We start from the raw sequence: 57,671 nt of genomic DNA, 5'->3' as shown, positions 1-57,671 counted from the left end.
ACAAAACAGGAAACAGTCACTACATCGTGGCAGGTTCTATTGGTTGTAGTTGTTGCATCATTGGTTTTATGGTGCTTTGACTATGGTTTGGGTTGGTTAATTAAGTTGATTATCGGGTAAAAGAGCTATGAAACGTTGGTACATTATTCATGCCTACTCTGGCTATGAAAAACAAGTGATGCGTTCACTTACAGAACGAATCCAGCGTAGCGCTGTTGCCGATAGCTTTGGTGATGTCCTTGTTCCTACCGAAGAAGTGGTAGAAATGAAGGATGGTAAGAAACGTAAATCTGAGCGTAAATTCTTTCCTGGCTATGTGTTAGTCGAAATGGAAATGAATGATGATACTTGGCATATCGTTAAAGAATGTCCAAAGGTTCTAGGTTTTATCGGTGGTACACCTGAAAAACCAGCACCAATTACTCAACGTGAAGCAGATGCGATTCTTGCGCGTGTACGTAATACTGGTGAAGCGCCACGTCCTAAAACGATGTTTGAGCCAGGTGAAGAATTACTTGTTATTGATGGTCCATTCACAGACTTTAAAGGTGTGGTGGAAGAAGTTCAATACGATAAGTCACGTTTAACGTTGACGATTAATGTATTTAATCGACCAACTCAGGTTGAACTCGAGTTTCGCCAAGTCGAAAAAACGATTTAATCTCAATTGGTTGAAAAGCGCCCGATTTTATCGGGCATTGTTGTTGTAACAGTAGTGTTGCGTAAAGATTGGGGAGCCTAGCGGCGTTTGTACCCAGAGGTATTTTAAAATGGCTAAGAAGATTGACGGCTATATCAAGCTGCAAGTTCCAGCTGGTAAAGCAAATCCATCTCCACCAATTGGTCCTGCATTAGGTCAACGTGGTGTAAACATCATGGCATTCTGTAAAGAATTCAATGCTGCTACACAAAAAGTTGAACCAGGTCTTCCAATTCCTGTAGTGATTACTGTGTACAACGACAAGTCGTTCACATTCATCATGAAAACTCCTCCAGCTTCTATTCTTCTTAAGAAAGCTGCTGGTATTCAAAAGGGTTCATCTGTACCAAACAAAACTAAAGTTGGTAAGTTGACTCGTGCTCAGTTAGAAGAAATTGCGACTACTAAAGAACCGGATTTAACTGGTGCTGATTTAGACGCACGTGTTCGTACCATCGCTGGTTCTGCACGTTCTATGGGCTTGGAAGTGGAGCTATAAGACATGGCAAAGTTAACTAAACGTCAAAAAGCCATTGCTGCTGCTGTTGAAGCAAACAAAGTTTACACTTTGGAAGAAGCAGTACAAGTTCTTAACAGCCTACCTGCTGCAAAGTTCAAAGAATCTTTGGATGTAGCTGTAAATCTTGGTGTAGACCCACGTAAATCTGATCAGGTTGTTCGTGGCGCAACTACATTACCTGCAGGTACTGGTAAAACTGTACGTGTAGCTGTATTTGCTCAAGGCGCGCAAGCAGAAGCTGCTAAAGAAGCTGGTGCTGATGTTGTAGGTTTTGATGACCTTGCTGAAAGCATCCAAGGTGGAAACCTTGACTTTGATGTTGTAATCGCTGCTCCTGACGCTATGCGTGTTGTTGGTAAGCTCGGTACAATTCTTGGTCCACGTGGTTTAATGCCAAACCCTAAAGTTGGTACTGTAACTCCTGACGTAGCGAATGCTGTTAAAAACGCTAAATCTGGTCAGGCTCGTTACCGTGTAGACAAAGCGGGTATTATCCATGCTGCGATCGGTCAATTAGGCTTTGATGCTGCTGCTATCCGTCAAAACGTTGAAACCTTAGTTGCTGACTTGAAAAAGTTAAAACCTGCAACTTCTAAAGGTGTATACATCAAAAAGATCACTTTGAGCTCAACTATGGGTCCTGGTCTTACAGTTGATGTAAACAACGTTTCTAACTAAGTTTAGACTTAGTAAAGAATTTTAAAGTCCTGATTGGGGACAGAACTTAAATAGAAATGTTTTCTATTTGGTTGGGTGGAGCAAAGCTTTATCCCTTACCCGTCAGGCGGACTTTGAATTGATAAATGAGAATTTATCAGCGTCAAAGACCTCAGGCGAAAAGATGCCGTTTTCGAATAGCACTTTTCTTAATAAACCAGCCTGCGTAGACGCGGTGGTGTGATTTGTTCCTCCTCCGCGTGTAAGTCGAAAGGCTTACGAATTGGGAGTGTGCCCATTGGGTACATAAATCACCTTAGGAGGTTTTACAATGGCTCTTCTTATTGAAGACAAAAAACAGATCGTTGCGGAAGTAAGTGAAGTTGCTTCTAAGGCGTTTGCAGCCGTTGTTGCTGACTACCAAGGCTTAAGCGTAGAGCAATTAACAACACTTCGTGTTGAAGCTCGTAAGTTAGGTGTTTCTACACGTATTGTACGTAACACTTTGGCTAAACGCGCACTTCAAGATACTCAATTCAATATCTTGAACGACAACCTTGTTGGTCCAACAATTCTAGGTTTTTCAACTTCTGAAGATGACATGGGTGCAGCTGCACGTTTGTTCGAAGATTTTGCTAAAACTAACAAAGCATTTGAGTTAAAAGCTGCTGCATTTGACGGCAAAGTTTATCAAGGTGCTGACGTTAGCGTAATTGCAAACCTTCCGAACCAAGAGAAAGCTCTTACTATGCTTGCCTCTGTCCTTCAAGCTCCTATTTCGAAATTGGGTCGCCTTATTACAGCGCTCAAAGAGAAAAACGAGTCAGAAGCTGCTTAATCAATTTTACACACCATTCAATATCCATTTGGAGTTATTCTCATGGCTTTAACTAACGAAGAAATCTTAAACGCAGTTGCTGAAAAAACTGTTCTTGAACTTGTTGAATTAATTTCTGCTTTCGAAGAGAAATTCAACGTTTCAGCTGCAGCTGTTGCTGTTGCTGCTCCAGCTGGTGGCGCTGCTGCTGCTGCTGAAGAACAATCTGAATTCAACGTTGAGTTGACTTCTTTCGGTGCTAACAAAGTAGCTGTAATTAAAGCAGTTCGTGAAGCAACTGGCCTTGGTCTTAAAGAAGCTAAAGACCTAGTTGAAGGTGCTCCTCAAGTTCTTAAAGAAGGCGTTTCTAAAGAAGAAGGCGAAGAACTTAAGAAGAAACTTGAAGAAGCTGGTGCTACAGTTACACTTAAGTAATTGTAAAAGGAGTCGGTTTTTAAATCGGCTCCATAAAATGGCTGATGGCTCTTGGGTCATCAGCCTTTTTGCGTTACAATAATCGGCTCGATTTTTGTTAGTTTTGTTTGTTTTTTAGAAAAATTCAAATAAAACAAGTAATTTCAAATGTTTACCAATATTTTTCTTTTTTAAAAATATTGTTAAGCGTTTTTATACCACTAAAAATTGCAGCATTTGTAAACAGTGGTGGCCATATCGGCCTGCGTAATTCCTTCTGAGCCCGTTCTGCAGGCGGGCTTGGTTTACTTTCCGAGGACTCCAGATGGCATACTCATATACCGAAAAGAAACGGATCCGTAAGAATTTTGGTAAATTGCCCCAAGTAATGGATGCACCGTACTTACTATCGATTCAGGTCGATTCGTACAGAACATTCTTGCAAGATGGCAAAACTCCAAAAAACCGCGAAGATATCGGTCTCCAAGCCGCATTTCGTTCAGTTTTTCCTATCGAAAGTTATTCTGGCAATGCTGCTTTAGAATTTGTTGAGTATAGCCTTGGTAAACCTGAGTTCGATGTACGCGAATGTATTCTTCGTGGTTCGACTTATGCGGCACCAATGCGCGTTAAAATTCGTTTGATTATTAAAGATCGCGAAACTAAATCAATTAAAGACGTACGAGAACAAGAAGTCTATATGGGTGAAATTCCACTCATGACTGAAAACGGTACATTCGTCATTAATGGTACTGAGCGTGTAATCGTATCTCAATTACATCGTTCACCAGGCGTTTTCTTTGATCACGATAAAGGTAAAACCCACTCAAGTGGTAAAGTGTTGTATTCAGCACGTATCATTCCTTACCGTGGTTCATGGTTAGACTTCGAATTTGATGCAAAAGACTTAGTTTACGTACGTATTGACCGTCGTCGTAAATTACTTGCTACTGTTGTGTTACGTGCACTAGGTTATAACAACGAACAAATCTTGAATTTGTTCTATGAAAAAGTGCCTGTGTATCTTGACATGGGCAGTTACCAGATTGACCTAGTACCTGAACGTTTACGTGGGGAAATGGCTCAATTTGATATTGCTGACAATGACGGTAAAGTTATTGTTGAGCAAGGTAAACGTATTAATGCTCGTCATGTACGTCAAATGGAAGCTGCTGGTTTAACAAAACTTTCAGTTCCTGATGAATACTTATATGAGCGTATCACTGCTGAAAATATTACTTTGCGTGATGGTGAAGTAATTGCTGCGAATACTTTGTTAAGCCATGAAGTTATGGTGAAGTTGGCAGAAGGTGGTGTTAAACAGTTCAATATCTTGTTTACGAACGATATTGACCGTGGTTCGTTTGTTGCTGACACATTACGTGCAGATACAACAGCTGGCCGTGAAGAAGCATTAGTTGAAATTTATAAAGTAATGCGTCCAGGCGAGCCGCCAACAAAAGAAGCTGCTGAAAACTTATTCAATAACTTATTCTTCTCTTCTGAGCGTTATGACTTATCTCCAGTAGGTCGTATGAAGTTCAACCGTCGTTTGGGTCGTCCATACGAAGTTGGTACTGACCAGAAGTCACGTGAAGTAGAAGGTATTTTATCGCACGAAGATATCATTGATGTATTACGTACATTAGTTGAAATCCGTAACGGTAAAGGTGAAGTCGACGATATCGATCACTTGGGTAACCGTCGTGTACGTTCTGTTGGTGAAATGACTGAAAACCAATTCCGTGTTGGTTTGGTACGTGTTGAACGTGCAGTTAAAGAACGTTTAAGCCAAGCAGAAACAGATAACTTGTCTCCACAAGATCTAATTAACGCTAAACCAGTTGCAGCTGCAATCAAAGAATTCTTTGGTTCAAGCCAATTATCTCAGTTCATGGACCAAAACAACCCATTATCTGAGATTACGCATAAGCGTCGTGTATCAGCGCTTGGGCCTGGTGGTTTAACACGTGAACGTGCGGGCTTTGAAGTACGTGACGTACATCAAACTCACTATGGTCGTGTATGTCCAATTGAAACGCCGGAAGGTCCAAACATTGGTTTGATCAACTCGCTTTCTGTATATGCAAAAGCAAATGACTTCGGTTTCTTGGAAACACCTTACCGTAAAGTAGTAGATGGTCGAGTAACTGATGCAGTTGAATACCTTTCTGCGATTGAAGAAGTAGGTACTGTTATTGCACAGGCCGATTCTGCAGTAGATAAAGATGGCAACCTAACAGAAGAGTTTGTTTCTGTTCGTCATCAAGGTGAATTCGTACGTATGCCACCTGAAAAAGTGACGCATATGGACGTTTCTGCTCAGCAAGTTGTATCTGTTGCTGCATCACTTATTCCATTCCTTGAACACGATGACGCGAACCGTGCGCTTATGGGTTCAAACATGCAACGTCAGGCAGTTCCTACTCTACGTGCGGATAAACCGCTTGTAGGTACAGGTATGGAAGCGAACGTTGCACGTGACTCAGGTGTGTGTGTGATCGCAAACCGTGGTGGTGCAATTGAATACGTAGATGCTTCTCGTATCGTTATTCGTGTAAACGAAGATGAAATGATTGCTGGTGAGGCGGGTGTAGATATCTACAACCTCATTAAATATACGCGTTCTAACCAAAACACTTGTATCAACCAAAATATTATCGTGAATTTGGGCGACAAAGTTGCTCGCGGTGATATCTTGGCAGACGGTCCGTCTACAGATATGGGTGAGCTTGCGCTTGGTCAAAACATGCGCGTTGCGTTCATGACTTGGAATGGTTACAACTATGAAGACTCGATCTTATTATCTGAGCGCGTACTTCAAGAAGACCGTTTAACTTCTATTCATATTCAAGAATTATCTTGTGTAGCGCGTGATACTAAGTTAGGTGCAGAAGAAATTACTGCCGATATTCCTAACGTTGGTGAAGCTGCACTTTCTAAACTTGATGAATCAGGTATCGTTTATATCGGTGCTGAAGTTACAGCAGGTGACATTCTTGTTGGTAAAGTAACGCCTAAAGGTGAAACTCAGTTAACTCCTGAAGAAAAATTGCTTCGTGCAATCTTTGGTGAGAAAGCAGCTGACGTTAAAGATTCATCTTTACGTGTTCCATCTGGTACAAAAGGTACAGTTATCGATGTTCAAGTCTTCACTCGTGATGGCTTAGAGAAAGATGACCGTGCATTGGCGATCGAAAAAGCACAACTTGATGCTTACCGTAAAGACTTGAAAGAAGAATACAAGATCTTTGAAGAAGCAGCTCGTGAGCGTGTAATTCGTTTGCTTAAAGGCCAAGAGTCTAATGGCGGTGGTTCAACTAAACGTGGTGACAAACTCGTTGAAGAAGTGTTATCTGGTTTAGAGCTTGTTGATTTACTTGAAATTCAACCGGCAGATGAAGCAATCGCTGAGCGTTTAACTCAAATTCAAGTGTTCTTAAAAGAAAAGAGCGCAGAAATTGACGAGAAATTCGCTGAGAAGAAACGTAAGCTTGCAACAGGTGATGAATTAACAACTGGCGTATTGAAAGTTGTTAAAGTTTACTTAGCTGTTAAACGTCGTATTCAGCCTGGTGATAAGATGGCTGGTCGTCACGGTAACAAGGGTGTTGTATCTAACATCTTACCTGTTGAAGACATGCCACACGATGCTAACGGTGTACCAGTAGATATCGTATTGAACCCGTTGGGCGTACCATCTCGTATGAACGTGGGTCAGATTCTTGAGACTCACTTAGGTATGGCGGCTAAAGGGCTTGGTGATAAAATCGAGAAAATGTTGAAAGAACAGCGTACAGTTTTAGAACTGCGTGAATTCTTAGACAAGATTTATAACAAAGTCGGTGGTGAGCAAGAAGATCTTGATAGCTTAACTGATGCTGAAGTCTTGGCACTTTCAGGCAACTTACGTGCAGGTGTACCTTTAGCTACTCCTGTATTCGATGGTGCTGAAGAAAGCCAAATTAAAGACTTGCTTGAGTTAGCTGGTATCTCTCGTACAGGTCAAACAGTATTGTTTGATGGCCGTACTGGTGAACAGTTTGATCGTCCTGTAACTGTAGGTTACATGTACATGCTCAAATTGAACCACTTGGTTGATGACAAGATGCATGCGCGTTCAACTGGTTCTTACTCTCTTGTTACACAGCAACCGCTTGGTGGTAAAGCACAATTCGGTGGTCAGCGTTTCGGTGAGATGGAGGTCTGGGCACTCGAAGCTTACGGCGCAGCATATACTCTCCAAGAGATGTTAACTGTTAAGTCGGATGACGTTGAAGGTCGTACACGCATCTATAAGAATATTGTAGATGGTAACCATTATATGGATCCGGGTATGCCTGAATCGTTCAACGTATTGACCAAAGAGATCCGTTCTTTAGGTATCAACATTGAACTGAAAAATGGTGATTAAGTCGTAAGACTCACGATTTTTTAGGTAAAAACAATATTTGTGACCCAGTCGGGTAAGCGTTGCTTCCCGACACACGGAGAAAAAAATTGAAAGACTTGCTCGATATCATGCGTAAGAAAACGGACTCAGATGGTCATGCACCAATTGAGTTTGACCGTATCCGTATTGGTCTTGCGTCACCAGAAATGATTAAGTCATGGTCTCATGGTGAAGTTAAAAAACCTGAGACAATTAACTACCGTACTTTTAAACCTGAACGTGACGGTTTGTTCTGTGCCAAAATTTTTGGTCCAGTAAAAGATTACGAATGCTTGTGTGGTAAATACAAGCGTATGAAATACAAAGGCGTCATTTGTGAAAAATGTGGCGTTGAAGTAACTACAGCGAAAGTTCGTCGTGAACGTATGGGTCACATTGAACTTGCTTCTCCAGTTGCACATATCTGGTTCTTAAAATCGTTACCGAGCCGTATCGGTTTATTATTAGATATGACACTTCGTGATATCGAACGTGTATTGTATTTCGAATCATACGTTGTAACTGACCCAGGTATGACTCCGTTTGAAAAGTATCAACTTTTAACAGACGAAGAATACTTCAATGCACTTGAAGAACACGGTGATGAATTCACTGCGAAAATGGGTGCAGAAGCGGTTCAGGACTTGTTGAAAGATATCGATCTTGAAGCTGAAATCGCACGTTTACGTGAAGAAATTCCTCAAACAACTTCTGAAACGAAGTTGAAAAAAGCGTCTAAGCGCTTGAAATTGATGGAAGCATTCAAAGATTCAAACAACAAGCCAGAATGGATGGTGATGAATGTACTTCCGGTACTTCCACCTGATTTACGTCCATTAGTTCCACTTGAAGGTGGTCGTTTCGCGACTTCTGACTTGAACGATTTATACCGTCGTGTCATTAACCGTAACAACCGTTTGAAGCGTCTTCTTGACCTTGCTGCTCCAGATATCATCGTACGTAACGAAAAACGTATGTTACAAGAGTCTGTAGATGCATTGCTTGATAACGGTCGTCGTGGTCGTGCAATTACTGGTTCTAACAAGCGTCCATTAAAATCTTTGGCAGATATGATCAAAGGTAAACAAGGTCGTTTCCGTCAGAACTTATTAGGTAAGCGTGTTGACTATTCTGGTCGTTCGGTAATTACTGTAGGTCCTACTTTACGTCTTCACCAATGTGGTCTTCCGAAGAAAATGGCACTTGAATTATTCAAGCCATTCATTTTCGCGAAACTACAAGCTTCAGGTCAGGCAACTACCATTAAAGCTGCGAAGAAAATGGTTGAGCGTGAGACTCCGGAAGTTTGGGACGTTCTTGCTTCTGTAATTCGTCAACACCCAGTAATGTTGAACCGTGCGCCAACACTTCACCGTTTAGGTCTTCAAGCATTTGAACCTATTCTTATTGAAGGTAAGGCAATCCGTCTTCACCCACTCGTTTGTGCTGCGTTTAACGCCGACTTCGATGGTGACCAAATGGCGGTACACGTTCCATTGACACTTGAAGCACAGTTAGAAGCTCGTGCATTGATGATGTCAACAAACAACATCTTGTCACCAGCAAACGGTGAGCCAATCATTGTTCCTTCTCAGGACGTTGTCTTGGGTCTTTACTACATCACACGTGATGCTGTAAATGCCAAAGGTGAAGGCATGGTGTTCGCGGATACTCATGAAGTAAACCGTGCACTTGCTACTGGTCAGGTTGCGATCCATGCGCGTGTTAAAGTACGTGTACACCAAACTGTTATCAATGAAAATGGTGAACGTGAACACCAAACTATTATTGTTGATACAACACCTGGTCGTTGTTTGCTTTGGGAAATTGTTCCACAAGGCTTGAGCTTTGACATGATCAACCTTGAGATGACTAAAAAGAACATCTCTAAATTGATCAACTCTTGCTACCGTAAACTTGGTTTGAAAGATACAGTTATCTTTGCTGACCAATTAATGTACTTGGGCTTCCGTCAAGCGACTCGTTCAGGTGTATCTGTAGGTATGGAAGACATGCTCATTCCACCTACTAAGCACACAATTATTGATAAAGCAGAAACAGAAGTTCGTGAAATCGAACAACAGTTCGAACAAGGTTTCGTAACTGCTGGTGAGCGTTATAACAAAGTTGTCGATATCTGGGCGCGTACAAACGACCAAGTTGCTAAAGCAATGATGGATAACTTGTCTTATACACTTGTTAAAAACAAACAAGGTGAAGATGAGAAACAAAAATCATTCAACAGCATCTATATGATGTCTGACTCTGGTGCCCGTGGTAGTGCGGCACAGATTCGTCAGCTTGCTGGTATGCGTGGTTTGATGGCAAAACCGGATGGCTCAATTATTGAGACTCCGATTAAAGCGAACTTCCGTGAAGGTTTAACAGTACTTCAGTACTTTATTTCAACACACGGTGCGCGTAAAGGTTTGGCCGATACAGCATTGAAAACTGCGAACTCTGGTTACTTGACTCGTCGTCTTGTAGACGTAGCGCAAGACTTGGTAATTACTGAACCTGACTGTGGTACAGCGGGTGGTTTAGTAATGACTCCATTCATTCAGGGTGGTGATGTCATCGAGCCATTACGTGACCGCGTATTAGGTCGTGTAACTGCTGAAGACGTACGTCGTGCATCTGATGATGAAGTTGTATTACCTCGTGGTACGTTAATTGACGAGAAAATCGCAGCTCAGCTTGAAGAAGCTGGTGTCGATGAAGTTAAAGTACGTTCAGTAATCGCATGTGAATCAACATTCGGTGTATGTGCTCGTTGTTATGGTCGTGACCTTGCACGTGGTCACTTGGTGAACCCAGGTGAATCAGTCGGTGTAATGGCTGCACAGTCAATCGGTGAGCCGGGTACACAGTTAACAATGCGTACGTTCCACGTTGGTGGTGCTGCGAGCCGAACTTCTGCTGCGAACAGTGTTCAAGTACGTAATAAAGGTACTGTACGTTTCCATAACGTGAAAACTGTACAACATGCAAAAGGCCACTTGGTTTCAGTTTCACGTTCAGGTGAAATTGGTATTGCCGATGATTTAGGTCGTGAACGCGAGCGTTATAAACTTCCTTACGGTGCAAGCATCTTGTTGAAAGATGGTGAAGCTGTAGAAGCTGGCGGTATCGTAGCGACTTGGGATCCGCATACACATCCATTGGTAACAGAAGTTGCTGGTAAAGCGCGCTTCAGCCAAATCGCTGATGGCGTAACTGCAACATCGAAAACTGATGATGCAACTGGTATGACTACTGTTGAAATCTTGCCTGTAACAGCTCGTCCTGCTTCTGGTAAAGACTTACGTCCTGCAATCGTGTTGGATACAACAGATGGCGGCGAACAGTTCTACTTCTTGCCACAAAATACAATCGTAACTGTCCGTGACGGCGAAACGATTGGTGTGGGTGACGTTATTGGTCGTGTACCACAAGAAACATCACGTACTCGTGATATTACCGGTGGTCTTCCGCGTGTAGCTGACTTGTTCGAAGCGCGTAAGCCAAAAGAGCATGCAATTCTTGCTGAAGTATCAGGTGTTGTAAGCTTCGGTAAAGAGACTAAGGGTAAAAACCGTTTGGTAATTACTCCTGATGATGGTTCTGAGATTTACGAAGAATTGATTCCAAAATGGCGTCAAATCAACGTATTCGAAGGCGAGCATGTGAACCGTGGTGAGACTATTTCTGATGGTCCACAAAACCCACATGACATCTTGCGTTTGAAAGGAGAAGTTGCATTAACTAACTACATCGTGAACGAAGTTCAAGACGTTTACCGTCTCCAAGGTGTAAAAATCAACGATAAGCACATTGAAGTTATCGTACGTCAAATGTTGCGTAAAGTTGATATCACTGATGGCGGTGATACAAGCTTCATTAAAGGCGAGCAAGTGGATTACATCCGCGTTGTTCAAGAGAACCAAGCTGTCTTGGCTCAGAACAAGTTCCCTGCGAAGTTTGAACGTCAATTGATGGGTATTACGAAAGCATCGCTTTCTACTGACTCGTTCATCTCTGCTGCATCGTTCCAGGAAACAACTCGTGTGTTAACTGAAGCGGCTGTAACAGGTAAAGAAGATGATTTACGTGGCTTGAAAGAAAACGTTGTAGTAGGTCGCTTGATTCCAGCAGGTACTGGTCTTGCGTACCACTTAGAGCGTCGTCGTCAAGAAGCAGAAGCTGCAGAGCATGAGCTTCATAATGACTTCAGCGAAGTAGATCAAGCATTTAGCCAAGCATTAAACTCTGAACAATTCTAAGTTTAGGCTGGCAATAAAAAAGGCACCTTAGGGTGCCTTTTTTATTTATATCTATTTATAACAATTTTAAATTGTAATTACATAAACATATTAAAGAGCCATTATTTTATTACTTAAGCGGGATAAATACTCCACAAAAACACACTAGGCTACCTGCTTATGAAGACTGGAGTAAATCTAATGAAAAAAATGATGATGATTGTTAGTGTTGGCCTGATGTCTACAACTTTGTTTGTTGGTTGTCAGAATGCAAGCCCAGAAAGTCAACGTATTGGTTCAGCTGCTATTGGTGGTGGTGCAGGTGGTGCAGTAGGAAAACACGTGGGCGGTAATATAGGTGCAGGTCTAGGAGCGGCACTCGGTGCAGGTGTTGCGGCTAATGCAAAAGGGTCTAGCAGTAAAACCGTACGTAATAGTGCAATTGGTGCTGGTGTCGGCGCTGTATTAGGTGGAGCAATTATTGGTGGTGACGCTGGTGCTGCTACAGGTGGAGCATTGGGTGGTAGTGCCGGTGCAGCCTATGAAGAGAAGAAAGGGAAGTACTAAAAGTATCCTTAATAATTGTTAAACTATAGAAGTCTTTATGTGATTAAAGACTTCTTTTTTATAATTAAAATTTTGCTTAATAAATATAAAAGGCAGAGCTTTACAAAATATCAATCGATTAGGACAGACGGATAACACAATCTGATCAAATTCCTCATAAAAGGGGATTATTCTTTTCTCTAGAACAGATCATTGTGAGAACGGTCATGAAAAAAACAATTGGATTAGTTTCTGCTTTAATGTTGTCTACACTTATGTTCACAGGCTGCCAAAATATGAGCCCATCTGATCAACGTATTGGTGCAGCAGCAGCAGGTGGAGCACTTGGTGGTGGTTTAGGTAACCATGTAGGTGGAGGTATTGGTGCAGGCTTAGGCGCAGCGGTAGGTGCAGGCGTAGGTTCTAATACCCAAGGCGGCAGTAAACAGACAACGACTAAGAGTGCGATTGGTGCTGGTATCGGTTCAGTCGTAGGTAAAGCACTGATTGGTGGTGACTCTGGTGCTGCAATTGGCGGTGCGATCGGTGGTGGTGCTGGTGCTGCGATTGAAGAGAAAAGATAAAAAATTAACAAATAAAAATAAGCGCTTTTAGCGCTTATTTTTATTGAGGAAAAGGTTTCGCTTTTTTACGTCTGATATAAAGCGTTTTCTGAACCTCTGCAATTCTTACCCCAGATTCATCAAAAATGTTTAGATGATAAGTTCTTAAAACAGGTTCATAGTTCTCGGCAAGTTCACGAATTTGTTCTATTTCAGCTAAATCAACTCGAATATCTGCATGTACAGTACTGCGTCCTGGAGAAAGAAAATTGATTTCGGCAGCTTTGTCCCAAACAATATATTTTGATCCGAGATGATGCATAAGAATCATCATATAAAATGGGTCAACCATTGAATAAAGACTTCCACCAAAATGTGTACCGACTAAATTTTGATTTTTCCAAGTCAGTGGCATTTTTACGCGCACATGGCAAAGTTCTAAATTCATGATTTCAATATAAATCCCTGCGCCACGATAAGGGGGATAGTGATTAAATAGAAATTTTGAAATCGTAGGATTGTTCTGAAGTCTTCTTAAAATAGCCATAATAGTCAATTTTTTTTATTGCAACAGTATTCATACTAGATAAGTATCATCTTTTTTATATTGATGGCAATGCTCTATCCGACTAACGACATGATCGATTGAAAAACAAGATAGGAAATGATTATGCAGCCAAAAGTTCATACAGTAACAACAAGTGATCAACAAACGCTTTGTGCTAAAACATGGGGTGACGAAAAAAATACTCCCTTGGTCTTAGTACATGGCTATCCAGACAATCAAGAAGTATGGGAATCAATCATTGAGCATTTGATTAATGACTTCTATATTGTTACTTACGATGTGCGTGGAGCTGGTTTGTCATCTATACCAAAACGTATACGTGATTACCGTTTAGAGCGTTTATCTCTAGATCTCCAAGAAGTTGTTGATGAGTTATTACCAAATCGTCAATTCCATATGGCTGCACATGATTGGGGTTCGATTCAGTCTTGGGAGTCGGTCACTGAGCCTAAGTTCAAAGGTCGTTTATTATCATACACCACCATTTCTGGACCATGTCTTGATCATGCCGCTTTATTTTTACGTGATAAATTTAAATCTTCACCAGCTCAAATCTTAAAAATATTAACCAAATCTTGGTATATCGGGGCATTCCATCTTCCGTTATTAGCACCCACCGTATGGTCTCTATTTAGTCCTGAAAAATGGGGTAAAGTTCTTACTCAGTTGGAAAGGAAAAGTAATTTACCTTTAAATAATAATATTAATGCTGATGGTAAATATGGCATTAATTTATACCGTGCCAATTTTATTCCTCGCTTAACTGGCCCACGTCAACGTTATGCACAGTGTCCAGTTAAGGCTGTTATTTTAAAATATGATACTTTTGTAAGCCCAGAATACATCACTGAGGCCATGCCAAAGTGGGTTGAAAAATTTGAATATGTAGAGCTTAACGCAAATCACTGGGCCATTCTGAGTGAGCCAGAGAAAATAGCAACTCATATTCGTGAGTTTATTAAAGCTCAAGCGTAACAGCTAAATAACTGCATAAAACTGTTAATTCGGCGATATTTTCGGCTTCATAGATATGAATCTGCTAGAATATCGCCTTTTGTTTTGCTCTGAACTTATTCATGAATGCTGTCGTTATTGCGATTGCAGTGATGTTCTTATTATCACTGGCGCGCGTTTCTGTCGTACTGACTTTAGTGGTTTCTGCCATTGTGGGCGGCCTCGTAGCAGGTTTAAGCCTTTCTCAAACCGTTGAAGCTTTTAACGCTGGTCTTGGTGACGGTGCTGAAGTTGCACTTGCCTATGCAGTGTTAGGGGCATTTGCTCTTGCTCTATCAAAATCTGGTTTACCTGATTTACTTGCTCATAAGCTGATTGGTTTATTGGGAATGGAAGCTGGGAAAAGCCGTCAGACTAAAGTGAAATATCTCCTCTTAGGTATTTTATTAATTTCTGCTATTTTCTCTCAAAACCTTATTCCAGTTCATATTGCCTTTATTCCTGTACTGGTTCCGCCACTACTAAGGGTAATGAACCATTTAAAATTAGACCGCCGCGCCGCAGCCTGTGTACTTACGCTAGGTTTGGTTGGTACTTATATTTTTCTTCCGGTTGGATTTGGTGCAATTTTCCTTGAACAGATTCTGATGGGAAATATCAACAAAATTGGGGCAGCGTACGGCTTACATGTTGATCGGGCAATGATGCCAATTGGCATGGCCATTCCTGTTTTAGGTATGGTATTAGGCACCTTGGTTGCCGTATTTATTAGCTACCGTAAACCAAGAATTTATGCTGATCGTGCGATTACGCCTGTGACCACGATTGATTTAGATAAACCTATTCGTGCAACTACTCAAGTTGAAACAGCCGACTTAAAAGCAGATGCTGAAGAGTTAAAGCATGAAGCAGAGCAAGCACCAGTTATTGCAAAGAAAACGATCTTGATGGCACTACTCGCAATTGGCTTAACGCTCGCTGCGCAGCTATATTCAGGTTCGATGATTTTGGGTGGTTTAGTCGGTTTTGCTGTTCTATCTACTGCCGGAATTTTTAAATGGCAAGATGCAGATGATGTCTTTGTACAAGGCATGCGAATGATGGCTTTAGTGGGCTTCATCATGATTTCTGCTGCCGGTTTCGCCTCAGTAATGACTCATACTGGTGATATTAATCAGTTAGTAAATGGTGTAGTCGAGATTATTGGAGATAACCGCGCGCTTGCAGCATTCTTAATGCTTTGTATTGGCTTATTTGTGACAATTGGTATTGGTTCATCTTTCTCGAGTGTTCCTGTATTAGCTGTTATTTATGTGCCTTTATGTGTGCAGTTTGGTTTCTCACCATTAGCAACGATTGCACTTATTGGTACAGCAGCAGCATTAGGTGATGCTGGATCGCCAGCCTCTGACTCAACCTTAGGGCCAACAGCTGGTTTAGGTGTAGATGGGCAACACGATCATATTTGGGATACAGTCGTACCTACCTTTATTCACTTTAATATTCCGCTATTAATTTTTGGCTGGATCGCTGCAATGGTTTTATAAAGTTTTCATAAAATATTAAAGTGTAAACCTTCTTAATAACGATCTTTAGATTTAAATTAAGAAGGTTTTTTTATTGTCTAAATAAAACATGTATTCAAAATAAATTATATTAAAATACTCGGAATTTAAAAGTATATTAAAATGGTTGGTAATATAAAATAATCTTGATTAATGAGGTTGGGATAAAAACCTATTAAAATAGTTGGATAATATATAATTTTATTTAAAACAGTAGTTTAAAAATAAACTATAAAATAATTTTATAATGAGTATTGCATGGTTTTAAAATAAATGTTTATTATAAATATAAATAAGGTTGGAGATATTAAAGTGTTTAAAAAAGCTTTGGTTATTGCATTAATGGGGATGTCTTCTTTTACTTTTGCTGGTAACTGGCAAGTGAAATTTGGTGGTAGTGTTATTGCTCCATCTGAAGATACAACAACACCTTTAGGCGTGGTAAAAGCAGATCATGAATATGCATTTACACCATCGGTAGAATACTTTTTTGGTCAGTCTCCATTTTCGGCAGAATTATTATTAGCAACACCTATTAATCATGATGTATTGCTAGATGGTAAAAATGCAGCACGTATAAAACAATTACCACCAACAATTACTGCAAAATATCATTTTAAAAACTCTACACGTTTCACACCGTATATTGGTATTGGTGCTACAGCATTTATTCCTTGGGATGAAGAAGGTGCAGCGGTAAAGGTTAAAGAAGATTTTGGTTTGGCAGGTCAAGTTGGTTTTAATTTCCAACCTGCTGATGCTAAAAACTGGGGTGTATTTGTAGATGTACGTTATGCTGATATTAGTCCGGAAGTAACAATTGATCCATCAATTGCTAACTACAAGTTTGATCTAGATATTAATCCTTTTGTTTATACTTTGGGTTATAGCTATAAATTTTAAGCATAATAATAAATAGAAAAATATAATAATAAACCTAGACTCAGGCACCTCACATATATTTTATGTGAGGTTTTTTTATGGATTTTATTTGCACTAAAAAAAGCATAAAACAGACAGTTTTATACATATTTTCTGCAAGTTTTTTTCTAAACTAATTTCTATTCATTACAAGCATGGGAATAAAAACATGAATAACAAATTAGCGATTTGTTTAGCACTTTTGAGTGGTATTGCTTTTACTCAAAATTTACAAGCTGCAAGTTTTTCGTGCGATACTGCAAAAACGAAAACGGAAAAAAGTATTTGTAAAAACCGTTCTTTAAATGATGCAGATGTAAAAATGGCAACGACGTATCAAATCGTTTTGCATGCTTTACCTATGGGTGGGCGAGATAACCAGAAAGATACTCAGCAACAATGGCTGAAAAAAAGAAATGCTTGTGCTGCCAATGTCAGTTGTATTAGCAAAGCTTACCAACAACGTCAAAAGCAGTTAGATACGATATTGCAAGATAGGGTGTTAAGCCACGGCCCATTTTAATTAGAGTAAAAATTTTTGATATTCAGGATTGAAAAATTCTAGAAGTACTCCATTCATAAAGCATTCGAGAACAAACAGCTTCAAAATTTAAGGAGTGATTTATGAGTGAACAAGCATCACAAAATTATAGTTTCCAAGCAGAAGTTGCCCAGCTTTTACATTTAGTGACGCATTCTCTCTATTCTAACCCTGAGATTTTCTTACGTGAGCTTATCTCTAATGCATCAGATGCATGTGATAAGTTACGTTTTGAAGGAATTAATCATCCTGAATATTATGAAAATGATCCAGACTTACATGTACGAATCAGTTTAAATAAAGAAGATAAAACGTTAACGATTTCTGATAATGGTATTGGTTTAAGCCAGCAAGAAGCAATTGATAACTTAGGTACAATTGCTAAGTCAGGTACTAAAGATTTCATGTCAAAATTAACTGGCGATCAAAAAGCAGATGCTCAGTTGATTGGTCAATTTGGTGTGGGTTTTTATTCAGGTTTTATTGTTGCCGACAAGATTACGGTTGAATCACGCCGTGCGGGTCTAGAGGCATCTGAAGGGGTGCGCTGGATTAGTGGTGGTACAGGCGAGTTTGAAGTTCAGCAAATTGATAAAGCCTCACGTGGTACTGACATTATTCTTCACTTACGTGATGATGCGCTTGATTATTTAGAATCTTATAAAGTTAAGCAAATCGTTAATAAATATTCTGACCACATTAGCTTGCCAATTGAAATGCAAAAAGAAGTTTGGCAGGAAGAAGAAGTTGCTGAAGGTGAAGAGCCTAAAGGCGGCCAAATGGTCAAAACTGACGAGTGGGAAGCGATTAACTCGGCAAGTGCTTTATGGACACGTAACAAAAGCGAAGTGACTGAAGAGCAATATATTGAGTTCTATAAAAACTTAACTCATGACTTTGAAGCACCACTCGCTTGGGCACACAACCGTGTTGAAGGTAGTACGGAATATACCCAGTTACTTTATATTCCAAGTAAAGCACCACATGACATTTTTACTCGTGAAGCAAAAGCGGGAATTAAGCTATATGTAAAACGCGTCTTTATTATGGACGATGCGGATAATTTAATTCCAAACTATTTGCGCTTTGTGCAAGGTGTAGTGGACAGCGCTGATTTACCGCTTAATGTTAGCCGTGAGTTGTTGCAAGAAAGCCGTGATGTCAAAACGATTCGTGAAGGTAATGCACGCCGTGTATTAACTGTACTTGATAGTTTGGCTAAATCGGAAGATGAAAAAGACCAAGAAAAATTCAAGACCTTCTATAGTGAGTTTGGTTCAGTACTTAAAGAAGGCTTGGGTGAAGACTTTGGTAACCGTGAACGTATTTTAAAATTATTACGTTATGCGACTTCAACAAATGATGAAGTAACGACTTCTTTTGCTGACTATAAGGCACGTATGAAAGAGGGCCAAAAAGCCATCTATTATGTGACTGCTGACAGTCTAGCAGCAGCGAAAAACTCGCCGCAGCTTGAGTTGTTTAAGAAAAAAGGCATTGAAGTGTTATTAATGGCAGAGCGTGTTGACGAATGGGCAATGAATTTTGTTCAAGAGTTTGACGGTACACCATTAAAGAATGTGTCGAAAGGGGCTGTTGATTTAGGCGATTTGCAAGATGCTGAAGAGAAGAAAGCACTTGAGCAAGCAGCTGAACAGTTTAAGCCTGTTGTTGAGAAACTAAGTGACTCATTAAAGGCTAAAACTAAAGAAGTACGTGTAACTACACGACTAGTTGATTCTCCAGCGTGTTTAGTAACAAGTGAAGGTGAATTGTCTCCACAACTTATTCGTATGCTTAAACAAGCGGGGCAAGCCGTACCTGAAATTAAGCCAATTTTAGAAATTAACCCTGAGCATCCTTTAGTGAAAAAACTTGAAGGCTCAGAGCAATTTGATGACTTGGCAAATGTGATTTTCGATCAGGCTGTGATTGCTGAAGGTGGTTTACCTGAAGACCCAGCAGCTTACGTGAAACGCATTAATAGCTTATTGTTGAAATAATTTTTTGATATAAAAAAAAGCCTCTGAACTGTCAGGGGCTTTTTTGTGGATAAAGAAAGAGTTATCCACAACCTGATGATTTTTGTTTAAAAATTAGCTTCAAGATTCATTTGCACACTGAGTTGGTGTTTCGGATCATCATCAATATGGTTAAAAAAATTAAGATCATTTTGGATAAAAATCCAATCTCTCCATATCGGTTGACGCCATGAAATATAAGGCCCCCAGCTATTTAGTCGAATATCATTTTTAGTATATACGCCACCGCTATAAATACCGTAAGTCAGGCTATTATCTTTCACAAACTCAAATTGTTGAAAAGTCCAATTGCCCCAGTTGTAATCTTCATTTTCGCTCTTGTTCACATTAAATTTATTAGAAAATAATGTGTTATCTTGCATTTCTGCGTTAAGTTTAGGGTAGTTTCAGAATAATTTCGGCTGGTAGAGCCGTAACGAAAGATCTGTTCTGTATCAATTCTAATGTTATGTCTCAAATTCCATTTCTTCTTTGCTAAAAATTGTACGTAGATATCACTATCTGAATTTGAGCCTAAATCGAGGTCATTTTCAAAAGGCATCCATGTTGAAATGGTGGCCCAGCTCGCACTCAGTGGATTTGTGACTGAAACCTGAGTTGATGAATTCTTCTTCTTTCTTTTACCCAAAGCTTTATACGTTTGTTCAGGTTGAGTCGCACGTTTCCATAACGTATCATTTCCAAATACAGCCATAAGCTCTTGAATTAAACCAGCATCAGATAAAGTATTGTTTGCTTCTACTTCACAAGGTGAGCGTGAAAGTGATTGTCTTTTTACTTTAGCGAAACTCGTAGAAGAATAGGGATAACGCCGTGACCGTTGGTGTTTTAAAGAGTTATAAAAAAAATGAGTATGTGGAAGTAAAGCTAATACACCTAAACTATAAATACAAATGAAGACTGTCGATTTATTTTGAAATGGAGAAGAAAATTGATTCATTTTTAAAGATAAGGAATCAAAAACAAAAATTAGAACAGTACTTTAGAAGGCTAAGCTTAAAATTTTATTTAAAAGTATTTTGTTATTTATCACCTTGGATGAGGTCCAAGGTGATGTTTGCTAGCTTAGAAAAGTGCTTCTAAACGTAAGAAGGTGCTGACAAAATGATTACGGTCTTCGCGGTGGTCATTAAAGTAATTTACATCGCCTTGTACAAAGAACCATTCACGTAAAACGGGTTGGCGCCATGAAACAAAGGGTCCCCAACTGTTTAAACGTAAGTCATTGTCGTTGTAATAACCGCTAGTATAAATACCATAGTTAAAACGGTTGTTTGCAAAGAAACTGTGCTCGCGGAATGTTCGGTTTTCCCAAGCTAGATCGTCATCTTGATCATCGGCATAGGTTAGGCTGAACTGATTGGATAAAATCGGTTGATTCGGTCTAGCATGGGTAAGTTCAAGATTAGTACGTAAGTAGTTTTCGCTGTCTATGCCGTAACGATAAATTTGTTCAGCATAAAACTTAAAATCATTACGAAGTTGCCAATCTCTCGATGCTTTTAAACGAACATAAATATCGTCCCCAGAACGAATACCTAAGTCGGCATCGGTTTCGAAAGGCAGTTTTTTAGAAAAATTTGACCAACGTAAGGCAATTGAGCTGTTGTCATCTCGAGTTCGTTTGCCATCTAACTTCTTATTGGAGTCTTGATTTGGGTTTTGGTTAATATTAGCTGGACTGTTATTAAATTCATCATCTAAAGAATCATCACCAAATACCACGCTTAAACGTTTTTCTAGCGTAGGGAGCTTAATTTTACCGCGAATTCTGGGCTTAATTTCAAAGTTGTCGTATTCATTCCAATAGTTATCAACCATTACCCGAATAGTTGCACTAGCTGGTTTTTGTGGATCAACTTCACCAAACCAATTATCAATTTTTTCAGAAGTACGATCGGCCCAATTACGAATTTTCTTTTGCTTACGATCAACCCAGGTTTGATCTTCGGTTTGTTCGGTAGGCGGAACAATAGGCTCATTAGACTGCTCTGGAAAAATGGTTGGGGTTGCGTCTACCCAACGCGGAATTTGATCTAAGAGATTTTCGTCTGTGGTGACTTCAGTTTGTACTCCAGATGATGTACTTCCTATTTGTTGGTTTGTAGAAGAAGAGGCGGTCTCTGCATGAGCGATGCATACTGAACCAAATCCAATCGTTAAAAGTGCAAAAAGCTGCCAGTACGGCATTACATGAAATGTTTTCATATCTATCTTTATGTTTTGTTGTTGTTTCCACTTTTGTTGATTTTTCTAATAAAATCAAGAGGGAGACACAAAAGTTAAGTAAATTTAACTTTTTTTACATATTTGAAATAAATGAAAAAGTTTAAGCTATTAGCGATTATTTTTAGCCAAAAAAAATCCCCCAGTGAAGGGGGATGATAGATCAAGGAAACTTCAAATTCCGATCATTAAACACATAAAAAACAGAACATTACAGCGCGAATATTCTAAGCGGCAATAATAAACTGATTTTTAGCAATTAGATAGTTCTTTTTTTAGAACGCTCTATTGCTAAAATGATGATAAAACATACGATTTGATCACATTTTAATTGTGTTCATTTATTTCTTTGGAATATCGCAAGTTTCATCGGTACAAGCAGCTGCATCATCTTGCTCGACTTCTTCACTATCTGCTTTGATTTGTGCTTTTTCCAAAACTTGTAAAAAGACTTCACGTGGTTGAGCGCCAGCAAGAGCGATTCTTTGGTCAAATACAAAAAATGGCACGCCAGTTACATTAAGCTGCTCACGTGCAATTTTTTCATCATGACGGACAAAGTCAGATAGTTCGTTGGTATCTAGTACGTATTCAACTTCAGCATTGTCTAAACCAATACGAGATGCAATTTCTTCTACAACTTCACGTTCGCCAATTGCGAGACCTTCGGTCATATAAGCATGGAAAAAAGCTTCTTTAGCTTCATTACCTAAACCTTTGCTTTGCGCAAGGTGAATAATACGGTGTGCATTAAAACTATTGCCTGAGTTGGCTTTTTGCCATTGAAAATCAATACCTTCAGAAGCAGCCATGGCCGCAATATTGCGCTCCATTTCTTCCATCTCTTCATAGGTACGGCCATATTTTTTAGCTAGACGTTCAGTATTTGAAGTGTCATGTTTAGCTGGCGCATCAGGATCTAATTCAAAACTATGCCAGTGAATTTCAAGATCAATACCTGCTTCAGCAGCTACATGCTCAAGGCGTTTTTTACCAATATAACAAAAAGGGCAAACTACATCAGACCAGACATCAACACGCATGGGAGAATCTCATAAATTTTAATTACCCATCATAATAGGGATGATGGATAAGGATTTAAAGCTTTGGGTAGCGAATACAGTGTTGCGTATTGTGAAATAAATGGCATATAAAGAAGAATAAGCTCTATTTTATAACTATAAAGAGCAAAACTATAAGAAGGGAAATAGGAGGTGTGTATGCGCCGAGTTTTGATTGCGATTGCAAGTCTGATTGTTATCACAAGCATTATTTTTTTCACCTATCAACATATCAAACAGCAGCAGGCCAAAGACAGTAGTCAAATGTTTGATGTCGTCATGACTGAAAAAATGAATCAGCTTTATGACCAAGCACAAGACTGGTCTAAACCCGTCCAGCTCGATATTCACGATAAGCGTTTGGCAGGACACTATAAGCAAATTTCAGAATTTCTTTTAAGTTATTGGATTCAAAATATTAATACACGTAATGCATACTTAAGAGAACTTAAAGCAGCTAAATGGGATACTTTTTTAAATGTGGACCGTTTAGATCTTGATAAAAAACAAAAATTTGCAGAAACCGAAAAGATGCTAGCTGATGTCCGTAAAGCGTCAGATCAGTATCAGACTGAATATGAAAAGATTCATAAAACTTTCTTAGCAAAGGTTCAAGAGTTATCTGTTGATGCAGAGATGAGGCAACTTCTTGAAATGAAATTGGGAACTCAGCAAAAAGCAGATCAAGACCATGCAATTTTTATGATTGAGCTACAAATTTTAGATAAAGCTGAACAAATGTTTAAGCTTCTAAAAAATTATGAATGGCAAAAGAAAGATCAGATGATTCTTTTTCATGAAAATGCTCAGGTCAAAAAGTTTAATGGGCTTTATCAAGATGTTCTAAAGCTAAATGCAAAAATTGAAAAAATTAAGAAAAAAAATGTGGCTGCACTCGAAGGAGATTTAAAAGAATAAGCGAAGTATGAGCATCAAATATTATGATTTGGTGCTCTCGACTTTCCCTTTGGTTAAAAAAGATTGTAATAAACTTTGAGAAGTTTGTAGTTTGTTTAACTGCTCAGACACATGCATGAGTTCAGTTTGCAGTTTTTCTTGAACCACTGAGCATAGTGTAAATACGCGTTCATCTAAATCAAAACAAGGCAGCAAAACCTGAATATCTTTTAGGTGCATGCCTGCATCATTTAATATTTTAATTTTCTTAATATTTTCAATATCTTTTTGCGTATAACTTCGATAGTTATTACTCGCTCGAAGAGGCTGTATAAGCCCTAAGCTCTCGTAATAACGCAGCATACGAGGGCTTACTTTTGTGAGCTCGGCAACTTTAGCTAAGTTCATAAAATGGGGTTGACCTTAACAGTGGTGTCATAGTTTAGCATGTTTTTATCTTTCAAAATGGTACTTGTTCGATGATCAGAAAACTCATTTTATTGGTGTTATTCGGATTAATGTCATTTGTTGCAAATGCCAAAACACTTGAACTTCAGGAGAAGAACATGCGTCAAATATTTGTGCTTCACGGTTACTCTGCTTCTATAGATGATCATTGGTTTCTAGATTTAAAACATCAAATAGAAAATGAAAATATAGCGGTTACTTTAATTCCATTTCCAGATTCTGAGAATCCGGACGTAGATGCATGGCAGAAAGTTTTAGATCAACAGATCCCTAAGGTGGATGAAAATACCTATTTTGTTGCGCACAGTTTAGGGGTGATTACGTTACTGTACTTTTTGCAAAGGCATGATTATCAAAATATTGGAGGAATGATTTTAGTATCTGGATTCTCTGGTCTCATTTCAGATTCTTCTGTTCTCAATAGTTATATAACGAAGAGTAAAGTCGATACGAACTACTTTAAGGACATAAAGAAAAAGCTGGTGTATTTATCTGATAATGATGATTTGGTTCCGCCCAAACTGACTATTGAATTGGCAAAAGAAGTTGATGCGCCGTACATTACCGTTCCTAATGGCGGGCATTTTTTAGGTCGTGAAGGTTATACGGCATTTCCGCAAGTCGTGAATTCTTTAAAAGAGATGTTAGACAGCAAATAAAACCAATAAGTTAAATCGCACTCTATAATCTGAACACTTTTGTTCAAGTTATAGAGTGTTTTATAGGATGCAGTTTAATAAATAGAAGAACCATACTTTTACATTAAAAAATTTAATTATATTTACCGTTTATCTGAGCCTTACTGAATCAAATTCGACTTTGTTGTAGCCTATTTATAGATACTTTTAATTTAATCATCATCTTTTAATTGAAATAGGGTGACTGATTTTTGGAGCAAGTTATGAACTTTCTAAAACAATCAGCCTTCATTGCTGCATTTGCTTTTATGGGTTTACCGACTGTTCAAGCAGAGGAAGTAGCGACTTTACCAACAATTCGCGTTATGGCTGAATCTGAGCTACGTGAAGAGGTAGGATTTGTACCCTTCCAAGAAGATAAAAAAGTGCGTCAGGCTCTGCAACATCATGAGTATAAAACGCATTACGATATACAAAATGCTTTAGTCCCTGAAGGCATGACTACAGTAGATTATCAGCCAGTTATGGCTCAGCCCGATTTGTCCCAGCTTTCGCCATTTCTACAAGAATATATTTTAGCGGTAGCGGGTGGAATACAGTCTTCTGATCCAACCAATGGTATCTTTGAAATGTTAAGACCTTTGAATATTAATCGAAGTAATGTTGATGCTTATCGTGAGGGTACGATGAAAGTTAACCTTAGTGACCTCATAAAATTACAGCAGCAAATACAAGATGGGTTAAAAGGCCGATAAAATAAAAATCCCCGCATTGAGCGGGGATTTTTATTTAAAAATAATATGTTGTTTTTAATCAAAAAATAAAAGATGCGGTATTATTGGTATAACTATACTTATTTAAAAATAAAGATATGAGCACTCAATTAATTGCACATTTAAAAAAGAAATGTGAAACCGATGACAATGTAAAAATTTTACTTTCTCAGTGGGAGTTTGATCAAAAACTTGTAGGCAAAGCTTTAGAAAATATTGGGGGATTTTATCCACACTTTAGTAATCATAATGCCTCACATTCACAGCAGATTTTAGTCAATATTGAACGTATTTTAGGAAAAGATATTGAATTATTAAGTACTACGGATACTTGGTTAATTCTTGAGTCTGCATATTGGCATGATGTTGGAATGTTAGTAGATGCTAAATCAGCAAAAGAGGTACATGGCAATGATGATTTTAAGTTTATGGTCAAAACTATTGCTCAAGATAAAGGTCATGATTTACATACTTTTTGCTTGGCTTATGAACAAAATGGTTGGGTTGGAGCTATAGGTTCACAAGATCATCCATTTGATGGAGTAGAAAAATATAGGCAACTAATTGCAGAGTGGTTCAGACGTAATCACGATAAACGTATAGGTGGTTTAGTTGAAGACCCATTTGAGTTTTTAAATATTACCTCTCCGCGGACAGAATTATTACCTAAACGTATTTATAGATATTTAGGGCAAATCTGTATGTCGCATGGCATGAATTTTACTGATTTGATGGAAAAACTACCTTTTAAACAAACGGGTTTAGGTAGAGAGGATTGTCATCCACGATTTATTGGCTGTTTACTTCGGTTAGGTGATTTGTTTGATTTAGATGATAACCGTTTCTGTCCTGTTATGGCGAAACATCTTAGCCATCAACCTAGATTAAGTAAGGCTCATGAAGATAAACATCTATCTTTACGTGAGTTTCAACTTGATAAACGAACAGTAAAACTTGTTGCAGAGTGCCCAAACGAGATGGCATATGTTGAAACTCAGAACTGGTTTGGATGGATACGTGAAGAATTTCAAAATCAGATGTCACAATGGAATTTAATTGTACCAAATCCCAATTTTGGTTCTTTACCAACAATTGAACAGTTAGATGTAAATATAAATGGCAATAAAAAGCTGTTAGATCAAAAACCTATGAAATTTAGTTTAGAAGAAAAAAATGCAATTCAAATATTACAGGGAGGAAACTTATATACTGATATTTCAAGCATATTAAGGGAGTTAATACAAAATTCAATTGATGCATCGCTTATAAGAGTTAGCTTAGAACATAAAAATAAATTAAAAAATTTAAGTCCCGTAGATGATATTTTTATAGATACTCTAAAAAAATATCCAATTGAAATAAGTTTTATAAAGGAGGGAGATAAAGCATATTTGAAAATTAAGGATCGGGGTGTAGGCTTTAGTCTAGAAGATTTGAAGTATGTACAAAAAATTGCTGGCTCTAGGAAAAATATTAAAAGAACTAAAATTATTTCAGAAATGGAACAATGGATGAAGCCATCTAGCTATTTTGGAATAGGGTTGCAAAGTGCTTTTTTACTTTCAGAAAAGTTGATTTTTGAAACAAAAAGCTTTATCACAGGCGACTCTTTTTGGGTGGAAATGAACTCACCTTTAGAAAATAATAATGGATATTGTTTTATTAATAAAATAGGAAATAATTATGATGATTTTGGAACTGAGTTAAAAGTAGAGCTAAATATTAAAGAGCTTTCAAAAAGTTTTTTTGTTGAAGAAAATTATTTGAAAAAAAGGGGGTTTATTAAAAATGATTACATATTAAAAACTGAATTGGTTTTTATCGAAATAATTAAAAAAATTAAAGAAAAATTTATTGGAAATACCACTTTTCCTTTAATTTTTGATGAAAATTTAGATAAATATTTAAAAGAAATTCTACAGGAAGATGAATTCCAGTTGAATAAAACTTATAAAACATTTGATTATAAATATTGGAATCATAATTTAAATTTAAAAATTATGATTAATAAAAAGAAGTTTAAGGCAGGAAATAATACAAATTTTTACTTTAAGGGACAACGAGCTGACTGCCGTGGATGGAATTTTAAGTTTCCTTTAAGTAGTTTTTATGATTTTAGTTTTGATTTTTATGGGTTTGATGCAAAAGATTGCTTAAATGTAAATAGAGATATTTGGCTGAAAAGTTTTGTTGAAATTTTCAATGAAAAAATAGTAGATGAAATTTTGGAAGATATTCTTAATAGAAGGAATGGATTTGAATATATTTTTTCTGAATTTTATAATTTGGTTAATTTATATTATGGAAAAAATATAAGGGATTTAAGCGGTATAGAGTTTAATACTAGTCTTGGATATTTAAAGCTAGAAGAAATTAAGAAATTTAATAATATATACTTAACAACATATTACTATGAACATCATGATGCTACCCCTGGTGTTTTTAAACCAGATGTTATAGTTCTAATTGATGATTTGAAAATAATAGATAATTTTATTAGTTCAATGCAACCATTTTGCTGTTATAAAGTTGAAGGTTTAAAATTTTTGGCAATAAGAGGAGATATCAGTCTAATTTTTACCGATCAACAAATTACTCTAGATAACAATAATGTTAAAGTTTATCAAATAGAAAGTATGGTGAAATCTTTGCAATATTTTTTAGAAACCAAAATTATTTATCAAAGTGAACAACGAAGAGAAAATGATAGTTTTCAAGATGTTGATTTCCCAATAATTGCAGATCAAGATGTTTTCTCTAGTGATTATAAAATTTTTTCTTTCGAGAATAAGGTGGTTTTCCCACTTTATTATACTGTCAAAGAAATTCATATAATTCCTTATGATGAGTATTTGTCACTTTTGACAGAACACATAAGGGTAAATATAACAATTGAACTATATAATGATTTTATTGGTTTTCTTAAACAAGAAATTCAAAAGATAAGTTCTATTAAAATTACTGGTTAAAAAAATCCCCGCATTGAGCGGGGATTTTTTTATCTTGGTGTTAATTAAACACGTTCGATCACTGTTGCAATACCTTGACCAAGGCCGATACACATGGTCGCAAGACCAATTTGAGTATCTTGTTGTTCCATTACGTTCAACAAAGTCGTTGTGATACGCGCACCAGAACAACCTAGTGGGTGACCCAAAGCAATCGCACCACCATTTAAGTTAATGATGTCTTGCTTGTCATAAATACCTAAGCCTTTCATTACTGATAAGCCTTGAGCAGCAAATGCTTCGTTTAACTCGATAGTTTGAATATCAGCCATCGTTAAACCAGCACGTTTAAGCGCTTTTTGAGTTGCTGGAACTGGACCGTAACCCATGATTGCTGCGTCACAACCTGCAACCGCCATAGAGCGAATGACAGCGCGTGGTTTTAAACCTAACGCTTGTGCGCGTTCAGCAGACATAAGTAACATTGCAGAAGCACCGTCAGACAACGCTGAAGATGTAGCAGCAGTTACAGTACCGCCTTTCGGGTCAAATACAGGACGTAATGCTTTGAACGCTTCAAGGTTTGCATCTGGACGAATTACTTCGTCGATGTCGCAAAGGATTTTAAAGCCATTTGCATCATGGCCTTCAACACCCACGATTTCGTTTTTGAAACGGCCTTCTTGAGTTGCAGCCCAAGCACGGCGGTGAGATTCAACACCAAAAGCGTCTTGCTCTTCACGGCTAATACCATTCATGCGACCTAACATTTCAGCAGTTAAGCCCATCATGTTAGATGCTTTTGCATAGTGTTTAGATGCTTCTGGGTTTAAGTCGATGCCGTGCATCATACCTACGTGGCCCATGTGCTCTACACCACCAATAATGAAAATATCACCTTGGTTTGTTGCAATCTGTGCAGCAGCAGTATGAAGCGCTTGCATAGAAGAACCACAAAGACGGTTTACTGTTTGACCAGCAACAGTTTTTGGTAAGTCAGCCAATAAGCCGATGTTACGGCCAATGTTCATACCTTGTTCTAGAGTCTGGTTTACACAGCCCCAGATCAGGTCTTCAACTTCGTTTACATCAAACTGGTTACGGGCAACGAGTGCACGAACCAATTCAGCAGATAAGCTGTCAGCACGTACATTACGGAACATACCGTTTTTGGTTTTACCCATTGCAGAACGTACGCCATCAACGATGACAACGTCACGTGGATTTAAAGTAGCCATTCACGTTGCTCCTTAACCGTAGAATTTTTTGTTGTTAGCAGCCATGTCGCGCAACATTTGTGGCGCTTCATAAGCCTTACCTAAGTGTGCATATTTGTCGCAAAGTGCAACGTATTCAGCAACACCAGTCTGGTCGATATAACGACATGGACCACCACGGAATGGAGGGAAACCTACACCCATAATCATCGCCATGTCTGCTTCAGCAGCAGTTGCAACGATGTTGTCTTCTAAGCAACGAACTGTTTCGTTACAGAAAGCAAGCATCATGCGGTCAATGATTTCTTGGTTATCAAACTCGCGTTTCTCACCCGTTACGAAAGGAGCAATGATTTCATATGCTGTTGGATCAACAGTTTTTGCTTTTTTGCCTTTCTTATCAAGTTCGTATTTGTAGAAACCAACGTCATTCTTTTGACCAAGTCGTTTAGCTTCGTACATTGCTTGGATTGAACCTTTAAAGTCTGGCTTCATACGGTCTGGGAAACCTTCAGCCATGACTTCTGCACCATGTACACCTGTGTCGATACCTACAACGTCGATGAGGTAAGCAGGACCCATTGGCCAACCAAACTTAGACATTACATTGTCAACTTGCTGGAAGTCTGCGCCGTCTTTTACAAGAAGGTCAAACGCACCAAAGTAAGGGAACAATACACGGTTAACCAAGAATCCTGGGCAGTCGTTTACAACGATCGGTGTTTTGCCCATTTTTTGAGCAAGCACAACAGTAGTTGCAATCGCTTCTTCAGAAGTCTTTTCACCACGAATTACTTCTACAAGCGGCATCATGTGAACTGGGTTGAAGAAGTGCATACCAACGAAGTTTTCAGGACGTTGTAATGCTTTTGCTAAACGTGTGATTGAAATCGTAGAAGTATTAGAAGCAATAATCGTATTTTCACGAACATTTTTCTCAGTATCCGCAAGTACCATTTCTTTTACTTTTGGATTTTCTGTAACTGCTTCGATCACGATATCAACTTCTTTAAACTCATCGTAGCTTAAAGTAGGACGGATACGTGCAAGCGTTTCACCCATTTGCGCAGGTTTCATTTTCTTACGTTCAACTTGTTTAGTTAACAAGCTGTTCGCTTCTTTCATACCTAGAGCAAGTTGTGGATTACCAATATCTTTCATGATAATTGGTGTGCCTTTGCTTGCCGCTTGGTAAGCAATACCACCACCCATGATACCAGCGCCAAGTACAGCTGCTTGGTTTACAGGGTGTGCACCTTTTTCATATTTTTTAGCAGTTTTCTTAACAACTTGGTCATTGAGGAATAAACCAATCAATGCACCAGCTTGTGGCGTAATCGCAGCTTTTGCAAAGCCTTCAGCTTCAGCTTTTAATGCTTCGTCACGCGCAAGACTTGCACCCGCTTGTAATGAATCAAGTAATAATTTTGGAGCAGGGTATTGAGCAGGGTTTGCTTTAGCAAGCACTGCACCTTTCGCAGTATTGAACGCCATCATTTGTTCAAGTGGGTTCAATTTTACAGCTTCAAGCTTTTCTTGACGTTTTGCTTTCCAGTTTAAACGACCAGAAATTGCTTGCTTAACTAAGTCAGTTGCAGCTTCAAGTAATTTATCAGCAGCTACAACCGCATCTACCGCACCATCTTTTAGGGCAGCAGCTGGTTTTTTAGGAGCAGCCATCGCCATCCATTCAACCGCGTTGTCGATACCAATCAGACGGCTTAAACGTACGCTACCGCCGAAACCTGGGTAAATACCAAGTTTAATTTCCGGTAAGCCCACTTGTGCAGCTTCTGACATCACACGATAGTCACAAACCAAACACATTTCAAAACCGCCACCTAACGCCATACCGTTAATAGCAACAACTTTTGGAATTTCTAAATCTTCAAAGCTATTGAAGATTTCGTGAACAGGCATAAGCCAGTCAACAATTGCTTTTTCGCCTTGTGCGAAGTTTTCACCAAATTCGGTAATGTCTGCCCCAACAATAAATATCGATTTGCCCGAGGTAACAACTAAGCCTTTAATATCATTATTTGCTTTTACCGCAGCAATAGCAGCTTGGAAATCTTCAATTGTTGCACGGTTAAATTTATTGACCGACTCACCTTGTAAGTCAAAGCGGAATTCTGCAATTCCGTCCGAAAGCATTTGGACGGTAATGGCATTGCCAGCGTGGATCATGCCTGATCTCCTTAGTTTTGGAGGACTTCTAAGTTGATGTTATGAAGCGTGTGCACATCTTAGGTACACATTTATGCTTCGCTAATCTTACGATAACTATATCTAAAAAAAACCTGACAAGTTGTATCAAGCCGTGACGCAAGGGTCATCTTATTTATTATTCAATTCATCTATATGAAATGCATAAAAGAAATCATAAAGATAGCTAATAACGAAAGACATTTGTTTTAATTTAACTTTTTCTTGATAAAGCATAGGAATTATCAATTTTTTATATAAAAACGAATAAGTTTTAAAAGTTAATTTTTTGTCAAAAATGTCAATTGTTAGTGGGATCATCTGTAAATAACAGTAATAATAGTAATAAATTTTAACTTCCTTAAATTTATGGAAAAATACACTATATTTAAAATTTTTATTACACCAGCGCTGTCTATTATTTGACTTAATTTTTTTACATTCGCTTTTTCTAAGTCAATTTTGTTAAAATTTGCACCAATTAAATAAACTTCCGGTTTCTCTCTCCTTAAATATAAGGTGAAGTTGCCCCTAATCTTTTGAAAGAGTAGCAATATGATTAAGTGGATCATATTAGCGATTTTTGTGATATCAGCATTGTATATCCAACATCGCGGCAAAGTGCGTCACTCGTTTTATCGTCAATTTTTTGACCATTCAACCTTGCTCGCACCGATTAACTTTTTAATGTACATCTTTTCAAAGGTGCCGAATCAACCTTATATCGATACACAGCATTTTAAAGATTTAAAAGTGCTGGATGAAAATTGGGAAATGATTCGAGATGAAGCGAAAGCTTTATATGACCAAGGTGGGATTAAAGCTTCAAGTACCTATAACGATTTAGGTTTTAACTCATTCTTTAAAACAGGTTGGAAGCGTTTTTACCTCAAATGGTATGAATCGAGTCATCCATCTGCTGCTGAGCTTTGCCCAAAAACTACAGCACTTCTTAAAACATTGCCGACAATTAAAGCAGCAATGTTTACCGAGCTTGCACCTGACAGCCGTTTGGTAAGACACCGTGATCCGTATGCAGGTTCTTTGCGTTATCACTTAGGTCTAATTACACCAAATGATGACCGTTGTTTTATTGATGTCGATGGCGAAAGATATTCTTGGCGTGATGGTCAAAGTGTCGTGTTTGATGAAACTTATATTCACTATGCTGAAAATAAGACTGATCAAAACCGTATTATTTTCTTTGCAGACGTTGAACGTCCAATGAAAGTAAAATGGATGGAGCGTTTCAACCATTGGTTTGGTCGTAAAGTGATGACTGCGGCAAGTTCACCGAATGAAACAGGCGACCAAACAGGTGGCTTAAATAAAGCTTTTGCTTATCTTTATCAAATTCGTATTAAAGCTAAAGCCTTAAAAGCATCGAACCGTAAGTTGTATTATTTCTTGAAATGGTTCTTGATGCTTGGGATTTTCTTTTTGATTTTTGTTCGACCATATGTATTTTAATAAAAAACGCCCCAAAGGGCGTTTTTTACTTTAAGCAATTTTATTTAAATTATTTTAAATATCAATTCTCTAAAAATAGTTAAAGTTCCAATAAATTAAGTTTTTATTAAGTTTTAATTAATAAAAAGTCACATTGTTCCATTCAGCAGGTTTCTTACTATTTAAAAAATTAATAATTCGAGATGGTTTTATTTCAAGTGTTGCTTGACCGTAGTCCGAGCTAAAAAGAGTATTAATGTAATTTGTAGGTGCCTGATCAATTTCAATCACATTAGGTAAAACCCATTTTCCTGTTGGATTTTCTGGAACCTCATTAACGACTTGAATATTATTTGATGTCTTGGATGTTGCTAAACGCAAAGCATGTGTCAATACCCCATCTTTATGGTAAACAACGGCGTAGGCATTATTACCATATTCTTTTGCTAATGGAGATTGATTGGCGGGTGTATTAATTTGTTCTCCATGTGCACTTACACCTATATGCGTCACTTTACCATCCTTCATCCAGACTACAGCGTGCTCTAGATCATGTCGGTGTCCTATGAAGTCTAAACTACCATTTACGGCTTTATCTTTAACAGTGTAAAGTGCAAAAATACGACCGCAGTAAATGGAATTCTGATAAGTCGTACATTTTTCTTTATAAATAATATTTGCTTTGCTCAATTGATCCCTATAGCTGCATTGACCCTCTAAAGTGCCTGAAGTATCCAAACCATTATTAGGGAAATAGTTTTCACCTTGTTTTTGTACTGGTGCTGAAGCTAAACATCCATCTGTATCGAAATCAAAGACAATTTTTCCATTTTCTAAATTTACAGGTTTCAACGTAGAAAGGCCTGTAATACATGCTGGTTGGTCTGTACTGCATAGAGGAACTTGGCTCCAGTCTTTTGAAAAACCTTGAGTTGAGTAGATCATGCTACCGATTAGAGTAAAGATTAAGATATATATATATTCATATATTATGGATATTTTAAGAGTTGAATCCAAATATTAAAAAAGTTAAATGACATTATTTTTTCAGTTTTATTAAAATATTATTTTATGTAGACTTTAATAATATTTTATTTTTTAATATTTTTTTATAAAAAATAAATTTATGTAAACTTGTACTAAGTAGATAATATGAAAAATGTATTGATTATTGATCTAAATGATTAATTTTGTGACCTATTTCACAGTGCTGGTAATTTGTTACAACTATTAAGAGCCAATAGGCAATTTTGATTCTACAATGGCGCGGTTTTTTCGAAGACTGGTCAGCGGAAGTAGGTTTTAAAATGGCTCATGCTCATCACGCAGCTCATGCACATGTTCATCATATCGAAGAGAGAAAAGAAGACAGTTCTCAAGGTGATTTAAAAACAAAAGTGATGTTAAGACAAGCAGCTTCGACGACTGAAAAATCTAAACGATCTATAACTAAAAATCATAAAGCTGAAGACCAAAATATTAATTTGCATAAGTTCTCGAGTAAGCTCGAAAGTATCTCTGCCAACCATAGTAAAGAGAAATGCGCCAAAAATATTCGTATTGCTCTACAAGCGGCTGGAGCAGATGTGTCAAAGCATCCTGTAGCTGCTTCTGATTGGGGGCAAACGCTAGAAAAGAATGGTTATAAGAAAATTAAACCTGCTTTCAACCGTCCACAAGAAGGTGACATTTACATTATTGAGCGAACTAGTGGCCACACTTATGGTCATATTGCAGGCTATACAGGCAATGGTTGGTTCTCGGATTTTCGTCAAAAAACCTATGCGGTGTATAAAGAAAAAGACGTTAAATATAGTTACTATCGTCTAGACTCTTAAGCGAGTACGACACAATCTGTCGGACCATATTTAAATTGCTTTCCAAATTTATGTTCTAGCACAGTAAAGCACTTGAAAATTAGGGGTGAAAACATCACATTAGGTATTCAGTATTAAGCCATGCATGCCAATAGTGAATCAAAACGCTCGTCCTCATATTGAAAAAATTTTAGCCAACATGACCCAGCTTCCAGGTGTTTATAAAATGCTAGGGAAGGAGGGTGAATTGTTATATGTCGGCAAAGCGAAAAACCTAAAGAATCGGGTATCGAGTTATTTTGTTAAAACCATTGAGCATCCTAAAACTCAGGCTTTAGTTGCCAGAATTTATGATATTGAAACGTTAGTCACTCGTTCAGAAACTGAAGCATTACTCCTCGAGCAAAATTTAATTAAACAACATCGACCGCCTTATAACATCATGCTGCGGGACGATAAGTCATATGTCTATATTTTTGTGTCGGCAGATAAGCCCTATCCTCGGCTTGCCAGTGGGCGTGGTAAAGGTAAGCACCAAATTGGTAAGTTTTTTGGCCCGTACCCAAGTGCCTATAGTGCACGTGATACGTTACTGGTTTTGCAAAAACTTTTTAATGTGCGTCAGTGCGAAAATAGTTATTTTTCACAGCGCAAGCGTCCATGTTTGCAATACCAGATCAAGCGGTGTTCAGCTCCGTGCGTAGGTCTGATTTCGCCCGAAGATTATAAAGAAGACGTTAATAATAGTATTCGCTTTTTGCAAGGTGATACCAAAGAGCTTAATCAAGAGCTCATTGCCAAAATGGAACAAGCAGCGGCTGAGCTTGAATTTGAAAAAGCTGTTTTTTACCGTGATCGTTTATCTTTATTACGTGAAGTACAAGCCCAACAAGCCGTATTTAAAGTCAAAGGCGAAGCAGATATTCTGGCAATTGCATATCAGGCAGGCGTGACATGCGTGCAAATTATGTATGTACGCAATGGGCGAATGCTGGGTGGAAAAAGTTATTTCCCAGACATGCTTGGTGATGATCTTGGGCAAATGCTGAGTGACTTTATGGCGAACTTTTACTTTCAGGTTGCAGATGAAGTTCCCAATGAGCTTATCGTAAATATTGCTTTGCCTGATTGTAAAGAACTAGAGGAAGCGTTGGCACAGCAGTTTGGCAAAAAGGTTCAGATTAAGAGTAATGTTCGAGAAACTCGTGCCGAGTGGCTGGAACTAGCCGAAATGAACGTTCAACATGCCATTAAGGGGCAGTTGAGTAATCATTTAGAACTTAATGAACGTTTCCATCAGTTAGAGCAAGTGGTGGGAAGACCCGTTGATCGTATTGAGTGTTTTGATATTAGTCATACCATGGGTGAAGCTCCAATTGCCTCATGTGTCGTGTTTGATCAAGGGGGCGCTCGTAAGCGTGACTACCGCCAATTTGCCATTCAAGACATCACAGCAGGCGATGATTATGCTGCTATGCGTCAAGCTTTAACACGTCGTTATAAAAAGGCCATATTGCCTGATTTACTGTTGATTGATGGTGGTAAAGGCCAGCTCCATATGGCAATGGAAGTTATGCAAGAGCTTGGGTTAGACGCTTTTATGGTGGGTGTATCTAAAGGTGAAGGGCGTAAACCCGGACTTGAAACCCTGCATTTTACCGACGGCACAAAAATCCAGTTACCGGAAGACCATAAGGCATTGCACTTGATTCAGCAGGTGCGTGATGAGGCCCATCGTTTTGCGATTACTAAACATCGTGCTAAACGCGACAAACGCCGAAGTACCTCAGTTTTAGAGGCAATTCCTGGGTTGGGGCCAAAGCGCCGTCGAGATTTATTAACTCATTTTGGTGGAATCCAAGGCGTTTTAAAAGCATCTGAAAAAGAGCTTACTCTTGTGCCCGGTTTTGGTGAAATGATGGCAAGAACGATTTATAAAATTCTGCATGAATAAAGATAGGTTTCTATGCTGAATGACCAAATAGTTGGTATATAAGTACAAGAATGATCATTCACATTCCCTTTAAAATGATGAAAGATGTTTCATCAAGAGTCAGAGTGCTTTAGGGAAGTGAATGTCATTACTGCAATTATTTGAAGAAATAAAACAAAAGGAATGGATTGAAATACCCGAAGGGTGGCTACAAGGGCGAACTGTTTTTGGTGGGCTTGTCGCTGGATTACTCATGCAAAAGGCCTGCTGCAATATTCAAGATCCAAATAAAAGATTATTAAGTTGTAGTGTTACTTTCGTGGGCCCTGTACAACAGGGGCCTGCCCAATTGACTATTGAAATTTTAAGAGAAGGGAAATCGGTCACTACGCTTGAAACCCGTTTATGGCAAGATGGTGCGGTACAAACGATTTTGGTCGCAAGCTTTGGTGTGCCGCGTGCGTCGAATATTAAAGTGCGACATGAGCCTATCGTTCCAGTTTATAGGCAACCTGAAGAGTTACAACCTATTCCTTTTGCTAGACAAATGCCAGAATGCTATCAACATTTTGATGTATGCTGGGCAGAAGGTCATTATCCTGTTACAGGAAGTCAGTATGCTGACTTTGGAGGATGGTCAAGGTTTAATCCTAATAAGCATGAAAATCGTCAAATGACTTTGCCAGATTTAATTGTTTTGATGGATATTTGGCCGCCTGGTGTATTGCCGATGTTTAAGCAAGTTGCTCCTGCAAGTTCTTTAACTTGGCACATTACCTATGTCCATCCGTTCCAACATCAATTGTGTGACTGGTTTAAATATAAAGTGGTAACTGAATATGCAGGTGAAGGTTATTCCACAGAATATGCCCATCTTTGGGACCAAAATGATCATTTAATTGCAATTTTACGGCAAACTGTTACGGTATTTACCTAAGCAGTCCACTTCCTCGATTCATATATTTCGTATAAAGTGGCTGTTACAGATAGATACAATATTGAAGAAAGTATTTTTGTCTGTTACAAGATGCATGAAGACTTAATTGGCGGTGTTTATGACCACAGGGCGAATCCTGAATATCCCAAATATCCTAACATTAGCGCGTATTGCGCTTATTCCTGTATTTTTGGTGATCGCGTATTGGCCGCCTGCAATGGGTATTGGTGAACATGAAGGAAGTATGAGTCGTCATATTATCTTGACGGCTATTTTTGTGTTTGCTGCTATTACCGATTGGTTTGATGGCTATTTGGCACGAACTTTAAACCAGACTTCAGCATTTGGCCGTTTTTTAGATCCAGTTGCAGATAAGCTCATGGTGGCGGCTGCACTGATTGTTTTAGTGCAGTGGAATCCAACGATCTCAATGGCTTTTGCAGCAATTGTTATTATTTCACGTGAAATTACAGTTTCTGCTTTACGTGAATGGATGGCAGAACTTGGCGCACGAACCAGTGTGGCAGTATCGACTGTAGGTAAATATAAAACAGCCTTTCAGATGATTGCCATTAGTGTGTTCTTACTTAATTGGCAGCCTTTAGAAATGCTTGCCTATGCTTTGTTATATACAGCGGTCATTTTAACTCTATGGTCAATGTTTATTTACCTCAAAGCAGCTTGGCCTTATTTAAAGCAGCCTTAAGTGCATATTGAATGATTAAGCCTTTCTATAATGAAAGGCTTTTTTATTTTTGAAGAGTGCAAGAATCGGGTCGTCATAGGGCTTTGGCTACTTTAATGTAAGATATAAGTGCTAAGGAGGTGACACATGCAAATGCTTTCTTCTCGGCAATTTGCTGTAATTGCCACTGTGATTGAATATTTATATGAACATCTAGACCAGCAACCCAGTCTGGACGATGTGGCGAGTCATATGAATTTAAGCCCAAGCTATATTCAACGCCAGTTTCAGGAATGGGTAGGGATTAGCCCGAAAAAATTTGTGCAATATATGAGTTTGCAACAGGCCAAATATCATCTGTTGCAACAACGGAGTTTATTAGAAACCGCTTTAAATACGGGTTTATCTGGCACAGGACGTTTACACGATCTGTTTATTCAGCTTGAAGGGATGACGCCTGGGGAATATAAACAAAAAGGCGAAGGCGTTATTCTTAATTATTCGGTTGAGACAAGTCCCTTCGGTGAGTTGTTGGTTGTCAGTAGTGAAAAAGGCATATGTTCTATACGGTTTATCGAAACTCACGCCAATATTGAACAACTCATTAAGCAGTACTTTTCGAAAGCTCAATTGAAAAATCAGTCACCGATTTGGCATCAACAAATTGCAAAGTGGTTTGAACAGGATTTTTCAGAACACTTACAGCAGAAACTTCCTCTTAATTTGGCTGGAACTCCATTTCAGCTACAAGTATGGGAAGCCTTGCTCACCATTCCAGAAGGGCAACTTCGGACTTACCAAGATATTGCAGAGCAAATTGGGAAGCCTAAAGCAGTTAGAGCCGTTGCTACAGCAATTGGGCAGAATCCGATTGCATATCTGATTCCCTGTCATCGAGTGATCCGTGCCACAGGGATGGTTGGAGAATATCATTGGCAAAAGGGGCGTAAATTGGCATTGTTAGCTTGGGAGATGTCAAAGCAACATGGAGAGACCGTATGACCTTGGATTTATTTTCTCCAGAGCCTTGTGAGAATTTATTACCCTACGATGGTGAAGTTCAGGACTATGGTTGTATTTTAAGCCCTGAAGAAGCTGAACAATATTTTGATTATCTTTACCAACACCTCGCATGGAAACATGACGAGGCTAAGTTGTATGGCAAGCACTTTATTACAGCTCGAAAAGTTGCATGGTATGGAGATGACTACTATCAATATAAATATTCGGGTGTCGCACGTGATTCTTTACCGTGGGACAAAGCACTCGCTAAATTAAAACAACAGGTAGAGCAAATACTTTCAGAAAAATTTAATTCTTGTTTGGCAAATCTTTATGAAGATGGAACCCAAGGAATGGCTTGGCACAGTGACTCGGATGTTTCTTTGGCAAGAACGACAACAATCGCCTCTTTAAGCTTTGGTGCTACTCGTAAATTTTCTTTTAGACATATTCAAAGTAAAGAGAAAATTGAATTGTGGCTACAGCCAGGCCAACTCATTGTGATGCGTGGTGAGACTCAACAATATTGGCAACACCGTTTAAATCGCTCAACAAAGATTTTACAACCACGTATTAATCTTACTTTTCGGCAATTTAAGTTTTTATAAAAATAAGACAAGAAAAAAGCCCATGATGGCAGCATGAGCTTATTCCTCTGAGGGGGATGCTTCTACTGATGAGCTGCTGATGAAAAGAATCATCAATAGGAGCTAAAATCATAATATGAGAATATTGTGATATATTCAATGTTTTAAAGTGTAAGAAAAGTTTAAATTATCATAAGGTGGAGTTTTAGATTTCACCTTTTTCAGATAATTCCATAAAACGTTGTTCAATAAGTGCTGCATTTTCTTGCAAAATTTCGATGAGCTTTTCAACGTTTAAAAAATCAAAACGATTTTTAGAGGCAACTAAAGTTAAAGCCAAAGGTACTTCTTTGTTTGAAAAACGAACAGGAACAGCTAGACCTGAAACATTTGGGTCAATCTCACCTTGTGAGAAATAGAACCCTTGTTTTTTAATTTTACGCATACGCTGAATAAAGCTCGGTTCATCTTCAGCAAAACCTGATTGTTTTAATTCTTGCTGGTAACGGTGGTAGTAGTCCTGCATGCGCTGCTTACTTAAATGCGAAATCATTGTTTTTGGAGATGATCCAACGTAAATCGGTCTTGGGCAGCCTCGGCCATATGAAAGTAGCTCAGTGTCTTTAAATATTTCATGATGTATGTCAATGCAATAGTCATCATTTAAATAGGTAAGCAAACAGCACAGTTCGGTACGTTCTACAATATTTCGCATAAACGGTGTGCTGATTTGAACCAGTGGGTCGGTTGTTCTGGATATATAGTCAAGAACTGCAATTTTTGAGCCTAAGGTATAATCGCCAGAGGTTCCATTAATGCGTTTTAATAGATCAGCCGATACTAGTTCTTTAAGGTAACGGTAACTCGTTGGTTTGGACAAGCCAAGTTCTTCGCAAATAATATCGACATTAATGATTGGACGCGAAACTGAAAATAGGTCCAGTACGGTTAAAATTTTGCCAAAACTTGAAATTGCCATAATGTCTTGTTCGTATCCTTTAACAACGAGTCATCTTTGAGTTTTTTATAACAGAAAAAAAGAAGATTTGTCTCAATTCTAAAATAAATGCCTGATTTGAGTATTTTACTCTGACAAAGAGAAAACTTCTCTTGGCTTATACATCATATACGATAATTAAAAAATATATCAAATTATCAAATGGAGATATTTTAGTTGACTAAATCGCTTTATTTTGAAAAAATTGCCAAACAAAATATCTAATCGAGAAATTGGTCGGTTCCAGATTGATTTCTTGATACCTCTTCTTTCCAAAGCTTGGCCGTTTAAATGGCGCCCAAACTGAAATCATCTCTGCCAATCAGGCGAGATGTGGAAAAATCATTGTATTGAAGGATGCTCCTCATATCATTTGCTTTGAGGCAAATGGCAAAGTTGTGTTGTCTTTAGAAAGACAATCAAATATTGAAGGGCATGCTCATCAGTTCAAATCTGTATTTGAGATGAGTTCATGTTATTAAAGCAAATACTGGCGTTCCGCCCGAGTAGGCTTGATCTGATCTTTGCCTTAAAAACATTTATTGCCGGAATGTTGGCACTATTTGTTTCATTTGAATTAGATCTGATTAATCCGATGTGGTCGATTGGTACGGTCCTGATTATTGCCAATCCATATTCAGGAATGGTGTCCTCTAAATGTGTCTATCGGGTGGTAGGGACAATTGGTGGAGCTGTGATTGCCTTAACTCTAACACCACATTTAATTAATACACCTTGGATATTTACCGTGGTGTTATCGTTGTGGGTGGGTTTTGCGCTTTATGTGTCGTTACTTGATCGTACTCCACGTAGTTATGCTTTTATGCTGGCGGGTTACTCGACAGCCATGATCGTCTTCAATGCGATTACCTATATTGATCAATACAATATATTCGATATTGCTTTAGCTCGGGTTATAGAAATTTCGATTGGCGTGATTTCAAGTGCAGTGGTTTCTGCCACGATTCTTCCAATGCATATTGGCTCAGCAATTAAACAGCGGGTGATAAAAGCCCTAAAAGATACAGAAAATCTGTTTGCTAATTTATTAAATACAGATTCGCAGCAGAACAATACCCAGCTTTTGGCTGCCATTACTCGCGACACCACAGATATTCATGCCTTGGCAGTACATTTGAGTTATGAAAAGGGTGAACTGCATGGCATGACCAAACCCTTGCAGGAAATGCTTCATCAAATCTCAATGGTGGTTGCTAATCTAGTCGCTTTATCTGAGCGTATCAAGCAACTTCAAGAACTTCGATTTATCGAGACTCATGCAGAAAAACTGCAACAACTTTCAGCTCATGTTGTACAGTTTTTAGAGCAAAAAGATCTAATCGTTGATGAAAATATTTTGCAGTTGCCTGATGAGTTTGAAAGCGATTTCGCAAGTTTGATGGAGTCGGCTTCTACACACCAACAAGTTTTGGTTGCAGCTATGAAAATGGATGTGCGCCATTTCATTAGCAATGTGTTAGCCGTTAAAGTTTTGTGGCAGCGAATTCAGCAAGGTAATAAAGAAATTCCTGACAACATTACCCCAATGACGACCAAATATCCAAGTTTACACCGTGATCATGGTGTGGCGATACGAGGTGGGATTAGTGCAGTCCTTATTACTTTTATCGTGACTGGGGTCTGGATTGTGTCGGGATGGAAAGCTGGATTTATGATGGCGCAAATGGGAGCAGTAACCGCCTGTATTTTAACAGCCTTAGATAACCCGGTTCCGGTTCTGCGTATTTTTATCTGGGGCAGTATAGCTTCAGCAGTTTTAGTCTTTGTTTATGCATTTGGTATTTTTCCGCATGTCACAACTTTTTGGGAACTTGGACTGGTTTTATTACCGATGTTCTTATTCGCAGTGTCTATGATGGCTAACCAGATGTTGATGCCAGTAGGTATGGTGTTGGGTATTAATACCATGATGGGACTAAACCTGCACAATGCTTATAGCATGGATGCAGTGTCTTATCTTGATAGTTCATTTGCCATGATCTTAGGTGTTTTAGTGTCTTTGATTGTCATTGATGTTGTTCGCGCCATGTCACCAGACACGAGTGCAAGCCGTATTTTAGCCTTGCATTACCGTGCCATGCGACAAGCGATCTATCTGCCATATGGTCTTGATTTTAAAGTTCATCTACGCAGTATGCTAGATCGGATTGGGATTCTAAACAGCAAAATGGTGCAATCAGACGAGATTAAAACTTCAATTCATCAGGCCCTGATTGAGTCGAGTAGTATTGTTGATTTAAGCCGATTGCAAGAGTTAGCCAATCAGTTTCCTCAAACATCCGAACTCACTCAGCATATTGGCGATTTGCAACAAAATCTGGATGAGCTGTTTAGAGCTAAAGAAAACGATGAAAATGATACGACAGCTTTAGTAGAGCGAATCTACCGAGCGTTATTTGAATTAAAACAGCTTGCTTCAAATGTTGAAGATATGACTATGCGACAAAGACTACTCATTTCACTGAACAATATTGCTTATAGCATGTGCCATGTTTCATCAGAGCAAATGAATGAAAACAGCACCCTGAGAGGAGCCACAGCAAATGGGTGAGTTTAATGTTTATGGTATTTATGTGCCTTCTTTGCTCATTCAAGCACTCTTGGCATATATCTGTTTCCGTGGGTTAAGTCCTTTAACAAATAAGTTGATTGCACAAGGCTGGATTGCATTACCTAGTATTTTTAATTTGTGTTTTTACCTCTTATTACTTTTGGTAATACATCAAATTTTTGTTGGGGTCGGTGCGTAGAGATGTTTGCGAAATTAAAGATTGAGTTAGGTGAGTGAAATGAATCAGGTGGATTTGAAAAAAGTCATCCGTCCAGTAATTTTGATTGTCGCATTAATGCTGGCGGTCTATACCATTGTGCATTTATGGAATTACTATAATGCAGCGCCGTGGACGCGTGATGGTCGAGTTCGTGGTGACGTTATTCAAGTATCTTCGGATGTCGCGGGGCTTGTGACAGAAGTATTGGTGCAAGATAACCAGACTGTGAAAAAAGGTCAGGTGCTCTTTAAAATTGATGTTTCCCGCCGAGCTTTAGATGTAGAGCAGGCAAAATCTGATTTAGCAAAAGCAAATGCAGCCTTTGCCCAAGCGCAAGCTGGTTTAGCACAAGCCAAAGCGAACCTGATTAAATCAGATACGAATATTAAGTTAGCCGAGAAAAATGCAAGCCGCTACTCAAATCTTATGGATGGCGCCATCTCTAAACAAGAACAAGATCAAGTTTTCGCAACACGTGATCAATCCCATGCTGAACATGAGCAACTCCAAGCTGCTATTCAACAAGCGGAAGCAACTGTTAAACAACAACAGGCTCTGATTGAGGCGGCTACGAGTAACTTGCATTTGGCCGAGCTTAATATGCATCGTGCTGCGGTAATTGCTCCAGCTGATGGTACTTTATCTAACTTTGATATGCGCCCAGGTAACTATGTTCAAGTTGGTCAGGCTGTTGCAGCACTACTTGACCGTAAACAACTCTATGTTGTGGGCTATTTTGAAGAGACTAAATTAAACCGTATTCATGTCGGCGATCAGGCCAGTGTACAGTTAATGGGGGATAGCCAGAAAATTAAAGGCCATGTACAAGGTATTGCATCTGGTATCGAAGATCGTGAACGCTCAAGCAGTTCTAAACTTCTTGCCAATGTAAATCCAACGTTCAGTTGGGTTCGTTTAGCGCAGCGTGTGCCTGTAAAAATCGTATTGGATGAAACACCAAAGAACCAGCTTGCTTTCATCTCTGGACGTACGGCAACTGTGCATATTATCGAGAAATAAAACGAGAACTAAAAAGGAAGGCTTTAGCCTTCCTTTTTTAGTTCTTACGGTGTTAAACCGACTGGATTTCGATACCAACTCTGAATGAGTAAGGCGGCTGCAAAACTATCTGCCGAAAGCTTTTTTGCTCGACCTTGCTCTTGGTAGAAACCGAGTTCTTCTCGTGCTTCACGTGTAGTTAAACGCTCATCTACCATTAATGTTTCAATATTGGTTTGATGGCGTAAACGTCTCGCAAATTTGCGGGCACGTGTAGAAAGTTCTGACTCGCTATCATCCATATTCAAAGGCAAACCAACCAAAAATAGATCAGGTTGCCATTCTTTCACGATTTTTAAGAGCTGATCCCAGTTTGGAATACCATCTTTCATCACAAATAGAGGGAGGGGATTGGCACTTTCAATTGAAGACTGGCCAATCGCCATTCCCATTTTTTGAGTACCAAAGTCAAAAGCCATAATCGATTTTGATTGTGTTTCGGTCATTAAGCATGTCCGATTTCAGATGCTAACCATGCACGATCTACACCGATTTTTTTATAAGCTGCATCCCAACGATCGTCATAAGGCAGGTTAAAAATCAGATCCATATCGGCATCACAAATGAGCCAGTCACCGCGCGTAATTTCATCTTCTAACTGGTTTTTACCCCAGCTCGCATAACCTAAAGCAATTTGATATCGACCAACACCTTCATTGTGGGCAATCGCATCAAGAATATCTTTACTGGTAGTAATACAAACATTTTCACCTACAGCAATAGATGAATGCCATGTCGGTTGTCCAGTATGAAGAACGAATCCAGCCTCGGGACGTAATGGCCCACCTTGTAAAACCACATGTGGATTTACATTGTCTGCTTCAATGTCGAGATCATTGAGTAATTCTTTAATTTGAATGCCGGAAGGGCGGTTAATAATAATGCCTTGAGCACCTTCTTCATCATGACGGGCAAGATAAATTACAGTGTTTGCGAAAAAGTCATCTGCCATTTCTGGCGGGGCAATCAGACAACGGTGAGTCAGATATTGTTTGGTCACCTAAGCGGTTCTCCCTCAAAAAATGTCACTAGAGGGTCTCTCGACCCTTTTATCTATATAGGTTCTTTTTATCAACATACAAGAGTTAATCGGATTTCGCCAATCTTTTTCTCTCATTTTTTATTAATTTGAAGAAGCCTGAAATTTAAGTTGGCGTAATTGTTTTGCGTGTTGCAAGGTTGTTTCATTAATTTCAACTCCGCCTGACATGCGAGCTAACTCTAAAATGATTTGATTTTCATCCAATTCAACAATTGTACTACTGGCTGGATCAGTTTGTTGTTTCTTCACTAGTAAATGCTGATCTGATTGTGCAGCAACTTGTGCCTGATGAGTAATACATAAAAGTTGAACATGTTGGGCTAGGTCGGCAAGTAAACGTCCAACAACTTCTGCTGTACCACCACTAATACCAACATCAATTTCATCAAACACTAACACTTCTGCTTCGGTTTTTTCAGCGTTCATGACTTGCATGACAAGTGCAATACGTGAAAGTTCACCACCTGAAGCTACTCGTGCTAATGGTTGTGGAGGAATACCCTTATTGGCAGTAAATAATAGTTGAATAAAACTTAAACCCTCAGCAGTAGGTTGCTCTAGTGGTTCAAACTTAAACTCAAAATGTGCCTCTGGCAGCGCTAAAGGTTTAACTTGTTCGGTTAATTGTTTAGCAAGTGGAGCAGCCGCTTCACGACGAATATTGTCTAAATGCTGAGCTTTCTCCAAGAACTCCTCATGCGACTTTTCAACTTGTTCTGCCAATGTTTCTGGGTCTTCAAGTTGATGTAATTGCTCAAGCTCACTTTGCCAAGCTTCATATTCTTCTTTAAGCGTTTCTGGTTGAGTTCGGTATTTCCGTGCTAAACGATGGAAAACTTCAAGTTTAGAGTTGAGCTCCTCCATTCGCTCTGGATCAAAACTTTGACGATCAATAAATTGACGCAAGTTTGCCGTTGCATCATCTATTTCACTTTGAGCATTCAGTAAAGAATTATAGATCTCGGAAAGTTGTTCGCTACGCCCCGCGTGGGATTCTAATCTACGAATAATCGAAGACATTTCTTGAGTAATGTTTTGCTCAGCTTCATCAAGCACATTTAGGCTATAGCTACAATCTTGCATGATATGTTCATGATGACTGAGGCGATCGAACTCTTGCTCAATTTCTTTATAGTCAGTTTGAATGACCTCTTCGAGCTCTTCAATTTGATGCTCTAAAGTACCAATACGTTGCAGTCGGGTTGCTTGTGCATCTAAGGCTGCTTGATGCAAACGAATGGTACGTTGCCATGTGCTATAGGCTTCACGTACATCATTTGCTTCAGTATAAAAATTATTATAACGATCTAGCCAATGCTTTGGATAAGGCGGTTCAAGCAGCTGCTGCTGGCTGTGCTGACTATAGAGTTGAACCAGCAAGCGACCTAATTCTTTGAGTTCAGATAGACTGCTCGGGCGACCATTAACCCATGCTTTGCTGCGTCCGGTTGCGAAAATCACACGACGTAAATGGATTTCCCCAGAATCATCATCTAGCTCGTGGTCTTGGAGCCATTTTGCTTCAGGACTATTATTTTGATAGGTAAAAACTGCGGTGATATCCGCTTTATCCGAACCATAACGGACATAATTTGTATCTGTACGTTCCCCTAGGCAGGCAGAGAGTGCATCCAGTAATAATGATTTTCCGGCACCTGTTTCGCCTGTTAGAACATTAAATCCTTGTTCTATATCAATAGCCAAATGATCAGCTAATGCAAAATTAATTAAAGTTAAATGTGTGAGCATAAACGCATCCAACGCGCCAAATTATGGGTTAAAGATAGAGAAGTTTTGAATTTGCTACAAGTGATCTATTATTCTAACTGAAATTATAGAACAGCAAGATTGCGGATATTTACAATGAAAAAAACATTAAGCTTACCGAAACCACCAATAGGGATGATCAACCGCCATAAAAAAAATAATCCTGCGGAAATGAATAAAATTTTAAATCAGCATTTTAATGCATTTAAACAGGCAGCAGCACAAGGGGATTATGCCAAAGCTTATCAACATGTTAAACAAGCTGTTAATTTGGTTCCCAAGCATGCTGGCGCCTTATCAGATTTAGCTTATACCGAATTACGCTTAGGCCGTTATAACGATGCCTATCAACATTATTTACAAGCGATTCAAGCAAGTGGAGCTAACGTAAATACAAACTTATATGATGGACTCACAGAAGTTTGTCATCACTTAAAGAAAAAAGAAGAAACAATCAAATTTGGACGCTTGGCAATTGCAACCAAAAAAGAATTAGTGAAGAGCGAACCTGTTTTGTCTATTGCCAATCATGCACCACCAGCATTTAGTGCAAATCCTCAAGAAAATATTATTGCTTTTTCATTGTTTGGGGCAAACCCTCGCTATTGTGAAACCTCTATTTTAAATATTCAGTTAGCCAAACAAATTTATCCTGAATGGACGTGTCGCTTTTATGTCGATGATACTGTGCCAGTACTGGTGCAACAGCGTTTAAAAGAGAAGGGCGCGCAAGTTATTCAGGTTACAGATTCTCAAAAACAGCTATCTGGTTTGTTTTGGCGCTTTTTGGTGATGGATGATCCGACAATTAAGCGTTTTCTGATACGTGATGCCGACTCCATTGTCTCGCACCGCGAAAAAGCAGCTGTAGATGCTTGGCTCAAGAGTGATAAATGGTTTCACTTAATGCGAGACAATTATTCTCATACCGAGTTAATTTTGGCGGGAATGTGGGGTGGATGTACGGGGATTTTTCATAATATTGAAGCACATATCAGGGATTATGTTGCCACCGGACGTTATCTGGATAATCGGGTGATGGATCAGCATTATTTGCGCTACTGTATTTGGCCGACTTTAAAACAAAATGTGCTTATACACGATAGCCAGCAATTCGATTCAGATGCTATCGATTTTCCAGCTTATGATCTGGCGTTAATGCAAAACGACAGCGAAAATTTTCATGTAGGAATGAATGACGGTTCACCGGTAGTTGCTACAGCAGTTGCCCATCCAACTGCACAGAGAGTGTGTTGGGTACTTCTAGATGAAAATCAGGTCGAAGTTTGCAGATACGATGCAATTGTGTCGAATAGTCGAAATATTGAGATTAACTTACCTTATGCTTTTGCCAAAAAAATTCAGGCACAGCAGTGGAAATTACAAGTCTATCCGTATGAAAACTGATTGATTAGTTATTTAGGCACAATTAAACTACATTCATCATAATTTATATAAATACGGCATTATCTGGAGAGTGTGCATGAGTTCAACCCAATTTGATCATGTAACGGTCATCAAAAAATCAAACGTTTATTTTGGTGGAGCATGTATCAGCCATACCGTGCAATTTGAAGATGGAACAAAAAAAACACTAGGTGTTATTTTGCCGACTGAGCAAGCTTTAACTTTTGAAACCCATGTTCCTGAGCGTATGGAAATTATTTCAGGTGAATGCCGCGTAACAATTGCGGACAGTAATGAAAGTGAGTTGTTCCGTGCAGGCCAATCATTTTATGTGCCTGGTAATAGTCTTTTTAAAATCGAAACTGATGAAGTACTCGATTACGTGTGCCATTTAGAAGGCTAAGAAATTCCTATTCAAATCGGGTACACTATGCCCAAAGAAATCCTGTGAAGTTGGCTTTGCAGGATTTTTATTTTTTTGCTCAAACGTTGTTAGAGGTCATGCATGGCAAAACCGGAATATTATTATGGCGTTCATTCAGTGGAGTCATTGTTAGAACTTGAACCGGAACGTGTGCTAACCCTGTTTACTTTAAAAGGACGGGATGACCAGCGTTTGCAAAAGATTTTGCAATTGGCAGAGCCTTTTGGAATTAGTGTACAAAAAGCAAGCCGTGATAGTCTCGAAAAGCTTGCAGGTCTACCGTTTCATCAAGGCGTGGTTGCAGCAGTACGTCCGCATCCGACTTTAAATGAAAAAGATCTAGATCAGATCTTGGCTGAAACCCCAGATGCTTTATTGCTGGCATTAGATCAGGTGACAGACCCGCATAACTTAGGGGCTTGCATCCGTACCGCTGCTGCAATGGGCGTGCAAGCAGTGATTGTACCTCGTGATCGTTCGGCAAGTTTAACCCCAACAGCTCGTAAAGTTGCAGCGGGTGGAGCTGAAAAAGTTAAATTTATTCAAGTCACAAACTTGGCTCGTACATTAGCCCATCTCAAAGAGACGACTCATACACGTGTGATTGGCACTATGCTTGATGAAAGTGCAATGCCAATTCAAAAATGTGATTTCTCTGGCCCAGTCGTGATCGTGATGGGAGCCGAAGATACGGGTTTACGCCCAATTACACAGGCACAGTGTGATCATAAAGTTTATATTCCGATGTCTGGAAATTTACAGAGTCTAAATGTGAGTGTGGCAACAGGTATGGCACTTTATGAGGCTTGCCGTCAGCGTTCTGAGGTATAATCTAGCTGCCTTTCTAGTTTGTAAGCAGTCTTGATATGTCTCCCCGTAAGCAAGGTTATTTTTTTGTATTGGTGACCATGTGCATTTGGGGCGGGTTTACACTTTTTGCCCGTTTAAATGCACAATGGCACATCAGTGCTTGGGACATTGCTGCACTACGCTTTGCTATCGCCTTCCTGATTTTGATGCCGATTTTGATCTATAAGAAAGATCTCGCTTTTTTATGGAGTAAGCACGCTGTTATTTTGGCGCTCATTGGCGGAGTTATTTATTGTCTTACGGTATATACCGCGTTTCTCTATGCTCCCGCTGCACATGCTGCCATTTTTTTAAATGGTTGTATTCCTATCTGTACTGCAATTGCAGCATACATTTTATTTAGACAACCATTTGATAAGCATACATGGGTGAGTCTGGCAATTATGATCACTGCCTTGGCTCTTATGAGTGTGTTGATCTTGCGAGGTAATGCTTCTGCTTTTGGCCTGGGGGATTTACTTCTTTTTATTAGTGCGATTTGGTGGGGCATTTTCACTGTATTACTTAAACAGTGGAAACTTTCCGCATGGCACTCTATGGCGAGTGTTGCGATTTGGTCTGCAATTATTTACTTACCCATCTATGCTTTATTCTTACCTAAACATTTCATGGAAGTCAGTCCTGTTCATCTAGCGATACAGGGCATTTTCCACGGTGTGTTTGTTGTTATTATCGCAACTTTGACTTATGTAGCAGCGATTCAGCGACTTGGTGCTTTTAAAACGGGAAGTATTGTTACTTTGGCACCGTTTATTGCTGCCATTTTGGCTGTACCTTTACTTGATGAGTCATTAAGTCCATCGATTGTTGTGGGCTTGGTTGGAATGGGAATCGGTGCCTTACAACCTTGGCGCTGGTTTCGACAAGATAGCTTGGCACAAAAGATTCAGCAGCAAAATAAGCAAGATTAGTTGGCGCGCTTCAAATAGCTTTGATGTAAAGGTTCTAATTGCTGATATAAATGTTCGAGTAATCCGTCATTAAACACAATGTCATTGGCAAGTTCACGTTTACGCTCGCGTGGCATTTGTGCTGCAATAATTTTCTGGATTTGTTCTTGGTTTTGCCCATCTCGCTGGCTTGCACGCTGAATTTGAGTTTGTTCACTCGCATCAACTAATAGAGTGTGATTAACCAATTCATGCTGGTTGGTTTCAAAAAGTAGGGGTGAAACTAAAATCACATAAGGACTTTTTGGGTTTTGTAGCTGTTGAATAATAGATTGGCGAATGGCTGGATGCGTGATTTTCTCAAGTGTTTGTCTTGCTTCAGGGTTTTGAAAAATATATTCACGTAGTGCACGGCGGTCTAGATTGCCGTCGGGTTGAAGTACCCAATCTCCAAAAGTTTGTTGGATTTTTTGAAGGGCAGGTTGGCCTTTTTCAACCACTTCGCGAGCAACAATATCGGCATCGACGACTTGGATTCCTTGGGATTCAAACCATTGTGTTGCAGCAGATTTTCCACTGCCAATACCACCTGTGACTCCCAGAATAAAAGCCATCTTAACCTCCCAAATAAATTTTCATAATTTGGTCACCCCATAAAAAGGCAACCCAACCCGCAATGGCAATATATGGCCCAAACGCAAAGGGCTGATTATCATTACGTAATTTTAGTAAAATGATGCCAATAATTGCACCGAGTAAAGATGACAATAGCACAATTAATGGCAGCATCAATGGTCCCATCCACGCGCCTAATGCGGCAAGCAATTTAAAGTCGCCGTAGCCCATACCTTCTTTGCCTGTAATCACTTTAAATAAGTAATACACAATCCAAAGGCATAAAAAACCGATTAAATATCCCCAAATAGCTGAGTTAGGCGAGGTGTAAATATTAAAGGTATTAATACCTAAGCCGAGAGCAGCCAAAGGTAGGGTGAAACGGTCAGGTAGTAGCTGAGTATCAAAGTCTATAAATGTTAAAGCAATCAAAATCCAAGTGAGCACTAGCCCCCAAAGCATTTGTAGGGTTGGACCAAAAACCATGACGACTACTAATGAACATAGCATCGTGAGTAATTCAATCGCTGGATAACGAATGCTAATAGGATGTTGGCAATCGCCACATTTTCCTCTTAACATTAACCAGCTTATAACTGGAATATTTTGATACCAACGGATCGGTTGCTGACATGCAGGACATGATGAAGCAGGTTTACTTAATGTCAGCTTTTCATGCTCAATGATGGGTAGTTCGGGATTAAGCAATATTTGACATTCCTGCTGCCAATCTTGTTCCATCATTTTGGGGGTGCGATAAATTACCACATTCAAAAAGCTACCAATACATAGGCTCAATAGTGCGACTGCAATATAAAGTGCAGTTAAGTTTTGAATAAAATAAGCAATAATTTCTTGCATTATATGACTGAGCCCATTTGGAAAATTGGAAGATACATAGCAATCACTAGACCACCTACGAGCACCCCTAAAATTGCCATGATTAAAGGTTCCATCATTGAAGTTAAACCATCAACGGCATTATCAACTTCATTTTCATAATAAGTAGCAACTTTATCGAGCATGCTGTCTAGCGCACCAGATTCTTCACCAATTGCGACCATTTGTATAGCCATAGATGGAAAACGATTTGAAACACGCATTGCAAATTGGAGTTGTTGACCAGTAGCAACATCTTCACGAATTTTCATGACGGCTTCTTCATAAATGACATTGTTGGTTGCACCAGCCGTTGACTCAAGCGCATCAATGAGCGGAACACCAGCGGCAAACGTGGTGGCTAAAGTACGGCTATAACGGGCAATAATCGCCTTATAAACCAGATCACCAAAGATAGGTAGTTTCAGTGTAAGTTTATCTAATCCATCACGGAATTTTTTACTGCGCTTCTTGGCTTCCAGAAAAGCAGCAATCACTGCTCCAATCACAATAATCATAATGAACCAGTATTCCTGCATCCATTTCGACATATTTACGACCATTTGGGTGAATGCAGGTAAATCTGCACCAAAAGAAGAAAACAGATCTTGGAAAACAGGAACTACTTTAACCATCAAAATAATGGTAACAACCACAGCAACTACAATAACCGTTGCTGGATATTTCATAGCCTTCTTAATTTTCTGCTTAAGTAATTCACTTTTTTCTTTGTAAATTGCCACTCGGTCCAACATGGTTTCAAGCGCACCAGATTGTTCACCAGACTCTACAAGAGAACAAAACAAGTTATCGAAATGTTGAGGATACTTCCTTAAAGCTGAAGCAAAGGTACTACCGCCTTCAACTTCACCTTTAATCCCGAGTACCACCTCGCGCATGGCTGGGTTTTCTAGACCCTCCGCTACAATTTCAAAGCCTTGTACCAGTGGGACACCAGCTTTCATCATGGTTGCAAGTTGTCGCGTGAAAATCGTGATATCGAGCGTTGATACTTTCTTCTTGAACAAACCCTCAAGAATATTTTTACGCTTTTCCCGAATATTACGGACAGTTACACCTTGTTTGCGTAGGGTGACTTTGGCTAAGGCCATATTCTTAGCTGGAAGTTCGCCCTTAATTTTTATGCCCTTACGGTCAACCCCTTCATAAGCAAAAGTCGGCATCATTTGTGCCTTTTTGACAGTCATGAATTATCCTTATTTTAAATTGTCTTTTATTCACTGGTCACGCGGTTAACTTCTTGTAAGGAAGTTACACCTTGCATGACTTTCTTTAACCCTGAACGACGCAGATTATTAAACCCCAGTTTTTCAGAAGCAGCAGCGATTTCTAAAGCATTGCCATCTTCCATAATAATCTTGGAAATTTCAGGTGTAACTTTCATCACCTCGTAAATACCTACTCGACCTTTGTAGCCTTCACGACACTCAGTACAACCTACAGGTTGAAAAACTTGAAAATCGGGATGGGTTAAATCTTGGTCGGTAAAGCCCATTTCTAATAGGCTCTGTTTAGGAATGTCGGCAGGTGTTTTACACTGTGGGCATAACCGACGCGCCAAACGTTGAGCAATCACCAGATTGACAGACGTTGCGATATTAAAGGATGGAACACCCATATTACGTAGGCGAGTAAGTGTTTCTGGCGCACTATTGGTATGCAGTGTGGACATTACCATGTGACCGGTTTGTGCAGCTTTAATCGCAATTTCAGCCGTTTCTAAGTCACGAATCTCACCGACCATAATAATGTCAGGGTCTTGACGTAAAAATGATTTAAGTGCAGCAGAAAAAGTCAGACCTACTTTTGGGTTGACGTTAACCTGATTAATTCCTTCAAGGTTAATTTCAACTGGATCTTCGGCGGTAGAAATATTCGAACTTTCAGTATTTAAAATATTTAAGCCAGTATATAAAGATACCGTTTTACCAGAACCGGTAGGACCTGTAATTAAAAGCATACCTTGTGGTTTATCGAGTGCTTCTAAAAAAAGAGCTTTCTGATCTTCTTCATATCCTAAAGCATCAATTCCGAGCATTGCGCTAGAAGGATCGAGAATACGCAGAACCAGTTTTTCACCAAACAGGGTTGGAAGTGAGTTCACACGAAAATCAATTGCTTTAGTTTTTGATAACTTAAGCTTGATACGACCGTCTTGAGGCACTCGTTTTTCGGAAATATCCATTTGAGACATGACTTTTAAACGTGAAGCCAAACGGTTAGCCAATTGCAAAGGTGGATTTGCAATCTGACGCAACACGCCATCGACTCGGTAACGGACCCGATATGATTTCTCGTATGGTTCAAAATGTAAGTCTGAAGCCCCCATACGAATTGCATCGATGAGTAATTTATTAATATATTTAACAATAGGTGCTTCATCGCCTTGAGGCGTTTCTTCCTCATCCTCTTGTGAGGGGGGAGCTTCAAGGTCTACATCAAGATCAAACTCTTCATCACTAAATTCGAAGCTACTTTCTTCGGTAAATTGCTGCGCCAGAATTTTCTCAAGCTTATGGTGCTCGACAATAACTGGTTCAACCATGAGCTTACTATTAAAGCGAATGGCATCAATCGCTTCAATATTACTCGGGTTGCTGGTTGCGATATATAAAATCTGCCCTCTTTGTATAAGAGGTAAGACCCGATGTTTTAAAACCAGTTTCTGATCGACCAAATCTTTGGGAATTTGGCTGGTATCGTAAACATCCAGATCAAAATATGGTTCAGCAAATTCAATAGAAATTGTTTCAGCTAATAAAGAAGGGGAAAGATGAACCTCTTCAATCAGGTATGCAACTGTATCCCGTTTAGCTCTCTTTGCTGCATCTAATGCTGTTTGCATGGTCGCTGCCGACACATGTTTTTCTTCGACTAATCGTCGAAAAAACCCCGAAAATTTTGGAGATGTATGTATGACTGACATCTGCCTACCTGTGCTCATATGTTTATAATTGGTATATAAAAAATTATACTTTTGTTATCTAAAATTACTACCTGAGAAAATGATGCTCTGGTCTTGATCCACTCGCCAAAGCTTGAACTAGTCGAAGTTTTTATTCATTAATTTTTAAAAGACGATTCTTTAGACTCAATAAAGTTTTATAACTGTTTTCAATTAGTAGAAAAGATATGAGTAAAGCCGTTAAAGAAAAGTATCTGAAATTTGTATAAATGCGTGTAGAATGTGCTGCATTTTTGATGAAAGGTGAGCCGTATGTCGGGTTCGACGATTACGCCTTGGGTAGTTGGCAACTGGAAAATGAACCCAATGCGTGCCAATGCCAAACAACTTATAGAAGAATTTAAACAACTATTGCAACAAAACCAAATTGCAGATGAAAGCTGTCATGTAGGGGTTGCTCCGGTTTCTATTGCACTTGCAATGGTACAAACACAATTGCAAGATGCTGCAAGAACAGTATATACAGTTGCACAAGATGTATCATGTGTAGCGGGTACTGGCGCTTATACTGGCGAAGTCAGCGCAGAACTATTAAAAGATAGCCAAATTAATTTTGTACTGGTTGGGCATTCTGAGCGCCGTGATATTTTTGGCGATAACGTTGAAATTTTGAAAGCTAAACTCCAAAATGCATTAAATGCGGGCTTGACTGTCATTTATTGTGTCGGTGAAAGCCTCGAACAACGTGAACAAGGTTTGGCAGAACAAGTGGTATTGCAACAAATTTGTGATATTGCTCCTGTAGTGACTGCTGAGCAATGGCAAAAGCAAATTGTAATTGCCTATGAGCCAATCTGGGCAATTGGGACAGGTAAAACTGCTTCTCCACAAGATGCACAGGCAATGCATGCTAAGATTCGTGAAGGTTTAAGTCAGATTACCTCAGCGGGTTCAGATATTGCTATTTTATATGGCGGTAGTGTAAAAGCTGAAAATGCAGTTGAATTGGCGGCATGTCCAGATATTAATGGTGCGTTGGTAGGCGGTGCTTCATTAAATGCAGCATCTTTTTATCAAATTGTACAAGCCTTTGCACAAAGTAAATAACGAGGATAGGGTATGCACTCTTTTGTACTGATCGTACATATTATTTTAGCGGTACTGATGATTGCCTTAATTCTAGTGCAACACGGTAAAGGTGCTGATGCCGGTGCTTCTTTCGGCGGTGGCGGAGCAGCAACTGTATTCGGTGCATCAGGTTCAGGTAACTTCCTTACTCGACTTACTGCTATCTTAACAGCGTTGTTTTTTGTGACGAGTTTAACTCTCGCTGTTTTTGCGAAAAAACAGACTACTGATGCATATAGTTTGAAAACTGTACAAACTACAGCGCCAGTTCAAACGACATCGCCTGAAACTTCACCAAATGCACCAAAAACGAGTCAATAATTCGAAATAGGGCTTTCCTTTTGCAGTGGGAAGGACTAGAATGCGTCCCACAAGCTGCGGTGGTGGTGGAATTGGTAGACACGCTACCTTGAGGTGGTAGTGCCTTCGGGCGTGGGGGTTCAAGTCCCCCCTTCCGCACCAACTTTGAACCAGAAAGTTGAGTGCAAGCAGTTTTTTGATGCGGGATGGAGCAGTCTGGTAGCTCGTCGGGCTCATAACCCGAAGGTCGT

General features: G+C 39.0%; 52 protein-coding genes, 1 tRNA gene and 1 pseudogene (1 of these 54 running past the window's edge). 37 read left to right on the top strand and 17 right to left on the bottom strand.

The genetic code is table 11. The features are described 5' to 3' along the window. From secE to ACTJJG_RS15495, 10 genes are all read left to right on the top strand, one after another. On the top strand, window positions 1-120 hold the 3' portion of the coding sequence (gene secE, locus ACTJJG_RS15540) for a preprotein translocase subunit SecE (protein WP_002114837.1). 321 nt of this gene lie to the left of the window's left edge; only the last 120 of its 441 coding nucleotides appear in the window; its start codon lies off the left edge, out of view; the stop codon is at window positions 118-120. A 7-nt stretch (window positions 121-127) separates the two neighbouring features. Further along, window positions 128-661 (top strand): transcription termination/antitermination protein NusG, encoded by a 534-nt coding sequence (gene nusG / locus ACTJJG_RS15535; protein WP_002115092.1) that lies wholly within the window; start codon window positions 128-130, stop codon window positions 659-661. 109 nt (window positions 662-770) lie between these two features. Next, window positions 771-1,199, top strand: coding sequence for a 50S ribosomal protein L11 (gene rplK / locus ACTJJG_RS15530; RefSeq protein ID WP_001074682.1), 429 nt, complete (start codon window positions 771-773; stop codon window positions 1,197-1,199). A 3-nt stretch (window positions 1,200-1,202) separates the two neighbouring features. Continuing rightward, complete coding sequence (gene rplA / locus ACTJJG_RS15525; protein ID WP_005065788.1) at window positions 1,203-1,898, top strand: 50S ribosomal protein L1; 696 nt, start codon at window positions 1,203-1,205, stop codon at window positions 1,896-1,898. 310 nt (window positions 1,899-2,208) lie between these two features. Continuing rightward, window positions 2,209-2,715, top strand: a complete 507-nt coding sequence (rplJ, locus tag ACTJJG_RS15520) for a 50S ribosomal protein L10 (RefSeq protein WP_002115099.1) — start codon at window positions 2,209-2,211, stop codon at window positions 2,713-2,715. Between the two features lie 42 nt (window positions 2,716-2,757). Next, a complete protein-coding gene (rplL, locus tag ACTJJG_RS15515; RefSeq protein WP_001229360.1) occupies window positions 2,758-3,129 on the top strand; it encodes a 50S ribosomal protein L7/L12 in 372 nt (123 codons plus the stop codon). Window positions 3,130-3,433: 304 nt separating this feature from the next. After that, the gene (gene rpoB, locus ACTJJG_RS15510) at window positions 3,434-7,522 is read left to right on the top strand and encodes a DNA-directed RNA polymerase subunit beta (protein ID WP_002114857.1); all 4,089 of its coding nucleotides are present in this window, start codon (window positions 3,434-3,436) and stop codon (window positions 7,520-7,522) included. Window positions 7,523-7,608: 86 nt separating this feature from the next. Beyond that, complete coding sequence (gene rpoC, locus ACTJJG_RS15505; protein WP_002114988.1) at window positions 7,609-11,802, top strand: DNA-directed RNA polymerase subunit beta'; 4,194 nt, start codon at window positions 7,609-7,611, stop codon at window positions 11,800-11,802. 180 nt (window positions 11,803-11,982) lie between these two features. Continuing rightward, entirely contained in the window at window positions 11,983-12,348 is a 366-nt protein-coding gene (locus ACTJJG_RS15500) for a hypothetical protein (RefSeq protein WP_005065793.1), read from the top strand. A gap of 206 nt (window positions 12,349-12,554) precedes the next feature. Continuing rightward, complete coding sequence (locus ACTJJG_RS15495) at window positions 12,555-12,911, top strand: hypothetical protein (RefSeq protein ID WP_002115127.1); 357 nt, start codon at window positions 12,555-12,557, stop codon at window positions 12,909-12,911. 40 nt (window positions 12,912-12,951) lie between these two features. Here ACTJJG_RS15495 and ACTJJG_RS15490 read toward each other — a convergent pair whose 3' ends face one another. After that, the gene (locus ACTJJG_RS15490) at window positions 12,952-13,437 is read right to left on the bottom strand and encodes a DUF4442 domain-containing protein (protein ID WP_005079397.1); all 486 of its coding nucleotides are present in this window, start codon (window positions 13,435-13,437) and stop codon (window positions 12,952-12,954) included. Window positions 13,438-13,554: 117 nt separating this feature from the next. On the opposite strand from ACTJJG_RS15490, the gene ACTJJG_RS15485 reads away from it, so the two are divergent. The 5 genes from ACTJJG_RS15485 to htpG all read left to right on the top strand — a co-directional run bounded on the left by ACTJJG_RS15485 (window position 13,555) and on the right by htpG (window position 19,442). Continuing rightward, on the top strand, window positions 13,555-14,433 hold the full coding sequence (locus tag ACTJJG_RS15485) for an alpha/beta fold hydrolase (protein ID WP_080591616.1): 879 nt from the start codon (window positions 13,555-13,557) through the stop codon (window positions 14,431-14,433). Between the two features lie 101 nt (window positions 14,434-14,534). Further along, window positions 14,535-15,959 carry a Na+/H+ antiporter family protein gene (locus ACTJJG_RS15480; RefSeq protein ID WP_002114813.1) on the top strand — a complete coding sequence of 475 codons (1,425 nt, stop codon included), beginning with the start codon at window positions 14,535-14,537 and terminating at the stop codon, window positions 15,957-15,959. 330 nt (window positions 15,960-16,289) lie between these two features. Further along, complete coding sequence (locus tag ACTJJG_RS15475) at window positions 16,290-16,880, top strand: OmpW/AlkL family protein (protein WP_005065804.1); 591 nt, start codon at window positions 16,290-16,292, stop codon at window positions 16,878-16,880. 187 nt (window positions 16,881-17,067) lie between these two features. After that, a complete protein-coding gene (locus ACTJJG_RS15470; RefSeq protein ID WP_005065806.1) occupies window positions 17,068-17,421 on the top strand; it encodes a lysozyme inhibitor LprI family protein in 354 nt (117 codons plus the stop codon). A 101-nt stretch (window positions 17,422-17,522) separates the two neighbouring features. Beyond that, on the top strand, window positions 17,523-19,442 hold the full coding sequence (gene htpG, locus ACTJJG_RS15465; RefSeq protein ID WP_005065808.1) for a molecular chaperone HtpG: 1,920 nt from the start codon (window positions 17,523-17,525) through the stop codon (window positions 19,440-19,442). 86 nt (window positions 19,443-19,528) lie between these two features. On the opposite strand, the pseudogene ACTJJG_RS15460 reads toward htpG, so the two are convergent. The 3 genes and pseudogenes from ACTJJG_RS15460 to ACTJJG_RS15450 all read right to left on the bottom strand — a co-directional run bounded on the left by ACTJJG_RS15460 (window position 19,529) and on the right by ACTJJG_RS15450 (window position 22,750). Further along, window positions 19,529-20,421: pseudogene (locus ACTJJG_RS15460) on the bottom strand (selenocysteine synthase). 125 nt (window positions 20,422-20,546) lie between these two features. Continuing rightward, on the bottom strand, window positions 20,547-21,689 hold the full coding sequence (locus tag ACTJJG_RS15455) for a hypothetical protein (RefSeq protein WP_005065814.1): 1,143 nt from the start codon (window positions 21,687-21,689) through the stop codon (window positions 20,547-20,549). A gap of 359 nt (window positions 21,690-22,048) precedes the next feature. After that, the gene (locus ACTJJG_RS15450; RefSeq protein WP_002114847.1) at window positions 22,049-22,750 is read right to left on the bottom strand and encodes a DsbA family oxidoreductase; all 702 of its coding nucleotides are present in this window, start codon (window positions 22,748-22,750) and stop codon (window positions 22,049-22,051) included. Between the two features lie 177 nt (window positions 22,751-22,927). On the opposite strand from ACTJJG_RS15450, the gene ACTJJG_RS15445 reads away from it, so the two are divergent. Further along, window positions 22,928-23,686 carry a hypothetical protein gene (locus tag ACTJJG_RS15445; RefSeq protein WP_069120458.1) on the top strand — a complete coding sequence of 253 codons (759 nt, stop codon included), beginning with the start codon at window positions 22,928-22,930 and terminating at the stop codon, window positions 23,684-23,686. Between the two features lie 21 nt (window positions 23,687-23,707). Here ACTJJG_RS15445 and ACTJJG_RS15440 read toward each other — a convergent pair whose 3' ends face one another. Next, window positions 23,708-24,073 (bottom strand): MerR family transcriptional regulator, encoded by a 366-nt coding sequence (locus tag ACTJJG_RS15440; protein WP_002114700.1) that lies wholly within the window; start codon window positions 24,071-24,073, stop codon window positions 23,708-23,710. A 71-nt stretch (window positions 24,074-24,144) separates the two neighbouring features. Between ACTJJG_RS15440 and ACTJJG_RS15435 the strand changes: the two genes are divergently transcribed. The 3 genes from ACTJJG_RS15435 (at window position 24,145) to ACTJJG_RS15425 (ending at window position 28,513) form a co-directional block, all read left to right on the top strand. Next, on the top strand, window positions 24,145-24,792 hold the full coding sequence (locus ACTJJG_RS15435; RefSeq protein ID WP_069120456.1) for an RBBP9/YdeN family alpha/beta hydrolase: 648 nt from the start codon (window positions 24,145-24,147) through the stop codon (window positions 24,790-24,792). Window positions 24,793-25,034: 242 nt separating this feature from the next. Then, window positions 25,035-25,526, top strand: a complete 492-nt coding sequence (locus ACTJJG_RS15430) for a hypothetical protein (protein ID WP_005065822.1) — start codon at window positions 25,035-25,037, stop codon at window positions 25,524-25,526. A gap of 116 nt (window positions 25,527-25,642) precedes the next feature. Then, on the top strand, window positions 25,643-28,513 hold the full coding sequence (locus ACTJJG_RS15425; RefSeq protein ID WP_372552470.1) for an HD domain-containing protein: 2,871 nt from the start codon (window positions 25,643-25,645) through the stop codon (window positions 28,511-28,513). A gap of 44 nt (window positions 28,514-28,557) precedes the next feature. Here the strand turns inward: ACTJJG_RS15425 and fadA are convergent, their stop codons facing one another. From fadA to ACTJJG_RS15410, 3 genes are all read right to left on the bottom strand, one after another. Further along, window positions 28,558-29,730: an acetyl-CoA C-acyltransferase FadA gene (gene fadA, locus ACTJJG_RS15420; protein ID WP_005065826.1), complete on the bottom strand. Its 1,173-nt coding sequence runs from the start codon at window positions 29,728-29,730 to the stop codon at window positions 28,558-28,560. 12 nt (window positions 29,731-29,742) lie between these two features. Beyond that, window positions 29,743-31,896 carry a fatty acid oxidation complex subunit alpha FadB gene (gene fadB / locus ACTJJG_RS15415; protein ID WP_372552472.1) on the bottom strand — a complete coding sequence of 718 codons (2,154 nt, stop codon included), beginning with the start codon at window positions 31,894-31,896 and terminating at the stop codon, window positions 29,743-29,745. 150 nt (window positions 31,897-32,046) lie between these two features. Continuing rightward, window positions 32,047-32,163 (bottom strand): hypothetical protein, encoded by a 117-nt coding sequence (locus ACTJJG_RS15410; RefSeq protein WP_078210141.1) that lies wholly within the window; start codon window positions 32,161-32,163, stop codon window positions 32,047-32,049. 306 nt (window positions 32,164-32,469) lie between these two features. Between ACTJJG_RS15410 and lpxO the strand changes: the two genes are divergently transcribed. Continuing rightward, complete coding sequence (gene lpxO, locus ACTJJG_RS15405; protein WP_002114943.1) at window positions 32,470-33,384, top strand: lipid A hydroxylase LpxO; 915 nt, start codon at window positions 32,470-32,472, stop codon at window positions 33,382-33,384. Window positions 33,385-33,501: 117 nt separating this feature from the next. Here the strand turns inward: lpxO and ACTJJG_RS15400 are convergent, their stop codons facing one another. Further along, window positions 33,502-34,308 carry an NPP1 family protein gene (locus tag ACTJJG_RS15400; RefSeq protein ID WP_372552473.1) on the bottom strand — a complete coding sequence of 269 codons (807 nt, stop codon included), beginning with the start codon at window positions 34,306-34,308 and terminating at the stop codon, window positions 33,502-33,504. A 362-nt stretch (window positions 34,309-34,670) separates the two neighbouring features. Between ACTJJG_RS15400 and ACTJJG_RS15395 the strand changes: the two genes are divergently transcribed. From ACTJJG_RS15395 to ACTJJG_RS15370, 6 genes are all read left to right on the top strand, one after another. Further along, window positions 34,671-35,201, top strand: coding sequence for a peptidoglycan hydrolase (locus ACTJJG_RS15395; RefSeq protein ID WP_025469759.1), 531 nt, complete (start codon window positions 34,671-34,673; stop codon window positions 35,199-35,201). 133 nt (window positions 35,202-35,334) lie between these two features. Next, the gene (uvrC, locus tag ACTJJG_RS15390) at window positions 35,335-37,134 is read left to right on the top strand and encodes an excinuclease ABC subunit UvrC (protein ID WP_002114749.1); all 1,800 of its coding nucleotides are present in this window, start codon (window positions 35,335-35,337) and stop codon (window positions 37,132-37,134) included. Window positions 37,135-37,255: 121 nt separating this feature from the next. After that, on the top strand, window positions 37,256-38,050 hold the full coding sequence (locus ACTJJG_RS15385; RefSeq protein WP_005065839.1) for a thioesterase family protein: 795 nt from the start codon (window positions 37,256-37,258) through the stop codon (window positions 38,048-38,050). Between the two features lie 118 nt (window positions 38,051-38,168). Next, window positions 38,169-38,756 (top strand): CDP-diacylglycerol--glycerol-3-phosphate 3-phosphatidyltransferase, encoded by a 588-nt coding sequence (gene pgsA, locus ACTJJG_RS15380; RefSeq protein ID WP_002114808.1) that lies wholly within the window; start codon window positions 38,169-38,171, stop codon window positions 38,754-38,756. Window positions 38,757-38,882: 126 nt separating this feature from the next. Continuing rightward, the gene (locus tag ACTJJG_RS15375; protein WP_005065841.1) at window positions 38,883-39,737 is read left to right on the top strand and encodes a methylated-DNA--[protein]-cysteine S-methyltransferase; all 855 of its coding nucleotides are present in this window, start codon (window positions 38,883-38,885) and stop codon (window positions 39,735-39,737) included. Beyond that, window positions 39,734-40,345 (top strand): alpha-ketoglutarate-dependent dioxygenase AlkB family protein, encoded by a 612-nt coding sequence (locus tag ACTJJG_RS15370; RefSeq protein WP_005065844.1) that lies wholly within the window; start codon window positions 39,734-39,736, stop codon window positions 40,343-40,345. The genes ACTJJG_RS15375 and ACTJJG_RS15370 overlap by 4 nt, the downstream gene beginning before the upstream one ends. 184 nt (window positions 40,346-40,529) lie before the next feature. On the opposite strand, the gene ACTJJG_RS15365 is transcribed toward ACTJJG_RS15370, so the two are convergent. Then, complete coding sequence (locus ACTJJG_RS15365) at window positions 40,530-41,303, bottom strand: IclR family transcriptional regulator (protein ID WP_005065846.1); 774 nt, start codon at window positions 41,301-41,303, stop codon at window positions 40,530-40,532. 368 nt (window positions 41,304-41,671) lie between these two features. Between ACTJJG_RS15365 and ACTJJG_RS15360 the strand changes: the two genes are divergently transcribed. From ACTJJG_RS15360 to ACTJJG_RS15345, 4 genes are read left to right on the top strand one after another with little or no spacing between them, the layout of a single operon-like run. After that, complete coding sequence (locus ACTJJG_RS15360; protein ID WP_002115031.1) at window positions 41,672-41,803, top strand: hypothetical protein; 132 nt, start codon at window positions 41,672-41,674, stop codon at window positions 41,801-41,803. Next, window positions 41,794-43,893 (top strand): FUSC family protein, encoded by a 2,100-nt coding sequence (locus tag ACTJJG_RS15355; protein ID WP_005065849.1) that lies wholly within the window; start codon window positions 41,794-41,796, stop codon window positions 43,891-43,893. Before ACTJJG_RS15360 ends, ACTJJG_RS15355 begins: the two co-directional genes overlap by 10 nt. After that, window positions 43,886-44,092 carry a DUF1656 domain-containing protein gene (locus ACTJJG_RS15350; protein WP_005065851.1) on the top strand — a complete coding sequence of 69 codons (207 nt, stop codon included), beginning with the start codon at window positions 43,886-43,888 and terminating at the stop codon, window positions 44,090-44,092. The genes ACTJJG_RS15355 and ACTJJG_RS15350 overlap by 8 nt, the downstream gene beginning before the upstream one ends. Before the next feature lie 39 nt (window positions 44,093-44,131). Continuing rightward, window positions 44,132-45,133, top strand: a complete 1,002-nt coding sequence (locus ACTJJG_RS15345) for an HlyD family secretion protein (protein ID WP_005065853.1) — start codon at window positions 44,132-44,134, stop codon at window positions 45,131-45,133. Window positions 45,134-45,177: 44 nt separating this feature from the next. Here the strand turns inward: ACTJJG_RS15345 and ruvX are convergent, their stop codons facing one another. The 3 genes from ruvX to recN all read right to left on the bottom strand — a co-directional run bounded on the left by ruvX (window position 45,178) and on the right by recN (window position 47,963). Then, window positions 45,178-45,618: a Holliday junction resolvase RuvX gene (ruvX, locus tag ACTJJG_RS15340; RefSeq protein WP_002115066.1), complete on the bottom strand. Its 441-nt coding sequence runs from the start codon at window positions 45,616-45,618 to the stop codon at window positions 45,178-45,180. Further along, entirely contained in the window at window positions 45,618-46,172 is a 555-nt protein-coding gene (locus tag ACTJJG_RS15335; RefSeq protein WP_002114753.1) for a YqgE/AlgH family protein, read from the bottom strand. The genes ruvX and ACTJJG_RS15335 overlap by 1 nt, the downstream gene beginning before the upstream one ends. A 123-nt stretch (window positions 46,173-46,295) precedes the next feature. Next, on the bottom strand, window positions 46,296-47,963 hold the full coding sequence (gene recN / locus ACTJJG_RS15330) for a DNA repair protein RecN (protein ID WP_032063687.1): 1,668 nt from the start codon (window positions 47,961-47,963) through the stop codon (window positions 46,296-46,298). A gap of 114 nt (window positions 47,964-48,077) precedes the next feature. Between recN and ACTJJG_RS15325 the strand changes: the two genes are divergently transcribed. The 4 genes from ACTJJG_RS15325 to ACTJJG_RS15310 all read left to right on the top strand — a co-directional run bounded on the left by ACTJJG_RS15325 (window position 48,078) and on the right by ACTJJG_RS15310 (window position 51,593). Next, window positions 48,078-49,388 carry a tetratricopeptide repeat protein gene (locus ACTJJG_RS15325; protein WP_032063688.1) on the top strand — a complete coding sequence of 437 codons (1,311 nt, stop codon included), beginning with the start codon at window positions 48,078-48,080 and terminating at the stop codon, window positions 49,386-49,388. A gap of 76 nt (window positions 49,389-49,464) precedes the next feature. After that, the gene (locus tag ACTJJG_RS15320; RefSeq protein WP_002115102.1) at window positions 49,465-49,791 is read left to right on the top strand and encodes a pyrimidine/purine nucleoside phosphorylase; all 327 of its coding nucleotides are present in this window, start codon (window positions 49,465-49,467) and stop codon (window positions 49,789-49,791) included. 102 nt (window positions 49,792-49,893) lie between these two features. Beyond that, window positions 49,894-50,643, top strand: coding sequence for a 23S rRNA (guanosine(2251)-2'-O)-methyltransferase RlmB (gene rlmB / locus ACTJJG_RS15315; RefSeq protein WP_005079348.1), 750 nt, complete (start codon window positions 49,894-49,896; stop codon window positions 50,641-50,643). 35 nt (window positions 50,644-50,678) lie between these two features. Continuing rightward, window positions 50,679-51,593 carry a DMT family transporter gene (locus tag ACTJJG_RS15310; protein ID WP_032063689.1) on the top strand — a complete coding sequence of 305 codons (915 nt, stop codon included), beginning with the start codon at window positions 50,679-50,681 and terminating at the stop codon, window positions 51,591-51,593. On the opposite strand, the gene coaE is transcribed toward ACTJJG_RS15310, so the two are convergent. Genes coaE through pilB form a run of 4 tightly spaced genes read right to left on the bottom strand, consistent with a single transcriptional unit; the run spans window position 51,590 to window position 56,013 of the window. After that, on the bottom strand, window positions 51,590-52,186 hold the full coding sequence (gene coaE / locus ACTJJG_RS15305) for a dephospho-CoA kinase (RefSeq protein WP_005065869.1): 597 nt from the start codon (window positions 52,184-52,186) through the stop codon (window positions 51,590-51,592). The two genes, ACTJJG_RS15310 and coaE, sit on opposite strands and share 4 nt — an antisense overlap. A gap of 1 nt (window position 52,187) precedes the next feature. Then, complete coding sequence (locus ACTJJG_RS15300) at window positions 52,188-53,048, bottom strand: prepilin peptidase (protein WP_032070754.1); 861 nt, start codon at window positions 53,046-53,048, stop codon at window positions 52,188-52,190. Further along, window positions 53,048-54,274, bottom strand: a complete 1,227-nt coding sequence (locus ACTJJG_RS15295) for a type II secretion system F family protein (RefSeq protein ID WP_002114869.1) — start codon at window positions 54,272-54,274, stop codon at window positions 53,048-53,050. The genes ACTJJG_RS15300 and ACTJJG_RS15295 overlap by 1 nt, the downstream gene beginning before the upstream one ends. A gap of 26 nt (window positions 54,275-54,300) precedes the next feature. Continuing rightward, the gene (gene pilB, locus ACTJJG_RS15290; protein ID WP_372552474.1) at window positions 54,301-56,013 is read right to left on the bottom strand and encodes a type IV-A pilus assembly ATPase PilB; all 1,713 of its coding nucleotides are present in this window, start codon (window positions 56,011-56,013) and stop codon (window positions 54,301-54,303) included. Between the two features lie 291 nt (window positions 56,014-56,304). Between pilB and tpiA the strand changes: the two genes are divergently transcribed. The 3 genes from tpiA (at window position 56,305) to ACTJJG_RS15275 (ending at window position 57,582) form a co-directional block, all read left to right on the top strand. Continuing rightward, a complete protein-coding gene (tpiA, locus tag ACTJJG_RS15285; protein WP_372552475.1) occupies window positions 56,305-57,099 on the top strand; it encodes a triose-phosphate isomerase in 795 nt (264 codons plus the stop codon). A 12-nt stretch (window positions 57,100-57,111) separates the two neighbouring features. Next, window positions 57,112-57,441 carry a preprotein translocase subunit SecG gene (gene secG / locus ACTJJG_RS15280; RefSeq protein WP_017398731.1) on the top strand — a complete coding sequence of 110 codons (330 nt, stop codon included), beginning with the start codon at window positions 57,112-57,114 and terminating at the stop codon, window positions 57,439-57,441. A 56-nt stretch (window positions 57,442-57,497) separates the two neighbouring features. Beyond that, window positions 57,498-57,582, top strand: a tRNA-Leu gene (locus ACTJJG_RS15275). Window positions 57,583-57,671 lie beyond the last annotated feature (89 nt).

Origin of the sequence: Acinetobacter sp. 22512 (assembly GCF_052044755.1) — a bacterium.
Classification (GTDB): domain Bacteria; phylum Pseudomonadota; class Gammaproteobacteria; order Pseudomonadales; family Moraxellaceae; genus Acinetobacter; species Acinetobacter pittii.
This window is presented reverse-complemented; position numbering and strand designations above follow the sequence as displayed.

Bases quoted from the DNA above. Each gene is read 5' to 3' on its own strand.
- htpG (WP_005065808.1), top strand. From the start codon at position 17,523: ATGAGTGAACAAGCATCACAAAATTATAGTTTCCAAGCAGAAGTTGCC.
- ACTJJG_RS15440 (WP_002114700.1), bottom strand. From the start codon at position 24,073: ATGAACTTAGCTAAAGTTGCCGAGCTCACAAAAGTAAGCCCTCGTATG.
- tpiA (WP_372552475.1), top strand. From the start codon at position 56,305: ATGTCGGGTTCGACGATTACGCCTTGGGTAGTTGGCAACTGGAAAATG.
- ACTJJG_RS15455 (WP_005065814.1), bottom strand. From the start codon at position 21,689: ATGAAAACATTTCATGTAATGCCGTACTGGCAGCTTTTTGCACTTTTA.
- ACTJJG_RS15430 (WP_005065822.1), top strand. From the start codon at position 25,035: ATGAACTTTCTAAAACAATCAGCCTTCATTGCTGCATTTGCTTTTATG.
- ACTJJG_RS15495 (WP_002115127.1), top strand. From the start codon at position 12,555: ATGAAAAAAACAATTGGATTAGTTTCTGCTTTAATGTTGTCTACACTT.
- rplK (WP_001074682.1), top strand. From the start codon at position 771: ATGGCTAAGAAGATTGACGGCTATATCAAGCTGCAAGTTCCAGCTGGT.
- secG (WP_017398731.1), top strand. From the start codon at position 57,112: ATGCACTCTTTTGTACTGATCGTACATATTATTTTAGCGGTACTGATG.
- ACTJJG_RS15375 (WP_005065841.1), top strand. From the start codon at position 38,883: ATGCAAATGCTTTCTTCTCGGCAATTTGCTGTAATTGCCACTGTGATT.
- rplJ (WP_002115099.1), top strand. From the start codon at position 2,209: ATGGCTCTTCTTATTGAAGACAAAAAACAGATCGTTGCGGAAGTAAGT.
- ACTJJG_RS15365 (WP_005065846.1), bottom strand. From the start codon at position 41,303: ATGGCAATTTCAAGTTTTGGCAAAATTTTAACCGTACTGGACCTATTT.
- ACTJJG_RS15470 (WP_005065806.1), top strand. From the start codon at position 17,068: ATGAATAACAAATTAGCGATTTGTTTAGCACTTTTGAGTGGTATTGCT.
- ACTJJG_RS15300 (WP_032070754.1), bottom strand. From the start codon at position 53,048: ATGCAAGAAATTATTGCTTATTTTATTCAAAACTTAACTGCACTTTAT.
- ACTJJG_RS15490 (WP_005079397.1), bottom strand. From the start codon at position 13,437: ATGGCTATTTTAAGAAGACTTCAGAACAATCCTACGATTTCAAAATTT.
- ACTJJG_RS15320 (WP_002115102.1), top strand. From the start codon at position 49,465: ATGAGTTCAACCCAATTTGATCATGTAACGGTCATCAAAAAATCAAAC.
- ACTJJG_RS15425 (WP_372552470.1), top strand. From the start codon at position 25,643: ATGAGCACTCAATTAATTGCACATTTAAAAAAGAAATGTGAAACCGAT.
- coaE (WP_005065869.1), bottom strand. From the start codon at position 52,186: ATGGCTTTTATTCTGGGAGTCACAGGTGGTATTGGCAGTGGAAAATCT.
- ACTJJG_RS15480 (WP_002114813.1), top strand. From the start codon at position 14,535: ATGAATGCTGTCGTTATTGCGATTGCAGTGATGTTCTTATTATCACTG.
- ACTJJG_RS15385 (WP_005065839.1), top strand. From the start codon at position 37,256: ATGTCATTACTGCAATTATTTGAAGAAATAAAACAAAAGGAATGGATT.
- pgsA (WP_002114808.1), top strand. From the start codon at position 38,169: ATGACCACAGGGCGAATCCTGAATATCCCAAATATCCTAACATTAGCG.
- fadB (WP_372552472.1), bottom strand. From the start codon at position 31,896: ATGATCCACGCTGGCAATGCCATTACCGTCCAAATGCTTTCGGACGGA.
- ACTJJG_RS15400 (WP_372552473.1), bottom strand. From the start codon at position 34,308: ATGATCTACTCAACTCAAGGTTTTTCAAAAGACTGGAGCCAAGTTCCT.
- ACTJJG_RS15350 (WP_005065851.1), top strand. From the start codon at position 43,886: ATGGGTGAGTTTAATGTTTATGGTATTTATGTGCCTTCTTTGCTCATT.
- ACTJJG_RS15345 (WP_005065853.1), top strand. From the start codon at position 44,132: ATGAATCAGGTGGATTTGAAAAAAGTCATCCGTCCAGTAATTTTGATT.
- nusG (WP_002115092.1), top strand. From the start codon at position 128: ATGAAACGTTGGTACATTATTCATGCCTACTCTGGCTATGAAAAACAA.
- rpoB (WP_002114857.1), top strand. From the start codon at position 3,434: ATGGCATACTCATATACCGAAAAGAAACGGATCCGTAAGAATTTTGGT.
- ACTJJG_RS15435 (WP_069120456.1), top strand. From the start codon at position 24,145: ATGATCAGAAAACTCATTTTATTGGTGTTATTCGGATTAATGTCATTT.
- ACTJJG_RS15485 (WP_080591616.1), top strand. From the start codon at position 13,555: ATGATTATGCAGCCAAAAGTTCATACAGTAACAACAAGTGATCAACAA.
- lpxO (WP_002114943.1), top strand. From the start codon at position 32,470: ATGATTAAGTGGATCATATTAGCGATTTTTGTGATATCAGCATTGTAT.
- ruvX (WP_002115066.1), bottom strand. From the start codon at position 45,618: ATGACCGAAACACAATCAAAATCGATTATGGCTTTTGACTTTGGTACT.
- ACTJJG_RS15370 (WP_005065844.1), top strand. From the start codon at position 39,734: ATGACCTTGGATTTATTTTCTCCAGAGCCTTGTGAGAATTTATTACCC.
- rplA (WP_005065788.1), top strand. From the start codon at position 1,203: ATGGCAAAGTTAACTAAACGTCAAAAAGCCATTGCTGCTGCTGTTGAA.
- ACTJJG_RS15355 (WP_005065849.1), top strand. From the start codon at position 41,794: ATGTTATTAAAGCAAATACTGGCGTTCCGCCCGAGTAGGCTTGATCTG.
- pilB (WP_372552474.1), bottom strand. From the start codon at position 56,013: ATGTCAGTCATACATACATCTCCAAAATTTTCGGGGTTTTTTCGACGA.
- ACTJJG_RS15445 (WP_069120458.1), top strand. From the start codon at position 22,928: ATGCGCCGAGTTTTGATTGCGATTGCAAGTCTGATTGTTATCACAAGC.
- fadA (WP_005065826.1), bottom strand. From the start codon at position 29,730: ATGGCTACTTTAAATCCACGTGACGTTGTCATCGTTGATGGCGTACGT.
- rlmB (WP_005079348.1), top strand. From the start codon at position 49,894: ATGGCAAAACCGGAATATTATTATGGCGTTCATTCAGTGGAGTCATTG.
- rplL (WP_001229360.1), top strand. From the start codon at position 2,758: ATGGCTTTAACTAACGAAGAAATCTTAAACGCAGTTGCTGAAAAAACT.
- recN (WP_032063687.1), bottom strand. From the start codon at position 47,963: ATGCTCACACATTTAACTTTAATTAATTTTGCATTAGCTGATCATTTG.
- ACTJJG_RS15325 (WP_032063688.1), top strand. From the start codon at position 48,078: ATGAAAAAAACATTAAGCTTACCGAAACCACCAATAGGGATGATCAAC.
- ACTJJG_RS15450 (WP_002114847.1), bottom strand. From the start codon at position 22,750: ATGCGTGTTGATGTCTGGTCTGATGTAGTTTGCCCTTTTTGTTATATT.
- ACTJJG_RS15500 (WP_005065793.1), top strand. From the start codon at position 11,983: ATGAAAAAAATGATGATGATTGTTAGTGTTGGCCTGATGTCTACAACT.
- ACTJJG_RS15295 (WP_002114869.1), bottom strand. From the start codon at position 54,274: ATGACTGTCAAAAAGGCACAAATGATGCCGACTTTTGCTTATGAAGGG.
- ACTJJG_RS15395 (WP_025469759.1), top strand. From the start codon at position 34,671: ATGGCTCATGCTCATCACGCAGCTCATGCACATGTTCATCATATCGAA.
- ACTJJG_RS15310 (WP_032063689.1), top strand. From the start codon at position 50,679: ATGTCTCCCCGTAAGCAAGGTTATTTTTTTGTATTGGTGACCATGTGC.